The organism is Microbulbifer sp., from assembly GCF_051659245.1.
Taxonomy (GTDB): domain Bacteria; phylum Pseudomonadota; class Gammaproteobacteria; order Pseudomonadales; family Cellvibrionaceae; genus Microbulbifer.
Genome location: NZ_JBOFOC010000092.1, coordinates 1 through 57,671, shown reverse-complemented (window position 1 = coordinate 57,671; position 57,671 = coordinate 1). Strand labels below are relative to the sequence as shown.

The window sequence follows — 57,671 nt, the reverse complement described above, 5'->3', positions numbered from 1 at the left end:
CCGGCGAAAGGGTTGCGCCCCGCTCGGCCAATGAGCCGCCCAGATACCAGACCCAGCTGCCGTCGCCCAGCGGGTGGCTGGAGATGGTGAGCCGCGGGGTTTTTTCCGCACCCAGGCAGTGGCCGTAAAAGCGGTGGGGCAGGTGGTGACGGACCATCACCTGCTGCAGCGGGCGGCGCTGGGTCTGCGGTGCATGGCAGCCGAGCTGTTCGAGGATCTTTTCGTTGCCGAGGCCCGCGGTGAGAATAAATCTCTGCGCGTGCACTTCCAGGGTTTCTCCGCCGGCGTCGGCGAACAGAACGGCGTTGCCCCCGGCATCGCGCTGCCAGCGGGCGGTGGGCCGGATCTTTTTCAGCTGGCCGCGCAGCGGTGCGCTCAGTGCCTCGAGCGCGCTGGGTACATCCAGCACCAGGTCCACCAGCTGGTAGACGCTGCCGCGAAAATCCGCGTGGCGGAAAATTTCCGGGCGCTCATCCCCGGACACCGGGCGCACGCGGCCGCGGGTCAGTTTGCTGGCGAAAAAAGTGCCGACTTTTGACGCGCTGCCGCCGCTGGAGAACAGGTAGAAGTGATCGGAGAGAATTTTTGCCGCGGACAGGTCCACCTGCCCTTCGCCCTCGAGGCAGTCGCGCCACACCTGCGGCATCTCCTTGATCGCCTCCGAAGCTCCGGTGAGAGTGCCGCCGAGGGTGTATTTGACCCCGCCGTGAATCATGCCCTGGGAGGCCACCGTCTGCCCGCTGCCCAGCGCCTCCTGCTCGAACAGGGCGCAGGATAGGCCGGAGGAGCGCAGCCGCTGCATCAGCCACAGTCCCGCGATACCGCCGCCGATCACCGCGATATCGAGAAAAACCGTTTTTGTGGAAGGAGTAGCGGAAGACATAGAACCTCGGGATTATTCTGCGGCGCCATTATACGCACTTGGTAGAATAGCGCCGGTCGAGTTTCTGTTTTTGGCGAAGGATTTGATGCGCACACTCTATACTTGGTTATTTCGAGCCGCAGTTCCCCTTATTCTCCTGCGTCTCTGGTGGCGCGGCCGCGCACAGCCGGAGTATCGGAGCCGCTGGCGCGAGCGCTTCGGCCGGGTGCCGGAGCGCGCGAGCCGCGCGCCCCTGGTGTGGGTGCACGCGGTCTCCGTGGGCGAGACGCTGGCCGCGGTGCCGATGATCGAAAGATTGGCGGCGCGCCACCCGCACTGGCAGTGGCTGGTTACCACCAGCACTCCCACCGGCTCCGAGCGCGCGCGCGCGGTGTTAAAGCCGTTGATCGGCGGTCGCCTGCTGCATTACTACGCCCCCTACGACCTGCCGGAGTGTATAGCGCCGTTTGTCGATGCCCTGCGCCCGGACATGCTGGTGATCATTGAGACCGAACTCTGGCCCAACCTGCTCGCCCACTGCGCGCAGTGCGGTATTCCCACGCTGCTGGCCAACGCCCGCCTGAGCGAGAAATCCGCTGCCGGCTACGCCCGCTTCGGCCGCCTGGCGCGGCCCATGCTGCGAAAACTGGACCGCGTGGTGGCCCAGTACCCCGCCGATGCGCAGCGCTTCGTCGAACTGGGTCTGCCGGAGGAGCGGGTGGTGGCCAGCGGCAATATCAAGTTCGACCTGGAGATAAGCCTGGGGCTGGAGAGCGAGTCCCAGGTGCTGGCACACCAGTGGCGCGGCCGCAGAGGCCGGCCGGTATGGCTGGCGGCCAGCACCCACGCCGGCGAGGAGGAGATAGTGCTCGACGCCTTCGAGCGGCTGCTGGAGGAGTTCCCGGATTTGCTGTTGGTACTGGTGCCGCGGCACCCCCAGCGCTTCAACAGCGTGGCGCGCCTGTGCCGGAGCCGCAACCTGGCCCTGTTGCGGCGCAGCGACGGCGGGCTGCCCGGCCCGGCCCACCGGGTGCTGTTGGGGGATACCATGGGCGAGTTGCTGCGCTTTTACGGCGCCTGTGATCTTGCGTTTGTGGGCGGCAGCCTGGTGCCGGTGGGCGGGCACAATATGATCGAGCCCGCGGCCTGGGGCGTGCCGGTAGTATGCGGCCCGCACCTGCACAACTTCTCCACAGTCGCCCAGCTGTTGATCGACGCCGGCGGCATGCGCGTGGTGGAGGATGCGGAGCAACTCGCCGGCCAGTTGATGGACTGGCTGCGGGATGACAGCGGGCGCCGCAACGCCGGTGAGCGCGGGCGGGAAGTGGCGGCGGAGAACAGTGGTGCGCTGGAGCGCCTGGTGGGGGAAATGGAAAATTTAATGAAGCGATAGGGCGAACGCAGAGTTCGCCCGATGGTACCCGGAGCCGCTTATTTGGTCGGCGGCGCCACCGTCCCCGTCCCGGCTTCCGCCACGCGATAAACCGGGGTGGCGGGGTTCAGCTCCCTCTCCAGGCTTTGCAGGTCGTCCGGCGCCAGCAGTCCCGCCGCCCGCTTCAGGTCCAGGGTGTTCTGGATATAGTCGTAGAGGGCGTTGGCGTAGTCGGTGCGCGACTGGGCGAGGGTGCGCTGGGCCAGCAGCACGTCCACAATATTGCGGGTACCCACCTCGTAGCCCGCCTGGGTGGCGTCCAGTGCGCTCTTGGCGGAGATCACCGCCTGCTGGCGCGCCTCCACCCGGGATACGTCGGTAACCACGGCGCGGTGCAGGGTGCGGGTGTTTTGCACGGTGTTGCGCTCAGTCAGGTGGCTGAGGTCCTCCGCCTGGAAGGCCTGGTTGCGCGCCTCGCGGCGGCTGGCGCTGAGGCGGCCGCCGGTGTAGATGGGCACTTCCAGAGTGATGGCGGCGACTTTCGTTTCTATGTCATCGTTGACCGGAAAAGAATTTTCAATGTCCCCGGCGCCGGGAAAACTGGAAACCCCGGAGGTGTCGCCGTCGTTTATCGACCTGTCGTAGGAGAGAGAGCCGGTCAATGTGGGCAGGTGTGCGCCGGCGGCGGCGCGGGCGCCGTAGCGGGCGGCGCCCGCGGCCAGGCGCGCAGCCTTGAGGTCGAAATTGTTGGCCAGGGCGAAGTCCACCCAGGCGCTGCGCTCTATCGGTTCCGGCGCGACCACCGCGAAATCCCCGCCCAGGGGGGCCACCGAATCGTGATGGCGGCCGGTGAGCACCGACAGGGCGTCGAAATTGCTGAGCAGATTATCCTGGGCGGTGAGGCGCCGGGCCACCGCGTTCTCGTAGGCGGCTCGGGAATCGTAGACGTCGGTGATGGCGGTGAGGCCCACCTCGAAGCGCTGCTGGGTCTGCTCCAACTGCTTGGCGAGGGCCTCCTCCTCGGCGATCGCCGCTTCCAGCACATCGTAGGCGCGCAGTACGTCAAAGTAGGCAACGGAGACCCGCAGCATCATCTCCTGCTGGTTGGCGCTGAACTCGGCGGCGGCCTGTTCGCTGGCCACTTTGCCCTGCTTGTAGCCGAACCAGGCTTCGGCGTCGAACAGCGCCTGGGTCAGGGCGACGCGATAGTTGCGGGTATCGAAATCTCTTTCACCAGTCGAATCGCCGACCACCAGTTGGTCCCCCGCGATATCCGTGGCGATCGAATCGGAATTTGTGCGAGTTCTGCGCACTTCGGCGCTACCGCGTATCTGCGGCAACAGCGCCGAGCGGCCAAGGTTTTTTGCCTCCAGCCCGGCGTGATAAGCGGCGCGGTCGGCGGCCAGTTGCGGATCGTTGTCCAGGGCCTGCAGGTAGACCTCCCACAGGGTATCGGCTTGAGCCTGCATTGCACCGAAGCCCAGCAGGGCGGCGGCGAGTGGAGCCTTCAGCGCGGTGGTGATATGAGCCTTCAGCGCGGCCGCGAAATGCGTTTTCAGCGCGGCGGCGATATGAGTTTTCAGCGGGCGCGGGGAACGGCCCGGAGTGACATCACTTCTTTTCATCTGTTTAAACTTCCTGTGGTGGGTGCGGTCTCAAAGCGCTGCCAGTCTCCCCCCTGGCGAAAGCAGTCGCGAAAGTGTACCCGCGGCCCGGGGGGGCGTCGAGGCGACGATGGTGGCATTTTGGTATATCTTCGTTAAACCGACGCGAATGTGCGGCTACCGGTGATTAAGCGGTAAAAGCCGGTGTTACCCGATATCCGGGCGAAACTCATCGATGCAATAGACGCAGCCGGATTTGTTTTGGATGCGGCAAACATCTTGCAGAAAAGGGCAAGAATTGCGATGGAGCAGGCAGTGCAGAAAAAGCCCGGGCCCTGGCGGCGCGCCTGCCACCAGTGCGATCTGTTGCTGGAGCGCGCGGCGGCGCCCCTGGGGCAGAAACTGGTGTGCCCGCGTTGCAATGCCACTCTGCATCGCAACGGCGCGCACAGCATTCGCTATACCGCGGCACTGAGCCTTACTGGCCTGCTGTTGTTCATCCCCTCGGCCACCCTGCCGCTGCTGCACTTTTCCATTTTTACCTTCGGCGCTGAAAACACGCTGTTCAACGGTGTGCAGGCGCTGTTTGGCGCCGGCTATATCTGGCTTTCCTCCCTGGTACTCTTCTGCAGTGTGCTGGCGCCGCTGGGCAAATTCACCCTGCTGGCCTTTATCAGCTGGGGCTGCGGCTGGGAGGCCCTGGATCGCCCGGTGGCCAACGCGGTTCGCTGGTATCACCACCTGCGGGACTGGGCCATGCTGGATGTGTATATGCTGGGCATCCTGGTGGCGCTGGTCAAAATGAGCGACCTCGGGAAGATGGTGGTGGAGCCGGGACTCTACAGCTTTGCCGCCATGATGCTGGTTTCCAACCTGACCACCCTGAGTTTCGACCCTCACGCGGTCTGGGCGCGCCTGGCCCGGCGCCGGGAGCGGCCGCCGGCCGGGGAAGCCGCGGGAGGCGGGCCGTGACCGGGCCGCCAAAAGCACGGGAATTCGGGCTCACCAGTTGCCTATGCTGCCACCAACTGGTGCGTATGCCCGAGGGTGAGGAGTCCTGCCGCTGTCCCCGTTGCGGCGCGCGGGTGCACACGCGAATGGTGGGCAGCCTGACTCTCACCTGGGCCTTTGTGATCACCGGCGCCTTCTTGCTGGTGCCGGCCAATATCCTGCCGGTGATGACCGTCATCTACCTGGGGGCCGGCGAGCCCAGCACCATTATCAGCGGAGTGATGCAGTTGTATGACTCCGGCCTCTGGGGGATCGCTTTGATCGTGTTCGTGGCCAGTATCGCGGTGCCGGCGATGAAACTGGTGGGGTTGGCGCTGCTGTTGGTGCAGATACAGTTCCGCCTGTCGCTGATCCCTCTGCAGGCGATGCAGCTGTACCGGGTGGTGTCGGCGATTGGCCGCTGGTCACTGCTGGACCTGTTCATGATCTCCATCCTGGTGGCGCTGGTGGACATGGGGGCCATCGCCGAAGTGGCCGCCGGCCCCGGCAGTACCGCCTTTGCCACCGTGGTGGTGGTGACCATGCTGGCGGCCCGCTTCTTCGATCCGCGCCTGATCTGGGACGCCTGCGACGCGCGCCGGGAGCGGAAGGGCGCAGAGGAGGGAGCGGTGCGGAATGGCTGACGAGTTTGCCCGCGAGGGAGTGCTCCGGCGCAGCCGCGGCCTGCCCCTGGTGTGGCTGCTGCCGCTGACCGCGGCGCTGATCGCGGTGTGGCTGGTATACCGGGATTTCACCCAAGGCGACATTCGCGTCACCATCCTCTTTCCCTCCGGCGAGGGCCTGGTAAAGGGTAAGACCCCGGTGAAGTACTCGGGGGTGGATATCGGCGTGGTGCGGGATTTCCGTCTGGTGCCCAATGCCAGGGAACTGGAGGGCGCCGACGGGGTGCTCGCCGAGGTGGATTTCAATCGCAGTGCCGAGTACCTGTTGGTAGACGGCAGCAGATTCTGGCTGGTCAAGCCGGAATTCTCGATTACCGGGGTGAGCGGCCTGGAAGCACTGGTGTCCGGCAACTACATCGCCGTGGAGCCGGGCAGCGGCGCGCGCCAACGGGAATTCGTGGCCCTGGCGGAGCCCCCCGCCCACGTGCGCGGCGAGGGCCTGCGCGTGGTGGTCAAGGCGCCGCGACTGGGATCCCTGAATCGGGGGTCGCCGGTCTATTACCGGCAGTTGCAGGTGGGTCAGGTGGAAAATTACCGTCTGAGCGAGGATGACGCCCGGGTGGAGATCGACCTCTTTATCCGCCGCCAATATGCTCACCTGGTACACCGCGGCAGCCGCTTCTGGAACAGTTCCGGGCTGTCCATCGAGGGTGATATCAGCGGGGTGACGGTGAACATGGAGTCCCTGGCCGCGCTGGTGGCCGGCGGTGTGAGCTTCTTCACGCCGGAAAACCAGCGCCAGTCGCCGCTGGCGGTGGACGGCAGCGAGTTCGAACTCTACAAAAGCTTCGCCGACGCCGACGCCGGCATCCCGGTGACGCTCAATTTCGACCGCGGGGTAAATGTCACCGCCGGCAGCACCCAGGTGTTCTACCAGGGCATCCAGGTGGGCCAGGTCAGCGATGCCAAGGCCAGCCGCAATATGGATGGCATGGAGGTGACGGTGCTGATGGACCCGATCACCGACGAACTGCTGAGCGAAAACACCCGCTTCTGGATTGCCCCTCCCACCCTGGATATCACCAGCGGCCTCGGCGATCTGCTCAAGGGCAACCGCATCGAGGTGGATCTGCGCCGCGGCCAGCGCTCCCGGCGCACCTTCGACGCCCTCGCCTCGGCGCCGCCGCGGGACCCGAGAGCCCCCGGCCTGCACCTGCGCCTGACCGCGCGCACCACCGGTTCCCTGCAGCGCGGCGCCTCCGTCTACTACCGGCGCATCCCAGTGGGCACGGTTCAGGGTATGAAGCTGAGCGGAGACGGCGAGCGCGTGGAGGTGTTCGTGGTAATCGAGCCGCGCTATGCCTATCTGGTGAACAAGCGCACCCGCTTCTGGAATATCAGCGGCCTGCGCGCCAGCGCCAGCTTCGGCGGCGTCGAGGTGGAGGCCGACTCTCTGATGTCTCTGGTGCGCGGCGGCGTCGCCTTCGGGAGCCCCCCGGGGGCGCGGGAGAGCGCCGGCCCGGCTCACAGCGGCGACACCTTCCATCTCTACAGCAGCCGCGAGGCTGCGCTGGAGGAGGGCGTGACCATTCAGATCGCCCTGTCCGACGCCTCCGGCCTGAAAGAGGGCTCGCCGATTCGCTACAAGGGCGTCCAGGTTGGGGAAATCACCCGCCTGCGCCTGGGCCGCGAGCTGGAATCGGTGCGCGCCACCGCCAAACTCTATCACCGCGCCGAGCACTTCGCCCGGACCGGCACCTGCTTCTGGGTGGTGTCGCCGCAGATAGATATCGACAAAGTGGAGAACCTGGATACCCTGATCAGCGGCCGTTACTTGGCACTGGAACCCGGCGGCGGTGAAGTGCAGGTGGAGTTCACCGCCCTCGCCGAGCCGCCTACCCCCGGCCTGGCGGACACCATGATGCGCCCCGGGCTCACGGTAATCCTGAACGCGCCGCGGCGCGGTTCGCTGGCCCCCGGCAGCCCGGTCTACTACCGTCAGGTGCAAGTGGGGGAAGTGACCGGTTTCGCCCTGGGGGAACTGGCGGACCGGGTTTATATCTATGTCTATATCGAGCCGCGTTATCGCACCCTGGTGCGCGAACACACGGTGTTCTGGAACGCCAGCGGCGTGGATGTCAATTTCGGCCTGACGAGCGGCCTCAACGTCCACACCGAGTCGGCCCGGGCACTCCTCGCCGGCGGCGTCGCCTTCGCCACCCCGGAGGGGGCAAAGATGGGGCGGGAGGTGGAATCCGGCAGCCACTACCCCCTCTATCCGGAGGCGAAACCGGAGTGGCTGCGCTGGAGTCCTAAAATAGAATTGTACGGTTCGACCGAGCCGGCCAAGTGAACAGGGAACAGGGATTTGCTATGCGTATAAAATTAATTGGCCTGCTTGCCGTATTGCTATTGGCCGGCTGTGAAACCATGGAGGTGCAACGGGTGGAGCCGCGGGTGGCACCGGTGGCCTTCTCCACCTATACCTGGGGCCCGTCGGCACTCGGTGATGTGCCCGATGTCTCGGCACAACTGGTGGAACTGGACCAGGAAATGCGAGACGTAGTGGCCGCGGAGATGGGCGCCCGGGGTTACCGCCTGGTGGAAAACGGCGCTGGCGCGGATATGGTGGTCGACTACCAGGTGGCGGTGATCGAGGAGCAGTTTGCCGGCGACCCCACCGATCCCAGTTGGGATGCGCAGTTCGACAGCAATGCGACCCCGGGGGTGGTGGAACTGCCCACGCGTACCGGTGCGCCGCGGGTCACCCTGACCCTGGGCATCGGCCGCCCCGGGGAGCCGTCCATCTGGGGCGGCAGTGCCTCCAAGCTGATGACGCGCTCGGAGGACCCCGCCGAACGCCGGCGTATACTCAGTGCTGCGGTGCGCGATCTTCTGAAGGATCTCCCCCCGGCGGCGCCGTAGGGTGCGCCGTGCGCACCAAAAAGTCTGCGCGAGCCCTGGGGCGGTGCGCATGGCGCACCCTACGAATACAAAAGTGGCCTAACTCAACCGTATTGGGCCTGGCACCCAATACACCGGGCAGGGAAGCCAGATCTTCTGAAAACAGCAGTAGGAGATTGGCATGACTGTCATTTTGCGCACCCTCTTCCCCCTGTTGGCGCTCGCGCTGGCCGGCTGCGCCGCCACCAGCCCGGTGGCGGTGGACTACGACCCCCAGGCCGACTTCTCCCGGCTCGACAGCTACTACCTGCTGGACCCGCTGGCCAGCGGCCCGGTATCGCCACTGGAATTGAAGCGCGTCCGGCAGGCGGCGGACGGCCTGTTGCGCATGCGCTACCAGCCGGCGGAAAGTGCCGAAAGCGCCGATTTCGTGGTCAGGGTTCAGCTCTACTCGGTGGACAAGGTCGCCGTCTATGAAGACAGCCTCGCCCTCTACGGCGGCTACCGCTACTGGGGCTGGGGCTGGCGCGCGCCGCTGGACGTGCGCCACTACCGCGAAAACACCCTGGTGGTGGATATACTCTCCCCCGAGCGCTCACCTCTCTGGCGCGGCAGTACGGTATCTTCTGCCGGCCGCTACCGGGATCCGGCGCAGAACCAGCAGCGGTTGCGCGAGGAACTGGCGCTGATCCTCAACCGATTCCCGCCTTATCCTTAATCTCCCCTCTCCCGCTTGCGGGAGAGGGGCCGGGGGAGAGGGTATAGAAAGGGCTCCGCCATTGATGGATAACAAATAAGGCGAAAAACCAAACAATGACCGATAACGATAAAACCCCCGAAACCGACCTCTCCCCGCAATTCACCCGCGACGCGGTGGAAATCGTCTCCCGGGAGGCGGTGTTCGAAGGGTTCTTCACCATGCAGAAACTGCGCTTGCGCCACCGGCTGTTCCGCGGCGGCTGGAGCGGAGAGATAGAGCGCGAACTGTTTGTACGCGGCGCTGCCGTGGGGGTGCTGCTCTACGACCCGGTCCACGAATTGGTTGCGCTCACCGAGCAGTTCCGCATCGGCGCCCTGGATCGTCCCGAAGGACCCTGGTGTCTGGAAGTGGTGGCGGGTATGGTGGAGGAGAACGAATCCCTGGAAGCAGTGGCGCGGCGTGAACTGCAGGAGGAGGCCGGGCTGGAAGTGGAGCAGTTGCACTACATTCGCAGCTATATGCCCAGCCCCGGCGGCAGCTCCGAGCGCCTGCACCTCTTCTGCGCCCTGGCGGACCTCCGCGGCGCCGAGGGGCATTTCGGCCTGGACAACGAACACGAGGACATCCGCCTGCGGGTGTTGCCGGTGCAGGCGGTGTTCGATGTGCTGGAGTCCCACACCGAGGCGGGTGGCCCGATCGACAATGCGGCCACGGTGATCAGCCTGCAGTGGTTGCAGTTGAACCGGGCTCGCCTGGGTTAGTGGATGAAATATTTTTTCAATAGGCCGATATGAATCGGAATAAAAAACTCATTATGAATCACGGTTCATCAAAGAATCCGTTCAATTGCCCGGCAAGGGCGCAAACTGAGAGCTGAATCACGGCGACAATAGAATTGGAGTGTCGATAATGGCCCTATCGGTGAAAACGGGAGCGGTGGCGAACAAGCGCGCGCGTCGCTTCCGGGAGGCGGGCGGCAAGACAGAATATCGGGTGGATTTACCCGCCTATCATGCCGATTGTGACGCCAATTATCTGCGCCTGCGCAAACTGTTGCCCGAATTGGCGAACAGGGAGCTCTGGCGCTACCAGATGCCCCACGGGGCTCTGGAACTGTCGGTCCAGTCCCGCTCCCGTTACACCACCGAGGTGTGCCTGAACGCGAGCGCTGAGACCGGCGAGCGGAACTGGCTGGCACCGCCGCAGATCACCGTGCGCCTCTACCACGACGCGCGCATGGCGGAAGTGGTGGCGGTGGACGGGCGCGGGCCGGTGGGTGACAACGGAGTCGGCTTCACCTACCCCAATCCGCGGATGCACTGTGCGGACGAACGGCAGCAGGCCAACCGCTTCCTCGGCGAATGGCTGGCCCACTGCCTGGCGAACGGCCGCGCGGAAATTGAATTGATACTGGATGGCCGGCGGCTCTGACCCGCTGACCCCTCCACAGGGACGTGTGGACAAGGTGAGCGTGTGATAAAAGAGTCAGTCGGGCCCGTACATCGTCTGGTGCAGTTTACTGACCCCCATATCGGCGGTCGGCCGGATTACCAGTTGCTTGGCCTGGACACCGGGCACACTTTCGACGAAGTTCTGCGCGCGATCGAGTGGGAGCAGTCCGATGCCGACATGCTGCTCGCCACCGGAGATATCAGTGCCAATGGTTCCGAAGGCTCCTATCGCCGTTTCCTGCAAAAAATGCAGCGGGTGGAAATTCCCTGGTACTGGTTGCCCGGCAATCACGACAACCCCGCGCGTATGAACCGGGTGGCACCGGGGCGACACCCGGAAGTGGTGCCACTGGGAAACTGGCGCCTGTTGCTGTTGGACAGCAGTCTGGAAGGGCAGATCTGCGGCGGCCTCGACGATTCCCAACTGGAGCGCCTGGAAGAGTTGCTGGCCCTGCACACCGCGCACCCGCTGATGATCCTGATGCACCACCAGCCGGTACAGGTGGGCAGCGCCTGGATCGACGGCCATATGCTGCGCAGCGGGCGCGACCGTTTCCTGCAACTGATCGGCGATAGCCCCAGTATCAAAGCGGTGGTGTGGGGGCATGTGCACCAGCAGTTCGACAGCCGCCTGGGGCATATCGGCCTGCATGCCACTCCCTCCACCTCCGTTCAGTTCACCCCCGGCAGTGGTCCCTTTTCCGTGGACGAGAAGATGCCCGGCTACCGCTGGTTTGAACTGCGCGATGACGGCAGCTACTGCACCGGAGTGGAGCGGGTCACCGTCTCTGAATACAGTGTCGATCTCGCCTCTGCTGGTTATTAACTTTATTAACCTGCCCTTCCCGCCGCTCCGCCCGTACAATGAAATTTTTGTCCCCCGGAAGTTGTGAGGTTGAAGATGCGCGTGGTTTTTCTGCTGTTGTTCCTGTTTTCCGTATCATTGTTTTCCGCCTGCACGCAGCAGGCCGCCGCTCCCACGGAAGCGGAGACCGCGGACGGCCTGCAGCCCCGCGCCAGCGGCCTCGACAGCGTGGCCGCCGCCTTCGCCTTCGACCTCAGCGGCTCCGGTGTCTACGTGGCGCCGGTGGAAATCGACTACATCAAGCGCTTCCCCGGCCCCGGCCAACCCCTGCGCGCTCGGGACTATGAACTGGACGCAAAAGACCGGGCCAGGCTGCAGGAGCTGATGGGGGAAACCTTCAGCGAAAAGTTCCTCGCCCCGCGCAACAGCCAACTGGTGGCCGACCCGCAAGGGGCGGATTACACGCTTCGGCTGCGCCTGGAGCACTTCTCCCTGGCCGCACCGCTGGAGCCCTCCGCCTGGCTGTGGCGGGTGTACAGCGAGCAGAGCGCCTACGGTATCCTGGTGGGCGAACTCTACAACGACGAGGGCAAGCTGGTGATGCGTTTCCGCGACCGCCGGGATATCGGTGAGAAATTCGGTGGCCCGGGCCCGGGCCGCCTGGGGCGCTTTACCAGTGTCACCTTCTGGAACGACATGAAAGTGGACATGCGCCGCGCCTTCAGCAGCCTGGACAAAACCTTGGGCTAAACCCCGGGACCGCGGAGCTCCAGCTCCGCCCTGGGAACGCCGAGCTCCAGCTCGGCTCGCGGGCCGCAGGTCCGCCAATAACGAGTTTGCTTCCCGCGAAGGGCGCGCCGTGCACCATCACCTTGAGCGGTGCGTACTCACCACCACACCCGCGCTATAATCCCCGCCCATGCCAAACCCCAAAAACCGCCCCCTGCTCATCTACCTGCACGGCTTCCTCTCCTCGCCGCAGTCGTTCAAATGCCAGCTGCTGCGCAAATGGCTGGCGCAGGAGCATCCGCGCATCGTCTTCTGCGCGCCGCAGATCTCCCCCTACCCGGCGGTCGCCGCCCACTCCCTGAGCGCCCTGGTGGAAAATTTCGTCAACAGCGCGGAGTGCGGCCCCGTCGGCCTGGCCGGGAGCTCCATGGGCGGCTTCTGGGCCAGCTACATGGCAGAGCACTACCGGCTGCCGGCGGTAGTGATCAACCCGGCGGTGCACCCCTCGCACTTTATGCCCAACTACCTGGGGCAGACGCTGACGCCCTACAGCGGCGAGGCACAGGAGTATCGCCTTACCCCGGCCGACGTTGATACCATGCGCCAACTGGAAGCATCGCTGCCGCATCCCCTCGCCGCTCGCTACTGGCTGCTGGCCCAGCGCGGCGACGAAACCCTCGACTGCCGCGAGGCGGAAGACTTCTACCGCGGCCAGCGCCAGACCATCGAGGACGGCGGCGACCACAGCTTTCAGGGCTTCGCGCGTTACTGCGCGCCGATAATCGAGTTTTTATTTAACCCGTAGGAGCGCTCCCCCTGGGAACGCCGAGCTCCAGCTCGGCAAGCGGGCCGCAGGCCCGCCCCTACAGGGCACACAACAGAATTTGTCAAAGAGCAGTCAATAAGAATATGGCCAATTACTCCGCCGAAGATATCGAAGTTCTCACAGGGCTGGACCCGGTACGCAAGCGCCCGGGCATGTACACCGATACCACCCGGCCCAACCACCTGGCCCAGGAAGTCATCGACAACAGCGTGGACGAAGCCCTCGCCGGCCACGCGAAAAAAATCGAAGTGGTGCTGCACAAGGACCACACTCTCTCGGTAAGCGACGACGGCCGCGGCATGCCGGTGGACATCCATCCGGAACAGGGCCGCCCCGGGGTGGAAGTCATCCTCTCCACCCTGCACGCCGGCGGCAAGTTCTCCAACAAAAACTACCAGTTCTCCGGCGGCTTGCACGGCGTGGGGGTGTCGGTGGTCAACGCCCTGTCCAAAGTGCTGGAAATCACCATCCAGCGCGACGGCCAGGTGTACCGCATGGGTTTCCAGAACGGCGACAAGGCCTCGGACCTGGAAGTGATCGGCAACTGCCCCAAGCGCACCACCGGTACCAGCCTGCGCTTTATGCCGGACCCGAAATATTTCGACTCCGCCAAATTCTCCGTGCCCCGCCTGCGCCACCTGCTGCGCGCCAAGGCGGTACTCTGCCCCGGCCTCACCGTGGTATTCATCAACGAGCAGGACAGCGAATCCGAAGAGTGGTACTACGAAGACGGCCTCAAGGACTACCTGGCGGATGCCAATCGCGGCTGGGAAGTGCTCCCGGCGGAACCCTTCGTGGGCAGCTTCGCCGCCACCAGCGAGGCCGCGGACTGGGCGGTCCAGTGGCTTCCGGAGGGCGGCGAAGTCACCGCCGAATCCTACGTCAACCTGATTCCCACCAGCCAGGGCGGTACTCACGTAAACGGTCTGCGCTCCGGCCTGCTGGAGGCCATGCGCGAATATTGCGAAATCCGCAACCTGATGCCGCGGGGCGTAAAACTGGGGCCGGAGGATATCTGGTCCCAGTGCTCCTACGTACTCTCCGCCAAACTGGCGGACCCGCAATTCTCCGGCCAGACCAAGGAGCGCCTCTCCTCCCGCGAGGCCACCGCCTTCGTCTCCGGCGTGGCCAAGGACGCTTTCAGCCTGTGGCTCAACCAACATACCGAAGACGGCGACCGCCTCGCCGAACTGTGTATCGGCAACGCGCAAAAACGCCTGCGCTCGGCGAAAAAAGTCGCGCGCAAAAAAGTCACCCAGGGCCCCGCGCTGCCCGGCAAACTGGCGGACTGCTCCAGCGGCGACACCGCGCGCAGCGAACTCTTCCTGGTGGAGGGCGACTCCGCCGGTGGCTCCGCCAAACAGGCCCGCGACCGCGAATTCCAGGCCATCATGCCCCTGCGCGGAAAGATCCTGAACACCTGGGAAGTGGACTCCACGGAAATCCTCGCCAGCCAGGAAGTGCACGACATCGCCGTGGCCTTGGGCGTGGACCCCGGCAGCGACAACCTCGAAGGCCTGCGCTACAACAAAATCTGCATCCTCGCCGACGCCGACTCCGACGGTCTGCACATCGCCACCCTCCTGTGCGCGCTCTTCCTGCGCCATTTCCGCCCCTTGGTCACCAACGGCCATGTCCACGTCGCCATGCCGCCGCTGTTCCGCGTGGATATCGGCAAGGATGTCTACTACGCGCTGGACGACGCGGAGAAACAAGGCATCCTCGATCGCATCGCTGCGGAAAACAAAAAGGGTAAGATCCAGGTCACCCGCTTTAAAGGCCTGGGCGAAATGAGCCCCCTGCAACTGCGCGAAACCACCATGGACCCGGACACCCGCCGCCTGGTACAGCTGTATATCGACGTCGGAGATGACAGCAACCAGTTGTTGGATATGCTGCTGGCCAAGAAGCGGGCGGGGGATCGGAAGCAGTGGTTGGAGAGTAAGGGGAATCTTGCGGAAGTGAGTTGAGTGAGGAATTGTTGTTTGTTGATAATTGCCGTTCCGTAGGGCCCAAATCCTGAGTCTCAGGCATGCAGCGCCGGGGCTTCCGCCGCGCTGGATGGGGTGACCTGTTCCGGCTTGAGCATGAGTTTGGCACTTCGGGATTTTTCGATGCCGTCACGCACAGTGATGCCGCCGCGCCACCTGGGTGGGTTTCCTGTTGAGTAGCGGAACTGCATTGCGGCAATACGAGCAGCAAAAGCTTCTCCAACTCTGCGATAGCCGGGTCTCAGATGGGCGTTCTCGATCTGTCCATCGCAGTAGGTATGACAGGCCATTGGAAACAGTATGGCTGACGCGATCAGGTCGGCAAGCTGCAAGCCTACATGGTTATCACTTGCCCCGAAAAGCGGCGGTTCCACAACTTTGGCCAGATTATCTTTCCCTGCGGAGTACTTCTGGGTGAATATTGAAAATGCTACCTGCTTATCCAGATGCAAAAGCCGCTGGTCAGCGACGATGATTCCGCTCGCCTGTTGTTCAATCAGGAATTGGTTGAAATGCTGGCACAGTGATTGAGCTGATGATGTATAGATGGCGGTAGTGTTGGAAATCGCTCCCGGTTCCTTTACTACAATGCGGGCCAGTAATCTCCCGCCAGCGGCTTCGATCACTTCCAGGTTTTTGCCGATGTAACCCACTGCTGCACGCCGCTTGTTCCGATTGCCTGTGGCGATGTCTTTGCGCAAGTTTGAGCCCTTTATCTCGAACCGCAGCAAGTCGGCGTAATGTGGCAGCTTCTTTGCTACTTGGGGATTGAAGCGCGCCTTGAGCGCCATGGCGTCCAAGGTTACAACTTTGATGGCGCTGATGGGCAGTATTAATCCGCAGAGGGCGAAGATTGGTTGAATCTCGGAAGGGCCGCGAGGCAGAGAGCCGGTACATCCCGCCTCATCAAAATGTAGAGGGCGTAGTCCATTTTCTTGTTTCCAGAAACAACTAAAGCCGCAAAAGCGGCTTTAGGACTTGTCGCCCAGCGGTGCTGGTTCGACGATCAGCTATATAGCTGTGTGAATTGTGGAGTGAGCGCGGAGCGATGTCAAATCCATAGAGCGGCAACCAGCCCAGTGCAAGCCCAGCTCCAATTAAAGAGGATATTGGCGCCATTCTGGCCGAGCTGACGGGCGGCACTGACTTGCGGCGAGCGGGCGGGAATCCGACCAGCGGTATTACGAGGACGGCCCCAAGGATTGCCCGGCTGGTGCCAGCGAGGGTTGGGAAGTGCTGTGCGGAGCCCTTCGTGGGTAGCCAAAAGGCAAGATTCAGGTCACTCGCTTCAAAGGCCTGGGCGAATGAACCCCTGCAACTGCGCGAGACCACCATGGACCGGGGTACGTGCCGGCTGGTGCAGCTCTACATCGATGCCGGAGACGGCAGCGATCAGTTGCTGGATATGCCGCGGCGAAAAAGCGTGCAGGGGATCGGAAGCAGTGATCTTCTCTGCTACCCAAGGAGCCTCTGAATACTGGAAAAATCCAGTCCCTCATTCCCCGCCCGTCCGTGCAGCCCGTACAGATTGCGCGCCAGTGAGCCCAGCGGCGTGTAGGACCTGCTAGCAGTAGCGGCCTGCTGGGCCAGGCCCAGGTCCTTGCACATCAGCTTGACCATAAAGCCGCCCGAATAGTTTTTGCTTGCCGGTACGTTCTCCATCACGCCCGGATAGGGGTTGTATTTCTCCAGCGACCAGTTGGCGCCGGAGCTTTTCAGCATGATTTCCGACAGCACCTTGGGGTCCAGGCCGTTGTCCACACCCAGTTGCAGTGCCTCGGCGGTGCCGATCATATGGATCGCGAGCAACATATTGTTGCAGATCTTCGCCGTCTGTCCGGCGCCGGCGGGGCCGGCGTGGAAGACGTTGCTGCCCATGTGTTGCAGTACCTGGCGCGCGCGCTCCACGTCCGCCGCCTCGCCGCCGCACATAAAACTGAGAGTGCCCGCCACGGCGCCGGCCACGCCGCCGGAGACCGGCGCCTCTACCGCGTGCAGGCCGCGCTTTTGCGCCTCCGCAATCAGGCGCGTGGAGCTGGCGGCGGCGACCGTGGAGCAGTCGATCACCAGTGTGTTCTCGGCAATATGCTCCAGCAGTTTGTCGCTGTCGATATACAGCGCCTCCACATCTTCGCCGTTCGGCAGCATGCTCACCACATAATCCGTACCCGCTATTGCCTCCAGCGGCGAGGCCGCTTTTTTTACGCCCTGGGTCGCGGCCGCGTCCAGTAACTCGCCCACCGGATCGAAGCCGGCCACGTTGAATCCCGCCTTGACCAGGTTGGCGGACATGGGGCCGCCCATATGGCCCAGACCAAAAAATGCCACATTGCCGTTCATTGCTTTTTCCCCGGAATTCATTTCAGGTGAATGGTCATATTCGGATTTTCCGCGTGCTCGATATCCGAATCGAACCAACGCGCGGTAACCGTTTTGGTTTCCGTGTAGAAGCGCACCGCCTGCTTGCCGTAGGCGTGCTGGTCGCCGTAGAAGGACGCGCGCCAGCCGGTAAAGCTGAAAAATGGCAGTGGTACCGGGATGGGCACGTTGATGCCCACCTGGCCTACCAAAATCTCGTGCTGGTATTTGCGCGCCGCCGCACCGCTGGCGGTGAAGATGGAGGTGCCGTTGCCGTAGGGGCAGTCGTTGATCAGCCGAATGGCGTCTTCCAGGGTATCCGCATTCACCAGGCAGAGCACCGGGCCGAAGATTTCATCCTTGTAGATGGACATCTCCGGGGTGACATCCGCAAACAGTGTCGGGCCCACCCAGTTGCCGTCCGGGTAGCCTTCCACTGTCGCGCCCGAGCCGTCCAGCAGGCAGGTGGCGCCCTCGGCTTTGCCCTTGTCGATATAGTTCAGCACCCGCTCTCGTGCCCGGGGAGAGATCAGCGGACCGAAGTCCGCCTGCGGGTCCTTCCAGGGGCCCGGCCTGACTTTCGCCATGGTGCCGCGGATTTCCGGAATCCACTGTTGCGCCTCGCCCACCAGCACCGCCACGGAGATTGCCATGCAGCGCTGGCCGGCGGCACCCACGGAGGAGCCGACGATATTGTTGAGCACCGCGGACTTGTTGGCATCGGGCATCACCACCATATGGTTCTTGGCGCCGGCGAAGGCCTGTACCCGCTTCAGGTGCTCGGTGCCGGTGCGGTAGATATGCTGGCCCACCGGCACCGAGCCGACGAAGGAGACGGCCCTGATATCCGGGTGCCTGAGCAGAAAATCCACCTGCTCCCCGCCGCCGTGCACCAACTGCAATACACCCTTGGGCGCGCCCGCCTCCTCGAACAGTTCGGCCAGCTTGCAGGGGGTGATCGGGTCCTGTTCGGACGGTTTGAGGATAAACGTATTGCCGCAGGCGATCGCCATGGGGAACATCCACAGCGGAATCATCGCTGGGAAGTTGAACGGAGTGATACCGGCGCAGACACCCAGCGGCTGGGTGTAGGAGTAGCAGTCGATGGCCGAGGCCACGTTCTCCACCGTCTCCCCCATCATCAGCGCGGCGATATTCGCAGCCTGCTCCACCACCTCGATGCCACGCCAGATATCGCCCCTGGCGTCCTCAAAGGTCTTGCCGGTCTCCTCGCAGAGTACTTCCGCTAACTCGTCCCGGTGTGTCTTCAGCAGCTCCTGGTACCTGAGCATCAGCCGCGCGCGACTGGGCACAGGGGTCTTTTTCCAGTCCTCGAAGACCGCCTTGGCGGAATTCACCGCCTGCTGCAACTCGTCGTCGGTGGTGTAGGGGGCCCGGGTCAACACCTCGCCCGTGGCCGGGTTGGTCACATCGAGCCAGTGGTCACTGCCGGATTGAACCCAGTCGCCGTGCAGGTACAGTGGCAGCCTGGCGGGAATGCTCTTGTTCATGCTCTTTACCTGGGCGGAATGTGCCTGGACAGTTTAGGCATAACTGCACACCCGGGTTTGAGCCGTGGCGCATCGATAACCGCAAGCAGTGGTTGGAGAGTAAGGGTAATCTTGTGGAAGTGAGCTGAGTACTCCTTTCCCTAAAGAGGAAAGAACTGCCACTTGAGTGGGGTTTTCTGTGGAGAAACGCCTGATGGTTCGGGATTCAGACGCCCGTGGCTCTTGAACACTGGCTGGCGCCAGTTAAGTTATTGATTTATAAAGAAGGCCAAATGTGTACAAGAGCCGGTGGCAATGCCGTGTTATAGAGCCTGGGGCTAAATATCTTGGTAGCTGTATTTCTAGATTTGTGGCGTAACTTATTGATTTAAAGGATTCTTCTCTATTGGCGTGGAGGCGTTTTGAGGTTATAGAGCCAAGGTGATATAACGCCACTGGCTTTTGAATAAAACGTTATCTGTAAGCCAGACATGAAGATGATTGAAACTATAGATGTTAAAGGTTTGAATTTGTCTGAAGCAGAAGAAATTCAATTTATGTATCCCGAGGAGCCTGATTGGCCCAGCGTTTCTGATGAAATACTCGTAGCGCTTGTAAAGGATTACGTGTCTGAACCAAATTGTGCAATGATTGCGCTGGGTGAGCTTGACATCCGCGGACATCCACTGGCAAAACCTATAGCGGCGTGGCTGCTTGAGGAAGAACACGCAGATGAATGGCTTAAAAGGTTAGTGCAAGATAAGTTATATGACGAGTGAAAAACACATGACAAGGCCAAGCAGCATCGCGCACTATGTGCGCTGGACCTCGCTACGCTCGGCCGCTGTTGGCGGCGGTTACGTTTACTAGGGCCTTATGCTCGTTACTATTTCCAGCTATAGCTTGCCGTACGAAGCGCACATTGCTACGTCTCGTCTGGACTCCAAGGGAATACCTTCTTTCATAGCAGATGAACATACAATCAATATGCAGTGGCTCTACTCCCATGCTCTTGGTGGTGTAAAACTCCAGGTTCCAGGGTTATATGCAGAAGCTGCGCTTAGAATTCTTGATGAGAGTCGCGAAGAGGCTCTGGTAGAGGGTTATGGAGTAGATCGAAAGGCATGCCCGTGTGGTAGCGAGAACACAGAATTTTATCAACTCGGGCGTCGCTGGGCGTTCGTGGTGTTTATAGGGATACAATTTCCGCTTTTTCCTGTTAGGGATGGCATAAAATGCAAAGAATGCGGAAAAATATCAAAAACGTAACAAGGCGTAGCACTACACTGCCACAAAGTGGCGGCGGGATGCTCGTAAACTCGCGCCCGTGTACGCGGCGTTATTTGCGAAGAACCATGAAGACGACCATCGCACTTCTTCTATTAGTTTCTGCCCCCTCGTTTTCTGCCGAGTGTGACCGAGAGTTAGCTAAAAAGGTGGGCGTAAAAGCCATTAAGAATAAGTTTCCGAAAGAGCATGATGAGCACAAGCCTTTTGGAGTGACCTCTGGCAAGAAATTCTGGTTTATAGTACCAGAGGTAGTGGAAAGATATTCACGTGGCAGGGGGTGGACCGGAGGCCGTCGTCGAGAAAAAATCCTGCAAGGTGATGCGAGTGTCCCTTGCCAAGTAAGAAAATAACCAGGCCATGCTGCGGACGGCCTACACAACGCGCTTCGCGCTAAAAACGCTCTGGCCGCCACAGATGAAATCGCAGGAGGTCACTTCTCAGAACGATGTAACCCGATGTTCTGCCATCGGTTTCCTACCCCGGCTAACCTCGTTCCCGCGGGCAAAACCTCCTGTAGGAGCCGGCTTGCAGAAGAGTTGGACCGCGGCAGAGCCCGGGGAATATTCGCCTGCAAGCAGGCTCCTACAATGCAAAGCTCACGGCAGCAGTTTTCGGGATCCTCTGTATCGCGCCGGAAAATAAAACTACCCAGTCACTGAAGGTGTGTTATAGTGCCGCGGCTGGTGGCAACGCCAGCTGCGTCATCTGTAGGCCGGCGAGCCGCCGGCACCTTTCCGGAACTCCTCCGAGCTTCCTCTGAATTCCCCTACTGAATGCCGCACCGGGCCAGTGCAGTCAAGCTGCGCCGGCATGTTATGACAGCGGCAAATTGACCCCTGCGAAATTTACACTGCTGCCCTCGGGCGGTTGGGACATACTTTATGTTGTTTGAAGACTTAGGGCTGGCTCCGGAGCTGGCCCGTGCGGTAGCTGAACAGGGCTACGACAAACCCACTCCTATCCAGGCCCAGGCCATCCCCGTAGTAATGCGCGGCGGCGACGTGATGGCCGCGGCGCAGACCGGTACCGGCAAGACCGCCGGTTTTACCCTGCCGTTGCTGCACCGACTGAAAGCGGGAGACCGCGCGCGCAACGGCCAGGTGCGCGCGCTGGTGTTGACCCCCACCCGCGAACTGGCGGCGCAGGTGCACGACAATGTGCAGGCTTATGGCCAGCACCTGCCGCTGCGCAGCGCCGTGGTGTTCGGCGGAGTGAAGATCAATCCGCAGATGATGAAGCTGCGCGGTGGCGTGGACCTGCTGGTGGCCACCCCGGGCCGTCTGCTGGACCTGCACAACCAGCGCGCGCTCAGTTTTGAAAAACTGGAAGTGCTGGTGCTGGACGAAGCCGACCGTATGTTGGATATGGGCTTTATCCACGATATCAAAAAGATCCTCTCGCGCCTGCCGAAAAACCGCCAGAACCTGATGTTCTCCGCGACCTTTTCCCCGGAAATCCGCCAACTGGCCAAGGGCCTGGTGAAGGACCCGGTGGAGATCGATGTGAGCCCGCGCAACACCGCCACGGAAACCGTGCAGCAGAAGCTGCACCCGGTGGACAAGACCCGCAAGACGGCCCTGCTCAGCCATCTGATCCGCGAGAACGGCTGGCACCAGGCGCTGGTATTCAGCCGCACCAAGCACGGCGCCAACCGGCTGGTGAAACAGCTGGAGGCGGATCGCATCCGCGCCGCGGCGATTCACGGCAACAAGAGCCAGAACCAGCGCACCAAGGCCCTGGCGGATTTCAAGGCCGGCAGGGTGCAGATACTGGTGGCCACGGATATCGCCGCGCGCGGTATCGATATCGACCAACTGCCCCAGGTGGTGAATTTCGATTTGCCCAATGTGCCGGAGGACTATGTGCATCGCATCGGCCGCACCGGCCGCGCCGGCTCTCGCGGGCAGGCGGTGTCGTTGGTGAGCGCAGATGAAATCAAGCAGTTGAAGGATATTGAGCGGCTGCTCAAGAAGCCGATTCCGCGGGTGGAGATCGACGGCTTTGAGCCGGGCCACTCGCTGCCGGCTTCCGGTGCAGCAAACCGCGGCCGCGGTGACGGCGGGCGAGGCAGGCAAGGTGCCGGACAGGGGCGCGGGGACGGTAATAATGGGCAGCGACGCGACGGCCAGCCGCGCGGCGATGCACAGCGTCCGCAACGGCGCAGAAGGCGGCCGGCGCGCACGGAATCCGCATAAGACCCCATCTCTTATTGACTCGTTATTCCGGTGTGGGAACGTCACGCCGGACTTGATCCGGTATCCAGTCCAGTGGCATCTGGGTTCCGGCCTGCGCCGGAACGACGAAAGCGCGTTGTAGGGGCCCTTGCCGCGATCGGTTTGCGCTATTGGCAAAATCCGATCGCAATTGGGCCGCTCACACAGTACTGTTCAGACACTTTCCAGGGCCTCCTCCAGGTCACTCACGCAGTCTCCCCACCGGCTACACCCTGAAAAAATCAGCTATCCTCGTTAACAGGTTGTGTGCCCTTTATCACCCTCAGTGATAGGGAAGCAACGCCCTGTGCGAGGCCCACATGGTCGATGCCGGCGATGATCGAAGATACCCCAGATCAAAGAAAAGGCGAGGCCACCCGGCGCTGCTCGGCCTGCGCCCGAGGGAGTGGGCCGTGCTGGCAGTGGGCTTGCTCTGCCTGCTGCTCACCTTCGGGGTCTGGTACTGGCTCTACACCAGTGAGCAAACCGGTGCGCGGGCTCGATTCGCGCTGTCCAGCGAGATGCTCATCGGCGCCGTCGGTCGCAATTTAGAAACCCATATCATCGATCTCGAATTCTTCGGGGCTTTCTACCAGGCATCGGTGCTGGTCGAACGGCGCGAATTCACCGATTTCGCCGCCCCCTTTCTGGAGTCCTTTCCCGGCCTGGAGTCGGTGTTCTGGGCCCCCGAAACGGAGGCGGAGGAGCGGGCAGCCCATGAAGCGCTAGGCCGGCGGGAACTGAATGATCGGTACCGGATATGGCGGGCCCGTCCCACGGACAACGACGCATCGCCAAACGGGCTTCAGTCCCACTTTCCGGTGTTCTTTCTGGAGGCGGCGCAGCCGGGAACCAGGGGGTTGCTTGGGCTGGACCTGGCGTCCCTGCCGTCGGTTCGCCAGGCCATGGTGCGAGCCCGCGATACCGGCATGCCCGCTACTACCCCTCCGCTCACCTTGCCCGGCCTGGAAGACGTGAAACCACCACGCGTCCTGGCCGTCATGCCCGTTTACGAGAGCCCCTCCACCCCGGATTCAGTGGACGAACGCCGGCAGGACCTGGCCGGGTTCGTCGCCGCCATTCTGCGCCTCGATAGAATTGTCGAGGGGGCATTGATCCCGCCCCCCGCCCGGAAGGTTGAGGTCGTCCTCCTGGACGCCGGTGTCTCCCCGCCAGTCCCGGTGTACCGGTATGCCCCAGACGAAGCCGCCCCGGCACACCGTCGGGGATCGCTCAGCTATGCCCGCCTGCTGCCCGTTGCGGGATATCCCTGGCAGGTCGAAGTCAATGCGTTGGAACCCTTCATCCCCGGCTGGATACGGGCCCCCACTATCGCCCTCGTCGGGGGGCTGCTGACCACCGCTCTGATCGTCGCCTACCTGATGCTGCTTGTGCGACAGACCAGCCGCGTGGAGCAGCTCGTTAAAGAGCGCACGGCCGACCTCCAGTCCGTCAATCAGAGGCTCGAACAGCAGACCGTCGATCTGCTCGAGATGGGGGAAAACCTGAAAACCGCCAAGGAACAGGCGGAGGCGGCGACGCAGGCCAAGAGCCAGTTTCTGGCCAACATGAGCCATGAAATCCGCACCCCCATGAACGGTATCATCGGCATGGGCGAACTGCTGATGGACACCAAGCTGACGCCCCAACAGCGCGATTACCTGCGGATCATCGACCAGTCGGCGGATTCCCTGCTGCGGGTTATCAACGAGATCCTGGATTTCTCCAAGATCGAAGCCGGCAAGATCGAGCTGGAGTCCATGCCCTTCGGACTGCGCGACACCCTGGTGGACATGCTGAGAACCCTGGCGGTGAAGGCCGCCAACAAGGACCTGGAGTTGGTCTACCACATACCGCCCGAGGTGCCGGACCGGCTGCTGGGCGATCCGGGGCGGTTGCGGCAAGTGTTGCTGAACCTGGTGGCCAATGCCGTCAAATTCACCGAGCACGGCGAAGTGGTCGTGGACATTGCCGTCGAGTCCCAGGATCGCGCGTCGGTGCGGCTCCGCTTTACCGTGAGCGATACCGGGCCGGGCATCCCCCGGGAATTCCAGAAATCCATCTTCGAAGTCTTCGAGCAGGCCGGTGTCGGCGTCTCACGGCGCTACGGCGGCAGCGGTCTCGGCCTCAGTATAGCGGCCCAACTCGTCCATCTGATGGGCGGCGAGATCGCCCTGGAAAGCGAGGAGGGCGAGGGGGCCACTTTCCATTTCAGCCTGCCTTTCCGGCTGGCGGCGGACCGTGCGGACAGCGGCATCGAGCGGGAGCCGGTGCATCTGCACGGCCTGCGGGTGCTGGTGGTCGACGACAACCAGACCAACCGCACTGTTCTCGAAGAGATACTGGAAAGCTGGCAAATGGCGCCCACGGCGGTGGCCGGCGGCGAAGAGGCCCTGGAGGTACTGCGCCGGGACGGCGAGGACTTCGCTCTGGTGGTCAGTGATCTGCGGATGCCGGAAATGGACGGCGTGGAACTGGCACGTCGCATCGGCCAGCTCGACCTGCCCGACCCGCCCGGGATCATCCTGCTGTCCTCCGCCGACACCGGCGACGGCCGCGACCTGGACGCCGGCGGACAGGTAGCGGCCTGGCTTACCAAGCCGGTGCGCCAGTCGGCCCTGTTGAATGCCATCGTCGAGGTCATGGGTCTCGCGGGGCGGGAAGAGCCCGAGGCGGCCCCGGCCGGTGCAGAACCCCCTGTCCTGCGACCGCTGCGTATCCTGGTGGCCGAGGACAACAAGGTCAACCAGGCCGTCGCCAGCAAGAGCCTTGGCAAACGGGGTCACCGGGTGACCCTGGTGGACGACGGCCGACAGGCCGTGACCGCCTGGGAATCCGGCGGTTTCGATCTGATCCTGATGGACGTGGAAATGCCCGAAGTGGACGGACTGGACGCCACCCGCGAGATTCGCGCAAGGGAACAGGATACGGACAGCCACATTCCCATTATCGCCATGACCGCCCATGCCCTGGCGGGAGACCGGGAGCGCTGCCTGGCAGCGGGCATGGACGGCTACGTCGCCAAGCCGCTGCGGATCCGGATATTGGAGGAGGAAATCGCCAGGGTGATGCCCGGCGCCGCCGGTCCCCCCGAAGGGCCCGGACCGGGGGGGACCACAGTAAACAGGAGCGCACCATGAGCACTTTCGAATGGCAAAAAGCGCTGGCCGACCTGGACGGCGACGAGGAACTCCTGCGCGATCTGGCGGAGGTTTTCCTCGCCGAAGCCTACGCTATGACAGATGCCGTCCGCAACGCCGTGGAGTGGCAGCACGCCGCTGAACTGCGCCGCGCCGCCCACAGCCTGAAGGGCGCGGTTCGCGTGTTTCACGCCGATGCCGCCACTGCCGCCGCATTGAATCTGGAAACCCTGGGCCGCGATGCCAACTTCCAGGGCGCGGACCAGGCCCTGGCTAAGCTGGAAGAGGAGGTCGGCCGCCTGTGCAGCGAGCTCAGGGATCACCTGCAAAACGATACGCCCCCGGCCAGCTGACCCCGCGACAGCCGGCCGGGCCCGACACGGGAGGAACGAACCTTGGACATGCGCCCGCTCAGGGTATTGCTGGTGGAAGACAACCCGGTTTACCGGCGCCTGATCGAAAAGCTGCTCACCGGCAGCCAATATCCGTCTTTCGACGTCACCTCCGTCGACCGCTTGTCGGCCGCGTTCGACAGCCTCGACCGGCAGTCGTTCGACGTTGTACTGCTCGATCTCCTGCTGCCGGACAGCGAACCCCACGAAACCTTCTTCCGCCTGCGCAGCCGGGCGCCGGACACCGCCATCGTCATCCAGACGGGATTCGACGACGTCACCCTGGCCTCGAAGGCGGTGGAGGGCGGCGCCCAGGATTACCTCATCAAGGACCGCATCGGCCGGGTGGGCCTGGTGCGCTCGATCCGCTACGCGGTGGAGCGGATGCGGGCCCGCGGCGCGGAGTGGGCCTCCGGCATGTTCCACCTCGCCCAACAGCAGTTCCTCAAGGCCGCCTACATCGTCGAACTCGATGACAACGTGCGCCAGCGGCTGCTGTTTCCCGAACGGGCCCAGGTGGCGGCCCTGCCGTTCCGGCGCGACGAGCATGGCGAGGTGGAAACCGTGTTCGGCTACCGGGTGCAGCACGTGCTGGCCATGGGACCCACCAAGGGGGGCATCCGCTATCACCAGGGGGTGGATCTGGGCGAGGTCGCGGCACTGGCGATGTGGATGACCTGGAAGTGCGCCCTGATGCGGCTGCCCTTCGGCGGCGCCAAGGGTGGCATCCGCATCAACCCACTGGATCTGTCGCGCACCGAGTTGCAGCGCCTGACACGGCGCTACACCCTCTCGTTTATCGATATCATCGGTCCGGACATGGATATCCCCGCCCCCGACATGGGCACCAACGAACAGGTGATGGCCTGGATCATGGACACCTACAGCCATCGCGTCGGCTATACCGTGCCTGCGGTGGTCACCGGTAAACCGGTGGTGCTCGGCGGCTCCCAGGGGCGCACCGAAGCCACCGGGCGCGGCCTGGTGTACTGCATCATCGAAGCCGCCCGCCACCTCGGGCTCGATCTCGGGCAGTGCACCGCGACGGTCCAGGGTTTTGGCAACGTCGGCGCCCACACCGCCCGTTTCCTGCGGGAAAACGGCGTCAAGGTGATCGCCGTCAGCGATGTGAGCACTGCGGTATACAATGCGGAAGGGCTCGACATCGACGATCTGGACGCCTACGTGGCCAGGCGCCGCTTTCTGGAAGGCTACCCCGGTGGCGAGCACATCACCAACAGCGAACTGCTGGAACTGCCCTGCGACATTCTGGCGCTGGCGGCCCTGCAGAACCAGGTCACCATCGACAATGTGCAGCGTATCGATTGCAAGATCCTCGCCGAGGGCGCCAACGGCCCCACCACCCTGGAAGCCGACGATGTACTGCGCGAAAGGGGCATCTTCGTGCTGCCGGACATCCTCGCCAACGCGGGGGGCGTCACCGTTTCCTACTTTGAATGGGTGCAGGGCATGCAGAACTTCATGTGGACGCTGGAGGAGGTCAACACCCGGCTCCACACAATCATGACCGACGCCTTCCGCCGCACCCTGACCCGGGCGGAAAAGGAAGGTACCGACATGCGCACTGCCGCGCTCATCGAGGCGCTCGACCGGGTCAGGCAGGCGGAACTGTTGCGGGGGCTGTTTCCCTGAAGGAAACGCTAAGGAGGGGGGCAAAACATCCCGCACCTGCCCCGCCTCTCTTCCCTGTAGGAGCGGCCCATGGCCGCGACAAATTTGTCTGGAGCAAACTTGTAAGCCGAGGGCGCCCGAAGGGTGAGTGCCATGGATGGTGCGAATCGATCTTGCTTCGTAGTCAGATTGATCGCAGCCATGGGCCGCTCCTGCAAGAAGTGCATAATGATCCCGAGTCCCGAGTCCCGAGTCCCGAGTCCCGAGTCCCGAGTCCCGAGTCCCGAGTCCCGAGGTCACTGGGTCCCGTGATTATCCATATAATCCAGCGCCAGCTGGGTGATCGCCCTGGTGCCCACCTTCAGCGCGCTCTCGTCCACATAGAACTCCGGCGAGTGGTTGCTGGCGGCGGTGGCGGCATCTTCGCCCGCGGGGGTTACGCCCAGGAAGTAGTAGAAGCCCGGCACCGCGTTGGCGAAATAGGAGAAGTCCTCGGCGCCAGTGATCTTGGGCACTTCGATCACGCGCTTCCCGCCGGCGGCGGCCCGCAGGGTCGGCAGTACCGCCTGGGTCAGCGCCGGATCGTTGACGGTGACCGGGTAGCCCTCGAGGATCTCCACTTCCGCCCTGGCGCCGGCGCTCTCGGCGATATGTTTCACCGTGGTCTGCAGCTTCTCGAAGATCTGCCGGCGGTTGTCCATATCGAAGTTGCGGATGGTGCCGTTCATAAACACCGAATCGGGGATGATGTTGTTGCGCACCCCGCCGTCGATCTTGCCAAAGGACACCACGGCCGGCTCCCTGGTGATGTCGATCTGGCGGCTGATGATGGTCTGGGTGCCGAGCACGATCTGCGCGGCGGTTGTGATCGGGTCCACCCCGCCCCAGGGGCGGGAGCCGTGAGTCTGGCGGCCGTGCACGGTGATGCGGAATTCGTCGGAACTGGCCATTAGCGGGCCGGAGCGGTAGCCGATCACGCCGGCGGGCAGGTTGGAGGTGACGTGCTGGCCGAAGGCCACGTCCGGCTTGTATTTCTTGAACAGCCCCTCTTTCAGCATCAGCTCGGCGCCGCCCTCCTCGCCGTCCGGTGCGCCCTCCTCGGCGGGCTGGAACACGAACAGCACATTGCCATGCAACTGCTCGCGCATGCCGGCGAGCACCTCCGCCGCGCCCATCAGCATGGCCACGTGGGTGTCGTGGCCGCAGGCGTGCATCACGCCCACTTCCTCGCCGTTGTAGGTGGTCTTCGCCTTGGAGGCGAAGGGCAGGTCCACCCGCTCGGACACCGGCAGCGCGTCCATATCCGCGCGCAGGGCCACCGTGGGGCCGGGTTTGCCGCCCTTGAGCAGCGCGACCACGCCGGTGTGGGCCACGCCGGTCTCCACCGCCATGCCCAGGGATTTCAGGTGGCTGGCGATGTACTTGGCGGTCTCGAACTCGCGGTTGCCCAGTTCCGGGTTGCGGTGGATATGGCGGCGCCATTCGATGACTTTGGATTGGGTGTTGTTCAGCAACTGGTCCACATCGGCGGCTGTCGCCGGGCCCGCGCCCAGCAGCGCCGTCCCCAGGGCGAAAGGCAAGAATACTCTTTTCACGGTGGTGTTCCTTGTTTTTGGTTGTCGTCGCTGGATTCCAACGCAGCAATGCCTGATGCCCCTGGGCCGGATATTGCACCACGGGTTGCGCCAAGATCTGTGCGCTCAGGGCATTTTTGCGGTGTCATGGGCTCTCTGCTCGCCGCCTCGCTGTAATCGGTCACCTCGGCAGTGGCCACCATCAGGTGATAAAGGGTGCTGGCCGGAGCATGATGATTGATAACCTGGTTCTGTTTATCCAATTGGTCAATGTATAGACCGGGCAGGGAAGGGGAAAAGTAATATTCGAACAGCAGTCGTATGCCGTGCGCGGCCTGCTGTTCGGCAGCGGTATCTCCGCCTGCGGCCTGGCACAGGCTGGCTTTGATCAACTCCGTAATCGGCCAGCACCGTTTAGTGGCTTGGTGGATTTTACCGCTGGGAGTGATCGCATCGTAAATCAACCCTGTAGTTTTCTCCTGGCCCAGTGACAGCGCATTGTCATACAAGGTGCGGGTATAGCGATCGACGGGGGCACCGCTGCGTCGGCTGTACTGATGCAGCAGCCATACCCATTCCAGCATGTGGCCGGGTTCCACTTGCTGCCCCTCGTCTTCAGTGAGCGGGCACCAGTCGTGCCGGAAGTATTCCAGCAGCAGCCCCCGTTCACTGTCGTAGAAACAGTTTTCAAAGAGTGCGAAAACCTCCCCCGCCCGGGCCAGCCAGCGACCGTCGCGGGTGGCGTCGTAGAGGGCGATAAAAGCTTCGAGCAGGTGCATGTGCGGGTTTTGCCGTCTCACTTCCGTCTCGTAATCTCCCTCCTGCCAGCCGCCCCGGGGCCCCTTGAGATATTGATCCAGATGGCAGATCAGGGCCTCCGCCTTGCGCAGGGCCGCGAGGTCGTTGAAGGCGCGCAGGCGCCAGGCACAGGCCAGGAGAAAGAAGGCGAGGTCGTAGAGGTCCTGGCGCGTGTCGCCGATGCGATCGTCGCTGGTCAGCAGGTGAACATAAACATCGGGGGTATTGGGGTGAGTGGCATAGCGAGCCAGGTAACTTTCCAGCGCCGCTACCCGCCCTGCGCCGTCACCAAGCCAGTTGCGGAAGCTGGCACAGGCAATAAAGAACATCTGCCGCGCCTGGACCCGAACCCGTTTGGCACAGCCTCTGTCGGCATTGCCTTCGCTGTCGAGTCGCTCATAAGCGCTGCCGGTGGCGGGATCAAACCCTCTGTTGATCCAAAGGGGGATGGCGGAGTCCACCATCCAGCTCTGCAGCCGCTCGGACCATTTTGAGAGTTCCTGGGGCATGTTTCGCTCGGCTTCAGGAAAGGGCTGGGGTGCTTTTGCGCACTATAAATTCGTAGGGCAGCACCGTTTCGGTCTGCTGCAGCTCCTGGCCTTCGATCAGTTCCAGCAGGGTATTGAACCCGATGCGGCCCAGTTCTTCGGCGGGTTGGGCAACCGTCGTCAGGGGCGGGTCGCTGTAGCGGGCGAACTCGATATCGTCGAAACCGGTGATGGACATATCCTCCGGCACGCGAATGCCGGCGGACTTGAGGCCCTGGATGCAACCGATGGCCATTTCATCGTTCATTGAGAAAATGGCCGTGGGGCGGTTTTTCATGCGGGCAAAATGGCTGGCCGCCCTCAGTCCCGATCCCATGGTGAAATCGCCATTGACCAGCAGGTCGGGGTCATAGGGAATACCTGCCTTTTGCAGGCTCTCCCGATAGCCGCGCAGGCGGTCGCGGGAGTGAGGGTTGTCGTGCAGGCCGGCGAGGACACCGATCCTGCGGTGGCCCTGGCCGATCAAATATTGAACGATCTCGCCCGCGGCGCCGGCGTTATCGATGCGCACCGACGGGTAGGGAGTATCCTCGCAGCCGCAGGTCGAAACCATGGGGATGTCCGTCTCCGGCTCCAGGGACTCGCCGGGAACATGGGGGCGTAACTGCAGTACGCCGTCCGCCTGGCGGGTCTCCACCAGTTTGGTGTAATCCCGCTCGCGGGCGATGGAGTCCCTGGTATCTCCCAGCAGAACGCTATAGCCCTTTTGCTGGGCGGCGTCCTCTATTCCCCGGATAACGGTGGCGAAAAACAGGTTGGAGATATTGGGCACCAGGACGACGATCGAGTAGGCGCGCACGGCACGAAAGTTACGGGCCATCATATTGGGCCGGTACTTTACCTTCTCGATCGCTGCGTTGACCTTGGCCAGCGCTTCTTTCGAGACTTTTTCCGGGTGGCTGAGCGCCCGGGACACCGTGGCAATTGAAACCCCGGCAACCCGTGACACTTCCCTGATATTCGACATTGTGACGACCGTAACAGGCTGGATGGCTGGCTGGTGCCGACGTTAAAGCGAAAGGCAACTTACCGCAAAATGTTGAGAAGCTCTAGCAAATGTGAGTGTAACCGGTTACATTATACCTGCTGGCTCCCTCGCTGGGTAGGGGCTGAGCCGAATGGCACTGAGTTAAGCGGAATCTCCCTGTAGGAGCCTGCTTGCAGGCGAATTGAAGTCGCGGCAGGGCCCCGGGAATGTTCGCCTGCGAGCAGGCTCCTGCAATCCCTCAGGGGGCGGGAGCATCTCGGGGCTTAACTTAGTGCCATTCGGGTTTGAGCCCGACTCCGGATGCCAAAACGATAATAAGCGCCGCAGCGAAAACACGGCAGGCGCTGATAATAATGAGAGAGTGTTGCCATGAACCTCGCCCCTGTCGACTTGCTGGTGATCGGTCTCTACCTGTTTGCCTCGCTGTTTATCGGTTTCTGGGTCTCCAGAAGGGCTTCGCAGAATATCCAGAGTTACTTCCTGGGGGGGAACAAGCTGCCCTGGTACTACCTGGGGTTATCCAATGCTTCCGGGCAGTTCGACATCTCAGGGACTATGTGGATGGTCTATCTACTCTTCATCTACGGCTTGAAGAGCGTCTATATCCCCTGGCTGTGGCCCGCCTTCAACCAGGTTTTTCTGATGGTCTTCCTGTCTATCTGGCTGCGCCGCTCCGGCGTGATGACCGGGGCGGAGTGGATACGTTTTCGTTTTGGCGAGGGGCGTGGGGCGGAGCTATCCCACCTGGTGATCGTGGCGTTTGCGTTGCTGGTGGTGCTCGGCTACCTGGCCTACGGATTTGTCGGCATCGGTAAGTTCGCGGCGGCGTTTATGCCCTGGCAGCTCTCGGCGGATGCGCATACCAACGAGATTATCTATGGGCTGATTCTGACCGCGGTCACCGCTGTCTATGTGGTGAAGGGCGGTATGTTCGGTGTGGTGCTCACAGAAGTGATGCAGTTCGTCATCATGACGGTGGCCTGCATTGCGATTGGTGTCATCGCGATGGTCCAGGTGTCGCCGGAGATGCTCGAAGCCGCAGTTCCGGAGGGCTGGTTCAGTATGGGCTTTGGCCGGACTTTGGAGCTGGACTGGAGCGGAATCCTGGAAAGCGCCAACCAGCGTATTGTCGAGGACGGCTGGTCGCTGTTTTCCGTGTTTTTCATGCTGGTGCTGCTCAAGGGAATTCTGCAGAGTATTGCCGGCCCGGCGCCGAACTATGACATGCAGCGCATCCTCTCGGCGCGTACGCCGGTGGAGGCGGCCAAGATGAGCTGGCTGGTAAGCCTGGTCTTGCTGTTCCCGCGCTACATGATGATTACCGGCCTCACCATACTGGCGCTGGTGTTCTTTATGGGCGATCTGCGCGCGATGGGGACGGCTGTCGATTTTGAGCAGATATTACCTTTTGCGCTGGCCAATTATGTGCCCGCGGGCCTTCTTGGTCTGGTGATTGCTGGCCTGCTGGCCACCTTTATGTCCACATTCGCGGCGACCACCAACTCGGCGCCGGCCTATGTGGTGAACGATATCTACAAACGCTATTTCAACCCCAACGGGTCGCAGAAAGTCTACGTGCGAATGAGCTACCTGGTCTCCGTGACATTTGTGTTGCTTGGAACCGCAATCGGTTTATTTGCCCCCTCCCTGAACGACATCATCCTGTGGATTGTCAGTGCGCTTTATGGCGGCTACACCGCGGCCAACATCCTCAAGTGGTATTGGTGGCGGATGAATGGATTCGGCTACTTCTATGGAATGCTCGCCGGGCTGCTGGTTGCCATTCCGCTGATGTTCACTGATCTATCCCCCCTCTACGCCTTTCCGGCATTGTTTGGGCTCTGTGTAGTGGCCAGTATCGCGGGCTCGCTGCTCACCAGGCCGGATGATATGGAGACGCTGAAGAAGTTTTATTTCAAAACACGCCCCTGGGGATTCTGGCGGCCGGTGCACGAGGCCCTCGAAGAGAGCCATCCTGGTCTGCGCAGGAACGGGGACTGCCTTCGGGATATGGTCAACTGCACCGTCGGTATTTTCTGGCATACGGCTCTGACCGCCGCGCCTATATTTCTTGTGATTCGCCGCTGGCCGGAATTCTTTGTGGCTGCGGCAGTGGTTGTGGTGACAAGCCTGTTTCTGTGGCGCAACTGGTATGTCCTGATGCGCAATGACCCGGATGCGGCAGTGGGGGGTGCGGAGGTGTCTGAAGATGATCGAGGTGCTTTGACATCTGCCTGATATATATGCACGAGGTAACTGCTCACCCCTGTAGGAGCGGGCCATGCCCGCGAACAGATTCTGTTCGCGGGCATGTCGGATGGCCGCCCCGCCGCTCCTACAGGGTGGCTCACTTAAGCCAATGCAGGCTCCCTGTGAGTGAGTGATTACTGCATAAGCTTTAGATTATAAGAGTGGTTTATGAGTGATTTTATTGGAAAGGTGCGAGCACTTGTCGCGCAGCAGGAAGATTTTCTTTCCAGAAGAAACGAGCCCGATAGCGGGATTGGTAATGGGGTATTTCAACGGTGGAAGAATCCCGTTGTCAGCCGCCACCATGTGCCGGTTTCCTGGCGTTACGATTTCAACGAGTCCAGAAATCCGTGGCTGATGGAGCGGCAGGGAATTAACGCCACATTCAATGCGGGCGCGATCAAGCTCGATGAAAAATATCTTCTGGCCGTTCGTGTCGAGGGAGCCGACAGAAAGTCATTCTTTGCGATCGCAGAGAGCGCCAACGGTGTGGACGGTTTTCGTTTCTGGGACAAACCGATCGTCATGCCGGAAACCGAACGGCCGGACACCAACGTGTACGATATGCGCCTCACCAGGCATCAGGATGGCTGGATCTATGGCCTTTTCTGCACGGAGCGCAAGGATGAAAACTGCCCGCAGGATATCAGCGCAGCCGAAGCCCAGTGCGGCATAGCCCGCACCAGGGATTTGCGCAGCTGGGAGCGGCTTCCGGACCTGGCTACCTATTCCGGGCAGCAGCGTAACGTGGTGCTCCACCCGGAGTTTGTCGACGGAAAATACGCTCTATATACCCGTCCACAGGACGGGTTCATCAGCGTTGGCAGCGGAGGTGGTATCGGCTGGGGGCTGACCGATAGCATGGAGTCTGCGGAAATCACCGAAGAGGTATTGGTTGATACCAAGGTATACCACACCGTCAAAGAAGTGAAAAACGGCCTGGGGCCCGCACCGATAAAAACACCCCGTGGCTGGCTGCACCTGGCACACGGCGTGCGCAATACCGCTGCGGGGCTTCGTTATGTTCTGTACATGTTCATGACGGACCTGGAGCGCCCCTGGGAGGTCATCCACCGCCCCGCCGGACACCTGATGGCGCCGGAAGGTGGCGAGCGACTGGGGGATGTCTCCAACGTGCTGTTCAGCAACGGCTGGATAGCCGACGACAACGGACAGGTGTTTATCTACTACGCCTCTTCGGATACACGCCTGCATGTCGCCACCACGAGCGTCGATTGCCTGATTGACTACTGTGTTCACACACCGGCCGACGGCCTGCGTTCAGCGGCATCCGTTGCCAGCAGAATCGATCTGATCGAACGCAATACTGCAGTTCTAAAGGACCTTTGAGTATGGATATCCCGCAAATAGCGGACAAAAGGATCGAGCAATTTCCGGATCAGTCTGTCTGCGCTGCACTGCAGGCGGAGTTCAGGAAGCAACTGCTTTCCATTGCCGACTGGTGGCAGGAAAACACGCTCGACCAGGCTTACGGAGGCTTCTTTGGTGAGGTTTCCGTTATCGGGACTCCAACTCCGGAAGCGGATAAAGGCGTTGTCCTCAATGCGAGAATACTCTGGTTCTTCAGCGAGTTGTGCCTGTATCTGGGCGGGGGAGAATCCGCTGCCAGATACCGGCCCTTGGCCGACCGCGCATTCCATTATTTTGTAGAGCGCTTCGACGACAAAATACATGGCGGAGCTGTCTGGTCCGTGAACGGTCAGGGAAGACTCGTTGATGGGACGAAAAAGACCTATGCCCAGGCATTTTCCATCTATGCCCTGTCAAGCTATTACCGCCTTACCAATAACAAAGCAGCCCTGGATAAGGCGCTTTCCTACTTTGAGCTGATCGAGAAACACTGCGTCGACCCGGATTTGGGTGGATACTGGGAGGCGCTGGGAAGGGATTGGCTCCCGGTCGAAGACGTCCGACTCAGCGAAAAGGATATGAACGCTCCCAAAACCATGAACAACCACCTGCATATAATGGAGGCCTATACCGGGCTGTACAGGGTGTGCAAAAGCGGAGCCGTGGAAAAGGCGCTGAGAAACAGCATCGAATGGTTCTGTGAAAAGATTTTCGACGGCGGAAGTGGCCATTTGCGCCTGTTCCTCGACAGAAACTGGGAAGACATTTCCAAAGGCTTTTCATACGGCCACGATATCGAAGCCAGCTGGTTGCTGGCCGAGTCCCTTGAGGAACTCGGCGATCCGGGTTTTGATTCCAGATTCTCTGATTGCATCCTCGCGCTTTCCGACAGCTGCTTGCGCGAAGGCATGGGGGCGGATGGCCAGGTTTTGGACACTTACGATTTTTCATTGCAGATACGACATCGGGAATCCGAGTGGTGGGTCCAGGCAGAGGCCATGGTCGGATTCCTGAACGCCTGGCAGCTGACCGACGACGCGCGGTACAGGGACGCTTTCCTGAAAGTCTGGCTGTTCGTCAAAAATCACCAGATCGACGGGGAATGCGGTGAATGGTTCTATTATTCAACGCTGGATCACACGAGGGGAGAGCAGCCCTACAAGGCAGGATTTTGGAAGGGGCCCTATCACAATGGCCGGGCGATGATGGAAGTATGTCGTCGGTTGCAAAGCCTGGGTTTGTCGGAGAATAAAGACAAGGCGGATCGGAACTATGAAATCGTTGGCTAGAATTTTTCTGTTGGCTGCATTGAATACCGCAATGCTGGGCTGTTCGAATGCGAAGGCCGACTTGCCGGATCACTGTATTGTCCCGGACGGGAAAAGTGATTTCCCGGGCTTTCACGATTTTGTCACCCGGGATGGCTACAGATTAATTGACGGCGACAGGCCGCTGCGTTTCATCGGCCTGCACGCCACCGAGTTGCACCGGATAGAGGATGACGTGGCCTCGAAAAACAGCGAGATCGGCAAGGCGGACCATTTTCGCTGGCCCAGTGCTCGGGAGCAGGAGAACTGGATAAAGGCACTTGTAAGAAGCGGGCACACCGTTAGCAGGATATACACGCTTTCCGTCGACGATATGTCGCTCCCCGATGCGGTCAGGCAGAACATGCCCGCCCATGTGGTCAAAAACCCGGCCACCGGTCGGGTGGAATTGAACCCCGAGGCCATGCAGGTATTCGACCGGATGGTGTATCTCGCAGACCTGCACGGCCTGCGCCTGATCGTGCCGGTGATCGACCACTGGAGCTGGTGGGGCGGCAAGCGGGAGCTGGCGATCATGGTTGGCGAGGACCATCTGGAGACCAAGGAATTGGGCCCCCTGTACGATGTGGACAGCAAAACCTATGCCGCCTACCGGGGTATTATCGAGCAGCTGTTGACCCGCAGAAACAGTTGCACCGGTCGGGAATACCGCGAAGAAAAAGCGATAATGGCGTGGGAGACCGGCAATGAGCTGCGCGGAACCAACAAACGCTTCCTGGCCGAGACGGCGTCGTTGATCAAGCGGCTGGCGCCCAACCAATTGGTGGTGGATGGGGATCAGCAGGCCGACAATATCAACAGCGGTCGGCAGGAAGACGTGGGGAACGGAGAGTTCCTCGGTTTGCTGGATAAAAATGTGGATATACAGTCCAACCATTTCTACGGCTCTTATATGGACCCGGAGGTGGTCAGGCATCAGGCGAAACTGGCCCGGAAGTACAACAAACCGCTGTTCGTCGGCGAATACGGCCTGCAACCGTTTGCGCGCATAGAGGAGGTTACCCGGGCCCTGGCGGAGGAGCCCGCCATCACCGGCGCTTTACTCTGGGGCTTTCGCGGGCACCGCGAGGCCGGCGGCTTTTACTGGCACAGGGAGTTCGATGGACACCTGAGCTATCACCTGCCGGGTTTTTCCGTCAATGACGACAACAACGAGCGCCGGGTCGTTGATCTTTTGCGCCGAACCCAGGCGGAAATATCCAGTAACCCCAGGGCGGTCCGGTTTGCGCGAAAACTACCGGCTCCGGAGGCGCCCTGGTTGCATCCGGTAAAAGCCAACGGAGAGATAAACTGGATGGGGGCTCCCGCGGGTGAGCGCTATCGGCTCTACCGCTCGGAAGACGGTGGGGAAAGCTGGAAATTACAGGCCGATGATCTTGTGGACGGGGAGAATTTCTGGAATCCGCAGAGCCGGTCCCTTTATCGTGAACCCCAGCCGCCGGAAAACGGTTGTTTCAGTTATCGCGTGGTGGCTGTGAACGAATCCGGGAAGTCGGAGCCATCCAATATACAGACGTTGTGTGCAGAGGATCGGGATGTGGCAGATCGCTGATTGCTAACCGCGAATCCGGTAATTGACTCGGCGGCACCCTGCAGGAGCCTGCTGTGACCGCCATGGATGGCGGAAATGCAGATTTTCAGGAGCAAAAATCTGTCAGGCGAGTGGGAGAGGCTCTTGGCCAGCTAGTACCCAAGCAGCTGTCCCTGGGGCTATCGCCGGCTCGGGCTTAACTGAGCCCGGCGTGAATGGCACTAAGATACTTGTAGGATGGGCAAAGGAGCGTAGCGACGTGCCCATCTTCTGGACCTGTCATGTAGGGTGCGCCGTGCGCACCAGAGCTATGCGGACCTCGGCATCTTCTGGTGCGCACGGCGCACCCTACAAGAGCGGCACCGTCATTTAAGCGCTTTATTCGGCATTTGATTTCCGCGCCAGCGTGGTTATTTCCGCAATCCTGTCGGCATGGCCGCTGATAATCGCCAGGGTGCTCGTGTCGCTGTCAAATACAGAGTTGAGCCCCTGCGGCTCCTGGGGTGGATCTCCGAGGAAGGGATCACCGGTCTTCCAGATCGCATCCGCAGAGGCCGCGCGGCCATAGCCGGCGAAGGTCCAGAAATTCGAGCCGCTAAACGGTCCCTTCTCTTTGTGGTTCTTCTCGATCAGCGCGTATATCTCCCCGAGAAAGCGGTCCCTGTATTTGGTGCTTGCCTCGGGAGAGTAGCTTCCGCCATCCCGTTCCACACCGAATTCCTCCAGCACCAGCGGTTTGTCGAGACGCCCGGCGATCTCTATATGCTGTTGCAGGTAATCGCGGGATTTCCGCAGTGCTTCGGGATAGGTGGAATCCGGGTCATTGATGTCGAACCAGCTCCAGTTCTTGATCCACAGGTGTACGGTCAGGTAGTCGATGTAAGGAGTGTCGTGAGCCGCAGTGTACAGATCGGCGCGCTGCTGGCTGCCCATAATGCCCTCACTGCCACTGCTCACCAACTGCCTGGGGGCGAGCTGTTTGATGGCTTTGGCGGTGTCGTTTATCCAGCCTATATAGCTTTGCGCCCTCTCCTCACTATAGGAGGCATCGCTGCCGGGCCGGGGCTCGTTGGCGAGTTGCCAGGACATGATGGTTGGATCGTCCCGGTATTTCTTGCCGGTTAGGTGATTGGTACGCGATGTCAGTTCGGCGATGGCTTGCCGGTACTGTTTCTGGCAGGGCGCGCAGCGATAGAAACCCGCAGACTTATCCATGAACTGATTCCATTCCCCATCCACGTCCGGGTCGTGAATTTTTCCCCCGTTGTGCCAGGCCAGGTATTGGGACATACCGCCAGACCACTGCCAGAAGTTGGTCAGGTAGAGCACCGCCTTCATGTCCCGCTTGGCCATCTCCACCAGAAGGCGGTCGAGGCCGCGCAGCAGCTTCTCGTTGTATGTGCCGGGGCTGGTGATAAAGGCGGGTTTCACGCTGCGGCTCAGCTCGCTCAGTTCGGACAGCGCCAGTACCCGAAGGTTGGTGATCCCGTTGTCCCGCAGGAAATCCAGCTCCCGGACCAGCCTTTCCGGGTCAGCATGTCCCAGGTAGGCCCCGTGCCAGTAGTTGGTTCCGGCATAGGCGTAGGCCCGGCCGTCGATACTGAAGTGGCCATCCTCGACGGTGACAAAGCCATCGGGGGCCCGGGCCTCCGCGAAGCCGCCGAGAACGGCGGTTAGCAGAACTGCGAAAAGTGTGGCGATATTTCTACGATTCGGCATTTTTGGTTATCTCTCTTTTCCTATTTTGTGTTTTATTGGGAAATAATCCTACCGGTGGTCTGAACCGTTGGTCGGGTATTGAGCGGGACCACCGGAGCCTTCGCCATTCAACCACATTTATGTAACCGGTTACAGTCCGTGACGCTTCTTTTTTTTGCCTCAATTTGCCTCAAGATGGCGCTTGGCACAAAAGGATTGCTCCGGGCTGGTGCTTGTTATAGTCTGGACATGGAACCGGTTACATTATGGAGTACCAGCCGGCTTCGTTGTGGGGAATCCAGGATTTCCGGGGGATGCAGGCTTGTTTCCCATGCTCAGGACTGGATATGTAACCGGTTACACATTATTGACGACTGCGGAAAGTTAAGCATCGCAGTCTAGGCGTCGTGGTATGCAGTAACGCCTCAATAGGGGGGGAGTGGCCGCTACAAATAATAATTATGAGACCCTTAATTACTAACAATAAAATTGTATAAGGAGCTTCCAGATGAGAAAAAGCCATTCGCTTTCCACGCACAGGAGTGCCCTGGCGCTAGCCATCGGCGTTGCGACGGCAGGCCAATTCAGTTACGCCCAAGACTCCACCGAATCCCCGGCTGATGAAGATCTGGGGCTGGAAGAGGTTATTGTTCTCGGGGTGCGCCAATCCCAGGCCAGGGCCATTGATATCAAGAGGAATTCGGACCGCATCGTCGATTCCATCGTCGCCGAAGATATCGGTAAGCTGCCGGATCTAACCATTACCGACTCGCTGCAACGGGTAACTGGTGTACAGATCAACCGCGAGGCCAATGAAGGTACGTCCCTTAATATTCGCGGTATGCCCCAGGTAATGACCACCCTAAACGGTGAGCAGTTTTTAAGCCCCTGGAGTATTACCGATATCGGCGCCAACTATTCTGACATCCCCGCCGGTATGATCAGTAGTGTGGATGTGTATAAATCCCAATCGGCCTCAATGGTGGCGGGCGGTATTTCGGGGGCAGTGGATTTAAAAACCATATCGCCTCTCTCGATGGAGGAGGGAATTACCTCCAAGCTGCGGACCGAGGGCTCAATGGGCAGTCGCTCCAAAAATGAGGTGCAACCCGACGGCAGCACCGACACCCGCGATCCTGACTATAACATCAGTGGCTTTTTCGGGTACAAGCACAGCGACGCTTTCGCCTTTAACGTGGGGCTGTTCAGCTCGGAGAGCTACAACGCCAACTACTCGATGAATCAAGAACCGCAGTTCGGGTTTTTGAATCGCCAGAATGGTACGCCCACCGATCCCCTGGATCTTGACGGAGACGGTGATTTAGTGAACGACTGGTATCTGGTGTCGGAAACTTTCGGTGCTTCCAGCAGCTTCGTCACCCGCGAGCGTGAAGGTGGCTCAGTCAGTCTGGAGTTGCAAATCAACGATAACCTTAATCTGCGCGGCGATGCCTTTTACACCCGTATGGATCAGTACAATCGCGGTGTGCGGGTCGCTTTTAGTGCTAAAAGTGCGTTTAGCTCATACCAAGTAAACGGCGTACCGGGTACCGAATCCGATCTGTACGATGCTTTGGAAGAGGGCTCGGTGTTCAGCGAGGGCGGGCAGTTTTCCTATACGGATGAAAATGGTCAGCCCCAGGCGGCCACTATCCACAGCCTGCGCGTGGCCGATGTGTTGGCGCCCGACTTTATTACTACCTCGTCCAACGCGATTGACAAAACCGCAGCGCTGAATACCAATATCCAGTTGGACTACACCAATCACGAAAACCTGACGGTAACTGCACGCTATATTCACGCCGAGGCGGAAAAGCGCTACCGCAACGCCTCCATGCAGCAAGGCACCCCGGCCTGGACGTGGGTGGACGTGGATGGCGTCCCGGGTAAGGACGAGATTGATCCCTACCCGGTGACCGTGGATTACACCGGCGCTTATCCGTCCTTTCAGTACAACAAGGATGTATCAGATGCCAATCTCTTGGGTACATATCAGGCTATTGCCACTGGCAGCAACACCGAGGGCAACCTTGATGTGGCCCGGGTGGATGCCAACTTTGAATTTTCCGATAGCAGCTTCTTTGAATCCGCCGACTTCGGGGTACGCTATGGTGTGCGTGAGGCGGATTACACGGAGTATTATTATGTGACCCCCACTCAGCGCTACCCGAATGATCAGCGTATTCCCATCGACAAGCGCAACCAGTTGTATAGCGGCAACCGCGTTTGGCAGCGCTATCCGGACTGGCGTCTGTTCAACTACGATGATGAACCAGAAGAGCTGCGCGAAGCGGGTTTGTACAACAATGGCTTTACCGCGGCTGATACGGCGGTATTCACCGATTTCGGGCCCTTTCCCGGCTTTGAAAGTGGTGTGTCGGCCCTGGACCCGGCGCAGTGGGATTCGCCCCTGGAATTTATGAACCGCCTTTACCCGGGCACTCGCACGGTGGAAGATCCCGCCTATGCCTATAACGTTGAAGAGGCCTCGGCAGAAGTGCATGGCCAGTTGAACTTCGCCTCAGATTATGGCCTCTTTGGTGTGCCTTACAATGGTAACTTCGGCTTAAAAATCATGCAGACCGAGCGCAGGGTAGAGCGCAATACAGTGCCCGAAGTACTGGATGTGTTTAACTCCATCGGCGCGGTGGATTATCAAAAGCTGGCGTTCGTTTACGATATCGAATCCAGGGAGCGTTCCTTTACGCAGTACCTGCCATCCTTTAACCTGAATATGTTTCCTGTCGAGGATGTGGTGGTACGTTTTGCGGGCGCGCGTACGACCTCGCGCAACGATCTGCAGAATGTCGGCTCCGGACTCAGTTTGTGGTACACCGATTGTGAAAAAACCGATGAGAATGGCGATCGTGTATTGATTGTCAACGATGCAGGCAACCTGGTGGGTGAAACAGTGACCTGTGTCGGTGGCGGTAGCGATAATGGCAACATTGATATTGATCCGTGGGTTGCCGATGTCTACAACACCTCGGCCGAATGGTATTTCAATGAAGATGCCATTCTGGGTGTGGGCCTGTTCTATATGGATGTGGGTACTTCGGTGAGAAGCTTTCAGGAGCGGCGCCGCTTTGTGGATGGCGACGGGATTGATCGGGGCAACACCGGTAATGTCTGGGTCACGGAAAATGCCGGCGGTTCGTCGCTCTATGGTGTTGAGTTCGGGTACCGGCAGCCGTTTACATTCCTGCCGGGCTTCCTGAGCTCTACCGGTGTTGAGTTTAACTACACCTATTCACAGAGTAAATCGGATGAGCAAGACCTTGAAGGAAACACCCTGCCGCTGCCTTCCAACTCCGAGCATCAAACCAATTTTATTCTTTGGTACGACAACGCCGGCTTTAACCTTCGTGCGGCCTACAACTGGCGCAGTGATGAATATATTGACTATGCCGGGTTAAACACCAGTGGCCAGCCGGTCAACCTGGCCCAGTGGGGCGAGCCAGCCGGCTACTTGGATCTGTCCATGAGCTACTGGATCAACGAGCACGTCAGCGTGTATCTAAATGGTACCAACCTGACGGCTACGGATCGCAGAAGCTACGCCCAGTACGAGGATCAATTGAGGAGCCTCAACGTGCAAGAGCGTCGCTATGCGGCGGGTATTACCTTGACCTTCTGAATCCGGTAACAAGGCATATGTTCCGCGCCTGGCGCGGGAGCCAAAAGAATAATGACGGAGCTTGGATATGAAAATCAAATTATTACCATGGGTAGCAATCGCTGGTGCGTTGACTTTAACGGGGTGTGGCGGCAGCGATGGGCTGCTGGGTGAAGACAAAGATGTTGACATGATGGAACCGGAAACCGGTGTGGAAGATCCCGCCGACCGTCCGCGCCCCCCGGAAAATGAGCCCACCATGACCACCGGGGAAGAGTTTTTACTGGATGTGGCGGACAATCCGGTGTTTTTGCGCGGCGTTGCCCTGGCATATTACCAGGACACTGCGCAAATGATCCAGGCCATTGAGCCTATTGCCGCAACCGGTGCCAACGCGGTGCGCTTGATGATCACCAGCGATGTAACCGCCGATCAGTTGGACGGTGCGCTGAGCACCATTGCCAGTAATAATATGGTGGCGGTGGTGAGCCTCACCGATGATGGCTCGGCGTTGCATTGCCAGGAAGATCCCAATGCGATTATCGACGCGGTAAATACCCTGTGGTTGGACAAGTGGATTCCAGTACTGGCGCAGGATCGTTATCAGGGCCGGATGATCATCAATATCGCCGACGGTTGGGGTCCCATGGGGGTTTTCAACGCCTCCAGCCTGGGTTACCAGGAGTATGTGGATACTTATAAAGCATTGATTCGCCGCTTCCGCGAGGCGGGCTTTAAACTACCGCTGATGATCGATGGCGCCAATTGCGGCCAGGATTTTAACGCCTTCCTGGTGGGCCGTGGTGGCGAACTGCTGGCTGCCGACAGCGAGCAGAACCTGATCTTTGCCGCCGATGGTGACGGCCAGCGCTGGGATAGTGCTGATAAAATTATTTCGGCCAATACCCTGCTTGCGCAAGAGGGTGTGCCTTTTGTAATGAACGCCTTTGCGGGTTCGGAAACGGGCGACTTCCCGGTAAACCAGAGTGACTTTATGGCGCAGTCGGTGGGCGATACGGCCCTGACGGTGGATGCCTCCTGGGCCAGCAGCGAAGACGGCGTAGGCTACCTGAACGCTTTTGGTGAAACCCTCGACCTAACCGGTGGGGCCACCTCCCTGGACGTGTTTATTGACCGCCGCTACCTGGAGTTTATGCGTGTGGCTCCCGGGAGCTCCAACTATGCACCTAATGGAACCACCGGCATTGCCATTTATCTGATGGACGCTGATGGCAACCGATTGCGTTTGGGCATGTCGCTGGCCAAAGAGCTGCGGGAAAACACCTGGAACAAGATGCGCTTTGATGTACCTGCGGAAATTGATCCGGCTAACCTGATGAACGGCGCCACCGAGTTTGATCAGACCGCGGTAACGCATGTCGGTGTGGAAATTCTCGCCAATGGTAAAGCCGATGCCGCCGAGGGTGAGATCAAGTTTGACAATCTGAACGTGTTCCCCGGCGTACCGCCCATGTTTACCTCCGAGTTCAATACCGACGACGACTCAGAGCAGTGGATGGTTGATGGCGCTGACTCATGGGTGGCCGATGGCAGTTTGCAGGCATTGCCAACCGACGGGCAGGTGAACTACCAAATGGCCGCCTGGAATGGCGACGCCATTGGCCAGATCGATTTCAGCAAGACCCTGAATGTCACCGCGCGTATTTTCCTGCCCGAGGAGTATGCCACCGATCACGCCGGTATGTGGATGAATGCATTCGGTCAGTTTGGTGAAGGCTGGTCGTGGAATTCGGTATCGGTGGGCGCTGCTCAACTGGTGCCGGGTGAATGGGCTGAACTGAAGTACACCATGAACTTCAATGAAACTGTAGAGCCGCCGTCGGATATTTATATCGCTCAGGCGTTTGGCTTACAGGTCGGGGGGATCACCACACCCAAATCCGAGCCAATTCTGATTGATTCCTTTGTGATTGAAGACCCGTCGGCGCGACCCACCAAGATTGTGACCGACACCCAGTATAAGGCGACTTTCAGCAGTGGTTTGAACGGTTTCCAAAACGCTGGCTGGGACGGCGACCAGGTTGAGTTGGCCAATGTGGATGGTGAGTTGGTTGCAACAGTTCCCGCAGGTGACAGCGGTGCGGTCAATAAAGCCGATGTAAACTCGGTACCAGAGATTAACTTTGGCGGCAACCTGACGGTGAAAGCCCGGTTGTTCCTGCCCGAGACCTTTGCCGGTAGTGACTTTTGGATACAGTTTTTCTTCCAAAGTGGTAGCTGGCAGCACTTCTCTGTCGGAGCGGTTGATATGGAGGCGATCGATTACGGTGAGTGGAATGAGGTGGAGTTTGAAATCACCGATGAAGACTACCCGGAGGACTTTGCCCGGACTCTGTCGCCGCAGATGTTTGGCTTTCAATACGGCGACACCGTGGCCGGTGAGTTTAAGCTTGACGATATAGAAATCATCGGCGACAAAGTTGTCGATGATTTACAGCCTATCTATGAGCAGGGCTTTGACACGGCAGCTTCGGTAGAGGGTCTGGAGGTTGATTTCACCTTAGGTGCGCTGGACGCCGGTTCTATGGTTGCGGCTAAATCCCTCGGCTGGCATGTGGTGCCCTTTGGCTGGACGGCAACCACCTGGTATGACGCATCCGCATTGACCATCACCGAAGATGTGCTGGGCGAGCTGTTGACCGAGCGCGGTGAGGAAGTGGTTAATGGCCCCCATGGCATTACCGCCACCTCATTGCCGGTGATCTTCGAGTAATCCCCAGGGCGCATTCACCTGCGCCCATTCCTTCAAGGCGCTTTGTCGGTAATCTGCCGCCAAAGCGTCGAGCCTATCAGGCTTTGGTAGTTCGCCCTTCACAATCGGACACAACTTTGTGGTGCAAGCTTGGGGCGGGGGCCTGTTCCCCGCCTTTTTTTTTCCTTTCCACCGCCGCGTTCCGACATGCTGGCGCATTTCTGTGCTGTTTCTATAACTTATTGTTTTTATTGATCTTTCTCAGTTCCAGTTTCCACCGGAACCAAGGTGGGACCGGGCCACCTTGCGCCTGTTTGCCAAGGTGGGACGACGGCGGGCCGCCGTGGGAGGAGTATAAGCTGGCACCAGATAGCGCTATCCTTCGGGCTTCCCCCGGGGGAGGCATCCGCATAAACACAAAATAACGACGTGATGATGGGGAGAGAACTTCATGAACAATCAAACCGGGTTTAGGAAGAAATCCATAGCCGCGGCCATCGCCTGCGTCCTCTCCGGCGTACCCCTGGCGCAGGGCCAGGAGAAAACGGCGCTGGAAGAGGTCGTCGTGGTGGGTATCCGCGGCAGTCTGCAGCGCGCCATGGACGTCAAGCGCGATGCCCGGGGCGTGGTGGATGCCATCTCCGCCGAGGACATCGGCAAGATGCCGGACACCAACCTGGCGGAGTCGCTGCAGCGTATCACCGGCGTGTCCATAGACCGGCAGAACGGCGAAGGCAGCCGGGTCACGGTGCGCGGCTTCGGCCCGGACTACAACGTGGTGACCCTGAACGGCCGGCAGATGCCGGCGGCCAATATCGAGGCCACCAACGCCTCCGCTTCCCGCTCCTACGATTTCGCCAACCTGGCCGCCGAGAGCGTCAGCGCGGTGGAAATCTACAAGACCGGCAGGGCCGACCTGTCCACCGGCGGCATAGGCTCGGTTATCAATATCCGCACCGCGCGCCCCTTGGAGCAGGACGACCTGGTGCTGAACCTGAGCGCCAAGACAACCCACGACACCTCCAATCAGGAAGGGGACGACTGGACGCCGGAGATGTCGGGCATCTTCAGCACCAAATTCGCCGGCGACACCATCGGCGTGGCCCTGACCGGCTCCTATTCCGAGCGCCACAGCGGCTTCGCCAAGGCGGAGACGGGCCCCGGCTGGTACACCATCCAGGGCGGCCAGGGCGACTGGGGCTCCATCGCGCCGGACAACCCCAACTTCGTGAACGCGCCCCAGGAAGGCGATATCTACTCGGTGCCGCGGGGCGTCGGCTACAACTTCACCGAGGTGCAGCGCGAGCGCACCAATGCCCAGTTGACCCTGCAGTGGGCCCCGTCCGACAATTTTGAAGCCATCGTGGACTACACCTACGCCGAGCAGGACGTAGAGCAGCAGTACAACGCCATGGGCGCCTGGTTCAACGGCATTCCCCTGGAGGGCGAGTTCACCCAAGGCTCGGGCAACGGCAGCGTGGTGGCGCCAGTGATCTACGCCGACGGCAGCGGTCCCGACGTGACCTTCAACGCCGGCGAGTGGGGCAGCGTCAACGAGAACAAATCCCTGGGCGTGAACCTGGCCTGGCGCCCCAGCGACCGCTTGAGCCTGGCCTTCGACTACCACAACTCCAGCGCGGAGAACGGCGCGAAGGACGGCCGAGGCACCAACAACAATATCGCCGGTGTCCAGTACAACCGCGCCGCCACCCGGGTGAACTACGGCTACGATCTGCCCGCCACCAGTTTCGAATTTATCGACGGCCAGGAATTCGATCCGGCGCAGATGCTCACCTCCGGCAGCAGCTTCCGCAACAGCTACATGGAGCACGAGATAGAGCAGGCGAAGTTCGACGGCGGCTTCGAGTTTGACTTCGGCGCCATCAAGAGCATCGACTTCGGCCTGGCCTACCTGGAATCGACCAACCGCTCCGCCTTCGCCAACGCCCAGCGCGACACCTGGGGCGGCTACCCGAATCTGGAGCCCGATCAGGAGGACAACCGGCACCTCTTGTACCCGGACGACATCTTTGTGCGGAAGAGCATGGCCGACGCCCTGGACCAGTTCGACAGCGCCGACAGCCCGGAGATGACGCCCTACTACTACGCGGCGGACTTCCAGGGCATGATCGACGCCATCTCGGCCATTGCCGCGGCCAACGGCGAGACCATCAGTCCCTGCGGCACGGTGCTCTGCGCCAGCGACGACTTCACCACCGACCGCACCGCGGTCGAGGAGCAGACCGGGGCCTACACGCAGGTGAACCTGGCCTGGGAAGAGGCCGCTATGCCGATGCATCTGGTGGTGGGCCTGCGCTACGAGGACACCAAGGTGGACGCCAGGGCGCTGGTGCCAACCTACGAAACCCTCGCCTGGAGCGGTGACAACGAGTTCACCGCCCAGGCCAATGGTGAGACCGTCGAGCGGCGGGACGGGGCCTACAGCAACTGGCTGCCGAACCTGGACTTCGATATCTCGGTGACAGAGGACCTGGTCGCCCGCGCCTCCCTCAGCAAGACCATTACGCGTCCCGGCTATAGCGATATCCAGGGAGGCCAGACCATCGATCCCCTGGTGCGTTTCACTGGCGGTACCTCCAATCTCGGCAATCCCGACCTGGACCCGCTCGAGTCCACCAACTTCGACCTGTCCGCCGAGTGGTACTACGCGGAGAGCAGTTACCTGTCCGTGGGTTACTACAAGAAGGACGTGGACAATTTCATCGGCCAGACCTCGTTCCAGGAGACCACCTTTGATCTGGCGCATCCGGCACATGGTCCACGCTACGAGCAAGCGGTGGCCGACTTGGGCACCGACGATGCGGCGGCGGTGCGCGCCCATATGAACGCCCTGTACGGTGAACCCGTCACCGGTTCTGTGGACGAGGGGGACTCACTGGCAGTATTCACCGTGATCACCCCGGTCAACGTGGAAACCGCCAGGATCGACGGCTTTGAAGTGGCCTTGCAGCACATGTTCGGCGAATCCGGCTTTGGCACCATCGTCAACTTCACCACCGTCGATGGCGACATCGCCTACGACAACTTCAACACCAACAAAGGTGAAGGTGTCGAGAACCAGTTCGCGCTGCTGGGCCTGAGCGATTCGTTCAATGTTATCGGTTTTTACGACAAGAACGGCATTCAGGCGCGTATCGCTTACAACTGGCGCGACGACTTCCTGACCGGCACCTTCGACGGCAACGGCGAGCGCAACCCGGTGTACACCGAGGCCTACGGCCAGTGGGACCTCAACGTGAGTTACGACGTCAACGATGATCTCTCCGTGTTCGCGGAGGGCATCAACGTCACCAACGAGACCCAGCGCTTGTACGGTCGCCATGAAAATATGATGATCGGCGCCATACAAACCGGTGCCCGGTACAATCTGGGCGTGCGTTACAGCTTCTGAGGTGTCCTGGCCGCAGGCCTCTTTTGTAGGAGCCTGCTTGCAGGCGAACAGCTACAGAGTTCCGTTCTTGTTCGCCTGCAAGCAGGCTCCTACAGGGTGCTGGGTCTTAACTCAACCGCATTGCGGCTGGCCACCATCCACTTTGCATTTGTTGAGAGAGGATCTGCCATGCAGCAGGCTTCATCACCAAAATCCATTCCGGTGCCGACCGGCGAGCGGAACCGGGCCGGATGAACTACCCGGATTTCATTCCCGCGGCGGAAACCCGGGACGACGTGACCCCGGAGGAACTGCCCGCCGCCATCGCCGGCCGCACCACGCCCCTGCTGATAAAGGGCGCGGTGGCCCACTGGCCCGTGGTGCGGGCGGCGCAGGCGGGTCGCCTGGGCGACTACCTGGCCCCCTTTGATCAGGGCCGGCCGCTGGTGGTATTTCGAGCCGAGGCCAAAACCCGGGGCCGCATCTTCTACAACGACGCCATGGATGGTTTCAACTTCGAGCGCACCACCGGCCGGCTGCTGCCCACGCTGCGGGAACTGGAGCGCAAGGCCACCGGCGGCGACCACTGCTACGTGGGCTCCACGCCCGTAGACCATCACCTGCCCGGCCTGCGGGCGCACAACGACCTGGAGCTGCCGGACTGCCAACCGCTGGTGTCCCTGTGGTTCGGCAACCGCTCGCTGATCCCCGCGCACTTCGACCTGCCCAATAATCTGGCTTGCGTGGTGGCCGGGCGCCGCCGCTTTACCCTGTTCCCGCCGGAGCAGGTGGCCAACCTGTACCCGGGACCGCTGGATTTCACCCCCGCCGGCCAGGTCGTCAGCCTGGTGGACTTCCATGCGCCGGATTTCGAACGCTTCCCGCGCTACCGCGAGGCACTCGAAGCGGCGCAGGTGGCCGAGATGGCACCCGGCGACCTGCTCTACCTGCCCAGCATGTGGTGGCACCAGGTGGAGGGGCTGGACGACCTGAACATGCTGGTGAACTATTGGTGGCGTTCCACCCCGGCCTGGACCGGTCTGCCGCAGGATGCACTGATGCACGCGCTGCTCGCCATCGGTGGCCTGCCCGAGGCACAAAGACAGGCCTGGGGAAAGCTGTTCGACCACTTCGTGGTCAACCGCGAACAGGCCACGGCGCAGATACCGCCGGAACGCCGCGGCCCCCTGGCGGACCTCGATCGGGATGCGGCCGCGCAGCTGAAAAAATTATTGATAGAAAAATTGCAGCGGATGCCCTGAGTCGAATGGTGCTGACTTGAGCGTGGGTTCTTCCGTAGGATGGGCAAAGGAGCGTAGCGACGTGCCCATCTTCCGCGGCTTTGATGGGCACGCTTCACTTTGCCCATCCTACAAAAATACCGATCTTCGGCTTAAGCCAGTGCCATTCCGCCCTGAGTCGACGGAGCAGTGCGATGATGAAACGGTGAGAAAACAATGAATCAAGCCATAAAAAAAATCGTGATCGCCGGCGGCGGCACCGCCGGCTGGATGACAGCCGCGGCCCTGTCGAAACTGATGGGCGGGGAACTGGAAATCACCCTGGTGGAATCCGAGTCCATCGGCACCATCGGTGTGGGCGAGGCCACCATCCCCACCCTGGTGTTTTTCCACCGCCTGCTGGGCATCGACGAGGCGGAATTCCTCGCCGCCACCCAGGGCACCTACAAGCTGGGCATCCGCTTCGAAAACTGGCGCGATCGGGGTGAGGACTACATGCACGCCTTCGGTGTCACCGGCCGGGACTGCTGGGCCTGTGGCTTCCAGCACTTCTGGCTGCGCGCCCGGCAACTGGGGCTGGCCGGGGATTTCGGTGAATATTGCCTGGAGCGGCGCGCCGCCGAGGCCCACAAATTCTCCCATCTGCCCAACAACGGCCTCAACTACGCCTTCCATCTGGACGCCAGCCGCTACGCGGCTTTTCTACGCGAATTCAGTGAAGGCTTCGGCGTCAAGCGGGTGGAGGGAAAAATCTCCGAGGTAAATCTGCACCCGGACACCGGCTATATCCGCGCGCTCAAACTGGATTCGGGACGGGAGCTGGACGGCGATTTTTTTATCGACTGCACGGGCATGCGCGCGCTGCTGATCGAAAAAGCCCTGCACACCGGCTTCGAATCCTGGTCCCACTGGCTGCCCTGCGACAGCGCGGTGGCGGTGCAGACCAAGGCCGTTGAGCCGCCGGTGCCCTTCACCCGCTCCATCGCGCGGGAGAGCGCCTGGCAGTGGCGCATTCCCCTGCAGCACCGGGTGGGCAACGGCCTGGTCTACGCCAGCAGTTATCAAAACGACGAGTCGGCGCGCGAACAACTGCTGGCCAATATTGAAGGCGAGCAGCTCACCGATCCCCTGCTGATCAAATTCCAGACCGGGCGCCGGCGCAAACAGTGGCACAGGAACTGCCTCGCCGTGGGCCTGTCCAGCGGTTTCCTGGAACCGCTGGAATCCACCAGCATCCACCTGATCCAGCAGAATATAGTGCGCTTCCTGCGCTTCTTCCCGCAGACGGAGATCCGCCAGGTGGAGGTGGACGAGTTCAACCGCCAGGCGGATTTCGATATGGAGCGCATCCGCGATTTCATCATCCTGCACTACAAGGTGACCGAGCGGGCGGACACGGACTTCTGGCGCCACTGTCGGCAGATGAGTATTCCCGAAAGCCTCGCGGCCAAAATCGATATGTTCCGCGAAACCGGCCACGTATTTCGTGCGGACAACGAACTGTTCGTGGATTCCTGGCAACAGGTGATGCTGGGCCAGGGGCTGATGCCCGAGCGCTACCACTCGCTGGTGGACACCATGCCCGAGCGGGAACTCGCGGAATTTATCGGCCAAATAAAGGCCAATGTGGACAACACCCTGGCCCGGCTCAGGGAGCACAACGATTATCTGGCGGGCTTTCTGCCGGGCGGAGCGCAGCGGGTGGGATAAGCGCCTGCCACGTATCACTTCGCCAAGCACGGAAAACCGGGACGACATTTCTCCACCTTCCCCGTAAAAAGATCGCAGGCAGCAATCCCAGCCCGCTGCCGCAAACAAAAAGATAACTGCTCTCCCCTCTTCCGCTTGCGGGGGAGGGGGCGGGGGAGGGGGCTTCGACCAGAACCCCCCCTCCCCCTAACCCTCTCCCCCAAAAGGGGAGAGGGGACTATTGGGTGAGTAGTTACAAAATCAGGAGAGAAAAACCATGTCCAGAATCCTGAGAGCGAGCGCAGCCGGTGCAGCGTTCGCCCTATTGTCCGCCTGCGGCGGCAGCTCCGGCTCCGGTGGCAGCTCCGGCTCTGGCGGCAGCTCCGACTCCGGCGGCAGCGCCGGCCCCGGTGGCAATCCGCCGACCGCCAATGACACCGGAAACCAGATCCCCGCGCGCTGCCTCGAAGCGCCACTCAACAGCGGCTACTGCCTGGTGTGGCAGGACGGCTTTTCCGGCGATGCGCTGGATACCGGAAAATGGGGCTACGAACGCAACTGCGCCGGCGGCGGCAACAACGAGGCGCAGTGCTATGTGGACTCGCAGGACAACGTGTGGGTCGAGGGCGGGTTACTGCATATCCGCGCCATCCGCGAAGACGCCGTGGGGCCGGCGGAAATGGACGATCACCCGGACTACGACCCGGATGACACCAGCGGCAGCGGCAGCTACACCTCCGGGCGCCTGCGCACCCTGGGCAAGGGGGACTGGAAATACGGCCGCTTCGAAATGCGTGCAAAACTGCCGCAGGGGCAGGGCACCTGGCCGGCATTCTGGATGCTGCCCAGCGAATGGGCCTACGGCGGCTGGGCGGGCTCCGGCGAAATCGACATCATGGAAGCGGTCAACCTGAAAGTGGGCGGTGAAGACCGGATACACGGCACACTGCACTACGGCGGTCCCTGGCCCGGCAACGTCTATTCCGGCGAAGCCTACCGCCTGCCCGGCGGCGTCAACCCCGCGGACGGCTTTCACGAATATGCCGTCGAATGGGAAGAAGGAGAAATCCGCTGGTACCTGGACGGCGACCACTACGCCACCCAGACCAGCGACGGTTGGTATTCCACCACGGCCCCGGGCAATTCCAACGCACCCTTCGACCAGACATTTCACCTGATCCTGAACTTCGCGGTGGGCGGTGACTGGCCGAGCACCGTCAACGACACCGGCATCGACGAGAGCGTCTTCCCGCAACAATTCGAAATCGACTATGTGCGCGTCTATCAATGCACCGCCGATTTCGCCACCGGCAAGGGCTGCGCCAGCACCGATGGCAATTTCGTGCACAACCCCGGCCACCCGCCGCCGCAGCCGCCGGAGGAGGCCGGCGACCACCTGACGATATTCGACGGCGAAGCCCAGGCACCCTACGTGTGGGGCAGCTACACCGCGGACGGCAGCGTGGATTATGCAGTGGTGGATGCCGGCGGCGGGCGGGGCCCGGTGGCGGAGATCGTCTACAACACAGACGACGGCATCGGCTTTTTCCAGTCGCCATCCACCTACGACCTGAGCGACTACACCTATGTGGAATTCGATCTGCGCATACAGCGGGAACCGCAGGATGCGTTTGCGGCTTCGCTGGTATTTCGCGCCGACTGCGTCTGGCCCTGTACCTCCGGTGACTATCCCCTCAGCTATCCGGAAGCCGGTGCCTGGACCCGCTACCAGGTGCCGATGCTGGAGCTGGTCAACCGCGGCCTGGATGCCACCCGCGTCAACACCCCCTTGGTAATCTCCCCCGCCAGCGGCAACCAGCGCGGCGTGGTGCTGCAACTGGACAACGTAGCGCTGACCCGGTAACGACTTTCCGAAAGTCCCATTTTTTATCCGGCCCGGGGCGGAAGGTGAAATGCGTCACCTTGCCGGCCCGCTTCAAAGTGGGACGACTGATGAGAAGCGCCGGTTGAGACTACCGCTGATGAAAACCAATAAAAGTCAGCGGGGGTTTACGTGATGACCATAAATCGATTGTGGAGCGCCTGCGCCGGCCTGCTGCTGGCGGCGGGCCTGGGGGGCTGCGGCGAAAAACCGGCCGAGGAGACGCGGTTGGCGCAGGAGCCGGCACCGGTCCCCTGGCCGACGATCGCCAGCCGCGCCACCCGCGACGAAGCGCTGGAGCAGCGAATAGAAACCCTGCTCGCGCGCATGACTGCGGAGCACAAAGTGGGCCAGCTGATTCAGGCGGAGCTCAAGGAAGTTACCCCGGAAGATGTTAAAAACTACCACCTGGGAGCGATCCTGAACGGCGGGGGCGCCTTCCCCGGCAACAACAAATACGCCGAAGTGGAAGACTGGGTGGCACTGGCCGATACCTTCTACCACGCCTCCATGGACACCGGCGACGGCGGCCTGCCCATCCCGGTGATCTGGGGCACGGACGCGGTGCACGGCCACAACAACGTGGTCGGGGCCACTCTCTTCCCGCACAACATCGGCCTCGGCGCCACCCGCAACCCGGAACTGGTGCGCGATATCACCCGTGCCACCGCCCGTGAAGTGGCGGCCACCGGCATCGACTGGACCTTCTCCCCCACCCTTGCGGTGGCGCGGGACATCCGCTGGGGCCGCAGCTACGAAGCCTACAGCGAAGATCCGCAACTGGTGGCCAGGTTCGGCGCCGCCGCGGTGGAGGGCCTGCAGGGCGCGGCGGAAAGTGAAGACTTCCTGCGCGCGGGGCACATCATCGCCACCGCCAAGCACTTCATCGCCGACGGCGGTACCCTGGACGGCGTGGACCGCGGCGATGCCGCCATCAGCGAACAGGAACTGCTGGAAATCCACGCCCCCGGCTACTTCGCTGCCATCGAAGCGGGCGTACAGACAGTGATGGCCTCCTTCAGCAGTTGGCAGGGCGAAAAGCTGCACGGCCACCGCTACCTGCTCACCGAAGTACTCAAGAACAAAATGGGCTTCGACGGCTTCGTAGTGGGGGACTGGAACGGCCACGAATTTGTCAGCGGCTGCACCCGGGTGAGCTGCCCGCAGTCCATCAACGCCGGCCTGGACATGTTTATGGCCCCGGACGCCAGTTGGAAGCAACTGTACGCGAACACCCTCGCGCAAGTGAAAAGCGGTGAAATTCCCCGCGCGCGGCTGGACGACGCAGTGCGCCGCATCCTGCGCGTCAAGCTGCGCGCCGGCCTGTTCGAAGCCGGCCCGCCCTCCGCGCGCCCGCAGGCCGGAGACCGCAGCGTGGTCGGCGCCCAGGAGCACCGGGCCATCGCCCGGCAGGCAGTGCGCGAATCCCTGGTATTGCTCAAAAACAACGGCGAGCTGCTGCCGCTTGCGCGCAACAGCCGGGTGTTGGTGGCCGGCGACGGCGCCCACAATATCGGCAAGCAATCCGGCGGCTGGAGCATTTCCTGGCAGGGCACCGGCAACAGCAACAGCGATTTTCCCGGCGCCACCTCCATTTACCAGGGCATTGCCGCAGCGGTACAGAGTGCCGGCGGGCACGCGGTGCTGAGCGAAGACGGCAGCTTCGAGGACGATCCCGATACAGCCCCGGACGTCGCCATCGTCGTATTCGGCGAAGACCCCTACGCGGAAATGCAGGGGGACATTCCCAACCTGGCCTATGACTCCGAAGCCGACCTGCAACTGCTGCGGCAACTGAAAGCGCAGGGCATCCCCGTGGTATCCCTGTTCATCTCCGGGCGCCCCCTGTGGGTCAACCGGGAGATCAACGCCTCCGACGCCTTCGTCGCCATCTGGCAACCGGGCACCGAAGGCGGCGGCGTGGCCGACGTACTGTTCCGCGACCTCGAAGGCGGCATTCAATACGACTTCGTCGGCCGCCTGCCTTTCACCTGGCCCAAGGACGCCCAACCCCTGGCGGCGGGCGGGGAGCCCCTGTTCGCACTCGGGCACGGCCTCGGCTACGCCGACGAAGGCGCCCTGGCACAATTGCCGGAAGAGAGCGGACTCACCCCGCGCGACACCGCGCAGCAACTCGACATCTTCGACGGCCGCCCCCAAGACCCCTGGAGCCTGGAAATCGCCGATGCGCAGAACAACCGTCTCGCGGTAACCAGCAGCGTGGCAAAACTGAACGGCATCAGCGTGCGCGCCGTGGACCGCGACATGCAGGAAGACAGCCGCCGCCTGCAATGGCGCACCGCCGGCAGCGCCGGCTTCTATGCCAACCGCCGCACCGATCTTTCCGGCTACCTGCAAAACCGCGGCGCCCTGGTGTTCGACATAAAAGTGGACCGCCCGCCCACGGGCCGGGTGCAACTGGGCATCAACTGCGGCACCGACTGCGGCGCCACCCAGCCCATCAGCGAATTGTTGAAGAGCGCCGAACCCGGCCAGTGGCGCACCGTATCCGTCGCCCTGCAATGCCTCGCCGCCGAGGGCGCGCAACTGGATATGGTGTTGTCCCCTTTCTACCTGTCCAGCGACGGCGAGCTGGATATTTCCCTGCACCATATTCGCGTGGTGGAAAACATCGACGCGGATATCAGTTGCGGGTGACAGTTAAGGCAGCCCTTTAGCGGGGCTGCCGTTCCTTATCTTCACCGCCGACAGTGTCGGTTACCTATATTTCCTGCCTGATATTTCCTACCTGAAAAACGATCATTGAGGCCGGTATCTCTGTGCAGTCGCAGAGTGGCCGGAAATCGCAATGGAAACAAATGGTTACAGCTCTCCCCTGGAAATGGGATAGGAGGCGCGGTGATCACTTTGCCAAAAGCGAAAGCCATACCTGAATCCCCTACAATCTTGACGTGATGGGGGGTTGCGGGCATTCTGTGTGAAATTTCACCAGGAGATATCGGCCTGGGACGGAGTGGCCTTTGGGGGCCACTATATAAATGTTAGGTGTCTTAGCCATGAAGTGTATTCCGACACTGACTTTAGATACTGATTCCTCGTTTTGGGTAACACGCGAGGTGTTTGCGCAAGCGTTCGATCAAGCGGATTTCCATTGTCGAAATGCGGAGATAATCGAGAGCAACTATTCTAGGCATTGGTTTTATATCGATGATGAAGGAAGCAATCGATTCATGCCTGCCAACTGTGCAACTTATCTCTGGCGTGACCCAGTTCATTAACGGTCGTCACCGGACTGCTGTGCTATTAAAAAAGATCGATAGGATTCCCATGGCTTTTGTCGCTCGAGGTGCGCTGGATTTGGCCAAAAAGCTGGGATTGGAGCCCGTCGCTCTTAATGAGCATATTGAATTGCCGGACTTACCAATGGTTGATCGCCCGGAATACTAGGAACACACCTAACCCCCAGACACAGGGACAAATTTTCCGCTGTGCTCCAAATTTGCCCGTGCTGCGGGCGTTAATTTCCCAAGTTACCCGCAAAAAGTAGATACCTCACTACTATCAAATGAGGGTCTAATTATGGTAAGCGTCCGGTGAACTCATCTTCCCACCACGGCCAGGGGCTGTAGTTTAGGTGTCCACCTATCAACAAGTGGACACCTACTATGACTGACATCATCCCAGAGAAGACACCCACCAAGCGTCGCCGGTATTCCAGCG

At 61.0% G+C, this 57,671-nt stretch carries 39 protein-coding genes and 2 pseudogenes (1 of these 41 running past the window's edge); 32 read left to right on the top strand and 9 right to left on the bottom strand.

Going from position 1 to position 57,671, the window contains the following annotated elements; translation table 11 throughout:
- On the bottom strand, positions 1 to 883 hold the 5' portion of the coding sequence (locus ACRC0P_RS10120) for an NAD(P)/FAD-dependent oxidoreductase (protein ID WP_438630474.1). It extends 338 nt beyond the left edge of the window; the window shows 883 of its 1,221 coding nt (coding positions 1–883); its start codon is at positions 881 to 883; its stop codon lies off the left edge, out of view.
- 85 nt (positions 884 to 968) lie between these two features.
- Between ACRC0P_RS10120 and waaA the strand changes: the two genes are divergently transcribed.
- The gene (waaA, locus tag ACRC0P_RS10115; protein WP_438630472.1) at positions 969 to 2,255 is read left to right on the top strand and encodes a lipid IV(A) 3-deoxy-D-manno-octulosonic acid transferase; all 1,287 of its coding nucleotides are present in this window, start codon (positions 969 to 971) and stop codon (positions 2,253 to 2,255) included.
- 38 nt (positions 2,256 to 2,293) lie between these two features.
- On the opposite strand, the gene ACRC0P_RS10110 is transcribed toward waaA, so the two are convergent.
- Entirely contained in the window at positions 2,294 to 3,859 is a 1,566-nt protein-coding gene (locus ACRC0P_RS10110) for a TolC family outer membrane protein (protein ID WP_438630470.1), read from the bottom strand.
- 282 nt (positions 3,860 to 4,141) lie between these two features.
- On the opposite strand from ACRC0P_RS10110, the gene ACRC0P_RS10105 reads away from it, so the two are divergent.
- The 11 genes from ACRC0P_RS10105 to parE all read left to right on the top strand — a co-directional run bounded on the left by ACRC0P_RS10105 (position 4,142) and on the right by parE (position 14,836).
- Positions 4,142 to 4,810, top strand: coding sequence for a paraquat-inducible protein A (locus ACRC0P_RS10105; RefSeq protein WP_438630468.1), 669 nt, complete (start codon positions 4,142 to 4,144; stop codon positions 4,808 to 4,810).
- Entirely contained in the window at positions 4,807 to 5,472 is a 666-nt protein-coding gene (locus ACRC0P_RS10100) for a paraquat-inducible protein A (RefSeq protein WP_438630466.1), read from the top strand. Before ACRC0P_RS10105 ends, ACRC0P_RS10100 begins: the two co-directional genes overlap by 4 nt.
- Positions 5,465 to 7,804, top strand: a complete 2,340-nt coding sequence (locus ACRC0P_RS10095) for an MlaD family protein (protein ID WP_438630464.1) — start codon at positions 5,465 to 5,467, stop codon at positions 7,802 to 7,804. The genes ACRC0P_RS10100 and ACRC0P_RS10095 overlap by 8 nt, the downstream gene beginning before the upstream one ends.
- Positions 7,805 to 7,824: 20 nt before the next feature.
- A complete protein-coding gene (locus ACRC0P_RS10090; RefSeq protein ID WP_438630462.1) occupies positions 7,825 to 8,376 on the top strand; it encodes a DUF4136 domain-containing protein in 552 nt (183 codons plus the stop codon).
- 160 nt (positions 8,377 to 8,536) lie between these two features.
- Positions 8,537 to 9,073: a DUF4136 domain-containing protein gene (locus ACRC0P_RS10085; RefSeq protein ID WP_438630460.1), complete on the top strand. Its 537-nt coding sequence runs from the start codon at positions 8,537 to 8,539 to the stop codon at positions 9,071 to 9,073.
- A 95-nt stretch (positions 9,074 to 9,168) separates the two neighbouring features.
- Entirely contained in the window at positions 9,169 to 9,816 is a 648-nt protein-coding gene (locus ACRC0P_RS10080) for an NUDIX domain-containing protein (protein ID WP_438630458.1), read from the top strand.
- Positions 9,817 to 9,964: 148 nt separating this feature from the next.
- Complete coding sequence (locus ACRC0P_RS10075) at positions 9,965 to 10,486, top strand: DUF1249 domain-containing protein (protein WP_438630456.1); 522 nt, start codon at positions 9,965 to 9,967, stop codon at positions 10,484 to 10,486.
- A 42-nt stretch (positions 10,487 to 10,528) separates the two neighbouring features.
- The gene (locus ACRC0P_RS10070) at positions 10,529 to 11,332 is read left to right on the top strand and encodes a metallophosphoesterase (protein WP_438630454.1); all 804 of its coding nucleotides are present in this window, start codon (positions 10,529 to 10,531) and stop codon (positions 11,330 to 11,332) included.
- A 75-nt stretch (positions 11,333 to 11,407) separates the two neighbouring features.
- On the top strand, positions 11,408 to 12,061 hold the full coding sequence (locus ACRC0P_RS10065; RefSeq protein ID WP_438630452.1) for a hypothetical protein: 654 nt from the start codon (positions 11,408 to 11,410) through the stop codon (positions 12,059 to 12,061).
- Between the two features lie 169 nt (positions 12,062 to 12,230).
- On the top strand, positions 12,231 to 12,845 hold the full coding sequence (locus tag ACRC0P_RS10060; protein WP_438630450.1) for a YqiA/YcfP family alpha/beta fold hydrolase: 615 nt from the start codon (positions 12,231 to 12,233) through the stop codon (positions 12,843 to 12,845).
- A 104-nt stretch (positions 12,846 to 12,949) separates the two neighbouring features.
- The gene (parE, locus tag ACRC0P_RS10055; protein ID WP_438630448.1) at positions 12,950 to 14,836 is read left to right on the top strand and encodes a DNA topoisomerase IV subunit B; all 1,887 of its coding nucleotides are present in this window, start codon (positions 12,950 to 12,952) and stop codon (positions 14,834 to 14,836) included.
- A gap of 56 nt (positions 14,837 to 14,892) precedes the next feature.
- On the opposite strand, the pseudogene ACRC0P_RS10050 reads toward parE, so the two are convergent.
- Positions 14,893 to 15,756, bottom strand: a pseudogene (locus ACRC0P_RS10050) (DUF3800 domain-containing protein); the annotation flags it as partial.
- A 364-nt stretch (positions 15,757 to 16,120) separates the two neighbouring features.
- Between ACRC0P_RS10050 and ACRC0P_RS10045 the strand changes: the two are divergent.
- Positions 16,121 to 16,303: pseudogene (locus tag ACRC0P_RS10045) on the top strand (hypothetical protein); the annotation flags it as partial.
- A 9-nt stretch (positions 16,304 to 16,312) separates the two neighbouring features.
- On the opposite strand, the gene mmsB reads toward ACRC0P_RS10045, so the two are convergent.
- Together mmsB and ACRC0P_RS10035 are read right to left on the bottom strand one after the other, a co-directional pair.
- The gene (gene mmsB, locus ACRC0P_RS10040) at positions 16,313 to 17,197 is read right to left on the bottom strand and encodes a 3-hydroxyisobutyrate dehydrogenase (protein WP_438630446.1); all 885 of its coding nucleotides are present in this window, start codon (positions 17,195 to 17,197) and stop codon (positions 16,313 to 16,315) included.
- 17 nt (positions 17,198 to 17,214) lie between these two features.
- Positions 17,215 to 18,726 (bottom strand): CoA-acylating methylmalonate-semialdehyde dehydrogenase, encoded by a 1,512-nt coding sequence (locus tag ACRC0P_RS10035; RefSeq protein ID WP_438630444.1) that lies wholly within the window; start codon positions 18,724 to 18,726, stop codon positions 17,215 to 17,217.
- A 476-nt stretch (positions 18,727 to 19,202) separates the two neighbouring features.
- Here ACRC0P_RS10035 and ACRC0P_RS10030 point away from each other — a divergent pair, with 476 nt between their 5' ends.
- From ACRC0P_RS10030 to ACRC0P_RS10000, 7 genes are all read left to right on the top strand, one after another.
- Complete coding sequence (locus ACRC0P_RS10030) at positions 19,203 to 19,484, top strand: hypothetical protein (RefSeq protein WP_438630442.1); 282 nt, start codon at positions 19,203 to 19,205, stop codon at positions 19,482 to 19,484.
- Positions 19,485 to 19,692: 208 nt separating this feature from the next.
- Positions 19,693 to 19,974: a hypothetical protein gene (locus tag ACRC0P_RS10025; RefSeq protein ID WP_438630440.1), complete on the top strand. Its 282-nt coding sequence runs from the start codon at positions 19,693 to 19,695 to the stop codon at positions 19,972 to 19,974.
- An 86-nt stretch (positions 19,975 to 20,060) separates the two neighbouring features.
- Positions 20,061 to 20,345, top strand: coding sequence for a hypothetical protein (locus ACRC0P_RS10020; protein WP_438630438.1), 285 nt, complete (start codon positions 20,061 to 20,063; stop codon positions 20,343 to 20,345).
- Between the two features lie 531 nt (positions 20,346 to 20,876).
- Positions 20,877 to 22,190 carry a DEAD/DEAH box helicase gene (locus ACRC0P_RS10015; protein WP_438630436.1) on the top strand — a complete coding sequence of 438 codons (1,314 nt, stop codon included), beginning with the start codon at positions 20,877 to 20,879 and terminating at the stop codon, positions 22,188 to 22,190.
- A 431-nt stretch (positions 22,191 to 22,621) separates the two neighbouring features.
- On the top strand, positions 22,622 to 25,348 hold the full coding sequence (locus ACRC0P_RS10010; protein ID WP_438630434.1) for a response regulator: 2,727 nt from the start codon (positions 22,622 to 22,624) through the stop codon (positions 25,346 to 25,348).
- The gene (locus ACRC0P_RS10005) at positions 25,345 to 25,701 is read left to right on the top strand and encodes an Hpt domain-containing protein (protein WP_438630432.1); all 357 of its coding nucleotides are present in this window, start codon (positions 25,345 to 25,347) and stop codon (positions 25,699 to 25,701) included. The genes ACRC0P_RS10010 and ACRC0P_RS10005 overlap by 4 nt, the downstream gene beginning before the upstream one ends.
- Positions 25,702 to 25,749: 48 nt before the next feature.
- The gene (locus ACRC0P_RS10000) at positions 25,750 to 27,393 is read left to right on the top strand and encodes a Glu/Leu/Phe/Val dehydrogenase dimerization domain-containing protein (RefSeq protein ID WP_438630430.1); all 1,644 of its coding nucleotides are present in this window, start codon (positions 25,750 to 25,752) and stop codon (positions 27,391 to 27,393) included.
- 275 nt (positions 27,394 to 27,668) lie between these two features.
- Here ACRC0P_RS10000 and ACRC0P_RS09995 read toward each other — a convergent pair whose 3' ends face one another.
- From ACRC0P_RS09995 to ACRC0P_RS09985, 3 genes are read right to left on the bottom strand one after another with little or no spacing between them, the layout of a single operon-like run.
- Positions 27,669 to 28,967, bottom strand: coding sequence for a M20 family metallopeptidase (locus ACRC0P_RS09995; protein WP_438630428.1), 1,299 nt, complete (start codon positions 28,965 to 28,967; stop codon positions 27,669 to 27,671).
- Positions 28,964 to 30,253: an AGE family epimerase/isomerase gene (locus ACRC0P_RS09990; protein ID WP_438630426.1), complete on the bottom strand. Its 1,290-nt coding sequence runs from the start codon at positions 30,251 to 30,253 to the stop codon at positions 28,964 to 28,966. The genes ACRC0P_RS09995 and ACRC0P_RS09990 overlap by 4 nt, the downstream gene beginning before the upstream one ends.
- A 13-nt stretch (positions 30,254 to 30,266) precedes the next feature.
- On the bottom strand, positions 30,267 to 31,259 hold the full coding sequence (locus ACRC0P_RS09985; protein WP_438630424.1) for a LacI family DNA-binding transcriptional regulator: 993 nt from the start codon (positions 31,257 to 31,259) through the stop codon (positions 30,267 to 30,269).
- A gap of 390 nt (positions 31,260 to 31,649) precedes the next feature.
- Between ACRC0P_RS09985 and ACRC0P_RS09980 the strand changes: the two genes are divergently transcribed.
- The 4 genes from ACRC0P_RS09980 to ACRC0P_RS09965 all read left to right on the top strand — a co-directional run bounded on the left by ACRC0P_RS09980 (position 31,650) and on the right by ACRC0P_RS09965 (position 37,781).
- On the top strand, positions 31,650 to 33,518 hold the full coding sequence (locus ACRC0P_RS09980; protein ID WP_438630422.1) for a sodium:solute symporter family protein: 1,869 nt from the start codon (positions 31,650 to 31,652) through the stop codon (positions 33,516 to 33,518).
- A 180-nt stretch (positions 33,519 to 33,698) separates the two neighbouring features.
- Positions 33,699 to 34,880 carry a glycoside hydrolase family 130 protein gene (locus ACRC0P_RS09975; RefSeq protein ID WP_438630419.1) on the top strand — a complete coding sequence of 394 codons (1,182 nt, stop codon included), beginning with the start codon at positions 33,699 to 33,701 and terminating at the stop codon, positions 34,878 to 34,880.
- A 2-nt stretch (positions 34,881 to 34,882) separates the two neighbouring features.
- Positions 34,883 to 36,190, top strand: a complete 1,308-nt coding sequence (locus ACRC0P_RS09970) for an AGE family epimerase/isomerase (RefSeq protein WP_438630417.1) — start codon at positions 34,883 to 34,885, stop codon at positions 36,188 to 36,190.
- Positions 36,183 to 37,781, top strand: coding sequence for a beta-mannanase man5E (locus ACRC0P_RS09965; RefSeq protein WP_438630415.1), 1,599 nt, complete (start codon positions 36,183 to 36,185; stop codon positions 37,779 to 37,781). The genes ACRC0P_RS09970 and ACRC0P_RS09965 overlap by 8 nt, the downstream gene beginning before the upstream one ends.
- 357 nt (positions 37,782 to 38,138) lie before the next feature.
- On the opposite strand, the gene ACRC0P_RS09960 is transcribed toward ACRC0P_RS09965, so the two are convergent.
- Complete coding sequence (locus ACRC0P_RS09960) at positions 38,139 to 39,479, bottom strand: glycoside hydrolase 5 family protein (protein WP_438630413.1); 1,341 nt, start codon at positions 39,477 to 39,479, stop codon at positions 38,139 to 38,141.
- A gap of 487 nt (positions 39,480 to 39,966) precedes the next feature.
- Between ACRC0P_RS09960 and ACRC0P_RS09955 the strand changes: the two genes are divergently transcribed.
- The 8 genes from ACRC0P_RS09955 (at position 39,967) to ACRC0P_RS09920 (ending at position 57,398) form a co-directional block, all read left to right on the top strand.
- The gene (locus ACRC0P_RS09955) at positions 39,967 to 43,095 is read left to right on the top strand and encodes a TonB-dependent receptor (RefSeq protein WP_438630411.1); all 3,129 of its coding nucleotides are present in this window, start codon (positions 39,967 to 39,969) and stop codon (positions 43,093 to 43,095) included.
- A 67-nt stretch (positions 43,096 to 43,162) separates the two neighbouring features.
- The gene (locus ACRC0P_RS09950) at positions 43,163 to 45,808 is read left to right on the top strand and encodes a hypothetical protein (RefSeq protein ID WP_438630409.1); all 2,646 of its coding nucleotides are present in this window, start codon (positions 43,163 to 43,165) and stop codon (positions 45,806 to 45,808) included.
- Positions 45,809 to 46,238: 430 nt separating this feature from the next.
- Complete coding sequence (locus tag ACRC0P_RS09945) at positions 46,239 to 49,199, top strand: TonB-dependent receptor (protein ID WP_438630407.1); 2,961 nt, start codon at positions 46,239 to 46,241, stop codon at positions 49,197 to 49,199.
- Between the two features lie 230 nt (positions 49,200 to 49,429).
- Positions 49,430 to 50,440, top strand: coding sequence for a cupin-like domain-containing protein (locus tag ACRC0P_RS09940; RefSeq protein ID WP_438630405.1), 1,011 nt, complete (start codon positions 49,430 to 49,432; stop codon positions 50,438 to 50,440).
- Between the two features lie 195 nt (positions 50,441 to 50,635).
- On the top strand, positions 50,636 to 52,129 hold the full coding sequence (locus tag ACRC0P_RS09935) for a tryptophan halogenase family protein (protein ID WP_438630403.1): 1,494 nt from the start codon (positions 50,636 to 50,638) through the stop codon (positions 52,127 to 52,129).
- A gap of 256 nt (positions 52,130 to 52,385) precedes the next feature.
- On the top strand, positions 52,386 to 53,972 hold the full coding sequence (locus tag ACRC0P_RS09930) for a family 16 glycosylhydrolase (protein WP_438630401.1): 1,587 nt from the start codon (positions 52,386 to 52,388) through the stop codon (positions 53,970 to 53,972).
- A 153-nt stretch (positions 53,973 to 54,125) separates the two neighbouring features.
- Positions 54,126 to 56,648 carry a glycoside hydrolase family 3 protein gene (locus ACRC0P_RS09925; protein WP_438630399.1) on the top strand — a complete coding sequence of 841 codons (2,523 nt, stop codon included), beginning with the start codon at positions 54,126 to 54,128 and terminating at the stop codon, positions 56,646 to 56,648.
- Positions 56,649 to 57,158: 510 nt separating this feature from the next.
- Positions 57,159 to 57,398: a hypothetical protein gene (locus ACRC0P_RS09920; protein WP_438630397.1), complete on the top strand. Its 240-nt coding sequence runs from the start codon at positions 57,159 to 57,161 to the stop codon at positions 57,396 to 57,398.
- Positions 57,399 to 57,671: the final 273 nt, after the last annotated feature.

Excerpts from the sequence above, each read along its gene's own strand:
- waaA (WP_438630472.1), top strand. The coding sequence starts at position 969 with ATGCGCACACTCTATACTTGGTTATTTCGAGCCGCAGTTCCCCTTATT.
- ACRC0P_RS10110 (WP_438630470.1), bottom strand. The coding sequence starts at position 3,859 with ATGAAAAGAAGTGATGTCACTCCGGGCCGTTCCCCGCGCCCGCTGAAA.
- ACRC0P_RS10105 (WP_438630468.1), top strand. The coding sequence starts at position 4,142 with ATGGAGCAGGCAGTGCAGAAAAAGCCCGGGCCCTGGCGGCGCGCCTGC.
- ACRC0P_RS10095 (WP_438630464.1), top strand. The coding sequence starts at position 5,465 with ATGGCTGACGAGTTTGCCCGCGAGGGAGTGCTCCGGCGCAGCCGCGGC.
- ACRC0P_RS10090 (WP_438630462.1), top strand. The coding sequence starts at position 7,825 with ATGCGTATAAAATTAATTGGCCTGCTTGCCGTATTGCTATTGGCCGGC.
- ACRC0P_RS10085 (WP_438630460.1), top strand. The coding sequence starts at position 8,537 with ATGACTGTCATTTTGCGCACCCTCTTCCCCCTGTTGGCGCTCGCGCTG.
- ACRC0P_RS10080 (WP_438630458.1), top strand. The coding sequence starts at position 9,169 with ATGACCGATAACGATAAAACCCCCGAAACCGACCTCTCCCCGCAATTC.
- ACRC0P_RS10075 (WP_438630456.1), top strand. The coding sequence starts at position 9,965 with ATGGCCCTATCGGTGAAAACGGGAGCGGTGGCGAACAAGCGCGCGCGT.
- ACRC0P_RS10065 (WP_438630452.1), top strand. The coding sequence starts at position 11,408 with ATGCGCGTGGTTTTTCTGCTGTTGTTCCTGTTTTCCGTATCATTGTTT.
- ACRC0P_RS10060 (WP_438630450.1), top strand. The coding sequence starts at position 12,231 with ATGCCAAACCCCAAAAACCGCCCCCTGCTCATCTACCTGCACGGCTTC.
- parE (WP_438630448.1), top strand. The coding sequence starts at position 12,950 with ATGGCCAATTACTCCGCCGAAGATATCGAAGTTCTCACAGGGCTGGAC.
- mmsB (WP_438630446.1), bottom strand. The coding sequence starts at position 17,197 with ATGAACGGCAATGTGGCATTTTTTGGTCTGGGCCATATGGGCGGCCCC.
- ACRC0P_RS10035 (WP_438630444.1), bottom strand. The coding sequence starts at position 18,726 with ATGAACAAGAGCATTCCCGCCAGGCTGCCACTGTACCTGCACGGCGAC.
- ACRC0P_RS10030 (WP_438630442.1), top strand. The coding sequence starts at position 19,203 with ATGATTGAAACTATAGATGTTAAAGGTTTGAATTTGTCTGAAGCAGAA.
- ACRC0P_RS10025 (WP_438630440.1), top strand. The coding sequence starts at position 19,693 with ATGCAGTGGCTCTACTCCCATGCTCTTGGTGGTGTAAAACTCCAGGTT.
- ACRC0P_RS10020 (WP_438630438.1), top strand. The coding sequence starts at position 20,061 with ATGAAGACGACCATCGCACTTCTTCTATTAGTTTCTGCCCCCTCGTTT.
- ACRC0P_RS10015 (WP_438630436.1), top strand. The coding sequence starts at position 20,877 with ATGTTGTTTGAAGACTTAGGGCTGGCTCCGGAGCTGGCCCGTGCGGTA.
- ACRC0P_RS10005 (WP_438630432.1), top strand. The coding sequence starts at position 25,345 with ATGAGCACTTTCGAATGGCAAAAAGCGCTGGCCGACCTGGACGGCGAC.
- ACRC0P_RS10000 (WP_438630430.1), top strand. The coding sequence starts at position 25,750 with ATGCGCCCGCTCAGGGTATTGCTGGTGGAAGACAACCCGGTTTACCGG.
- ACRC0P_RS09990 (WP_438630426.1), bottom strand. The coding sequence starts at position 30,253 with ATGCCCCAGGAACTCTCAAAATGGTCCGAGCGGCTGCAGAGCTGGATG.
- ACRC0P_RS09985 (WP_438630424.1), bottom strand. The coding sequence starts at position 31,259 with ATGTCGAATATCAGGGAAGTGTCACGGGTTGCCGGGGTTTCAATTGCC.
- ACRC0P_RS09980 (WP_438630422.1), top strand. The coding sequence starts at position 31,650 with ATGAACCTCGCCCCTGTCGACTTGCTGGTGATCGGTCTCTACCTGTTT.
- ACRC0P_RS09975 (WP_438630419.1), top strand. The coding sequence starts at position 33,699 with ATGAGTGATTTTATTGGAAAGGTGCGAGCACTTGTCGCGCAGCAGGAA.
- ACRC0P_RS09970 (WP_438630417.1), top strand. The coding sequence starts at position 34,883 with ATGGATATCCCGCAAATAGCGGACAAAAGGATCGAGCAATTTCCGGAT.
- ACRC0P_RS09960 (WP_438630413.1), bottom strand. The coding sequence starts at position 39,479 with ATGCCGAATCGTAGAAATATCGCCACACTTTTCGCAGTTCTGCTAACC.
- ACRC0P_RS09955 (WP_438630411.1), top strand. The coding sequence starts at position 39,967 with ATGAGAAAAAGCCATTCGCTTTCCACGCACAGGAGTGCCCTGGCGCTA.
- ACRC0P_RS09950 (WP_438630409.1), top strand. The coding sequence starts at position 43,163 with ATGAAAATCAAATTATTACCATGGGTAGCAATCGCTGGTGCGTTGACT.
- ACRC0P_RS09945 (WP_438630407.1), top strand. The coding sequence starts at position 46,239 with ATGAACAATCAAACCGGGTTTAGGAAGAAATCCATAGCCGCGGCCATC.
- ACRC0P_RS09940 (WP_438630405.1), top strand. The coding sequence starts at position 49,430 with ATGAACTACCCGGATTTCATTCCCGCGGCGGAAACCCGGGACGACGTG.
- ACRC0P_RS09935 (WP_438630403.1), top strand. The coding sequence starts at position 50,636 with ATGAATCAAGCCATAAAAAAAATCGTGATCGCCGGCGGCGGCACCGCC.
- ACRC0P_RS09930 (WP_438630401.1), top strand. The coding sequence starts at position 52,386 with ATGTCCAGAATCCTGAGAGCGAGCGCAGCCGGTGCAGCGTTCGCCCTA.
- ACRC0P_RS09925 (WP_438630399.1), top strand. The coding sequence starts at position 54,126 with ATGACCATAAATCGATTGTGGAGCGCCTGCGCCGGCCTGCTGCTGGCG.
- ACRC0P_RS09920 (WP_438630397.1), top strand. The coding sequence starts at position 57,159 with ATGATGAAGGAAGCAATCGATTCATGCCTGCCAACTGTGCAACTTATC.